This is a genomic window from Pseudomonas sp. FW507-12TSA, from assembly GCF_058781435.1.
This window is the reverse complement of sequence record NZ_JBYSWT010000006.1, coordinates 56514-111705: the sequence shown is the minus strand read 5'-3', so window position 1 is coordinate 111705 and position 55192 is coordinate 56514. Positions and strand designations below refer to the sequence as shown.

The window sequence follows — 55192 nt, the reverse complement described above, 5'->3', positions numbered from 1 at the left end:
ACCCCGGCCATGCGCGCACCGGGCCGGGCCAATTGGCGCTCCATCTGGCCAAAGCGTTCCTGGGCCTCGAGCGCCATGGGCAGCAAGTCGCGGCCGGCCTCGGTGAGGAAATAGCCCTGGGTGGTCTTCAGGAACAGCGGCGTATGCAAGGCCTGCTCCAGCATCTGGATCTTGCGCGAGACCGTGGCCGCCGACACCTTCAGCGCCTGTCCGGCATCGGTGATGTTGCTGGCGTTGGCGACCGCAATGAAGAATCGCAGATCATCCCAATTCACGCTTACCTGCCTGTCCTTGCGAAATCAGGCCGGGATCTTATGCGAAAAATACTCTGGCGCGATCAGAGTTTTCTTCAGTCGCGGGCCTGGAGCTGTAGAGTGAAGGCGTCGCCCAACCCGAGGACAAGGACCGCCCCATGCTGGAACTGCACACTGAACGCCTGCACCTGCGCTCCCTCAACGCCAATGACTGGGAGCTGTTCCTGACCCTGCACAGCGACTCCGATAACCTGCGCTATGTCTGCGACCCACTTTCCCGAGCGCAGATCGAGGAGCGCTTTACCTCGCGCCTGCCGCACTGGAATACGGATTCGACCCACTGGCTGTGCCTTTTGATCAACGACCGCCACAGCGGTGAGGGCCTGGGTTTCACCGGCCTGCGGATCAGCAACGGCGACGCCTCCGAGGCCGAGGTCGGCTACTTGTTGCGTCCGCAGCATCAAGGCAAGGGACTGGCCGTGGAATCCCTGCGCGCCGTCATCGAGCACGCCCGGCACACCCTGGGCATCAAGCAGCTGATCGCCACGGTCACCGACGGTAATGCGCCGTCCTGCAAGGTCTTGGAGAAATGCGGCTTCGCCTTCCTACGCCGTGACGAACGGGCCTTCCAGCTGGGCGGCGAGGATTGCGACGACCTGATTTTCAGCTGTCGCCTGACGGCTTGATGCGGCGCCTTGTCGCGGGTTTTTCTTGACAGGAAAAATTCGCCACGGCTATTGTCTGACAACCTGACTTACAAGGTTTACCCATGCTCGAACTCCAGCGCCCCGACTCCCTGGTCGTACGGGTCGTCAACGCCATCCGCAATGAGATCGACTCCGGCCGACTGGCTCCCGAGTCGCGCCTGCCCACCGAACAGCAACTGGCTGAACAGCTCAATGTCAGTCGCTCGGTGGTGCGCGAGGCCATCGCCCAGCTCAAGGCCGATGGCGTGCTGATCGCCCGCCGTGGCCTGGGCTCGTACATCTCCAAGACCCCGGCCGGCACGGTGTTCCGCTTCCCCCAGAGCGAAGGACGCCTGGCGGACCTGGCGCAGATGTTCGAGATGCGCCTGTGGATCGAGACCCAGGCCGCGTCGATCGCCGCCCAGCGCCGGGACGCCGACGACCTGCAACGGATGCAGGCCGCGCTACAGGAAATGCACGACAAGCGCAGTGATTTCGAAGCCGCAGCCCTGGCCGACGTGGCGTTCCACCGGGCCATCGCCGAAGCCAGCAAGAACGATTACTTCGTGGCCTTCCATGACTTCCTGCGCAGCCAGCTGGCCAGTGCCCGCAAGACTGCCTGGGAAAACTCGGCGCTGCGCCTGGTCGGCGGTTCTGCCGACGCGGCCCAGGAACACCAGGCGCTGTACCAGGCCATCGCCGCCGGTGACCGCCAGGCCGCCGCCGGCTGTGCCGATGCCCATTTGCGGGCCTCGGCCAAGCGCCTGGGCCTGGAGTTGCCTACCCTCGACTGACCCTATTGCGCCAGACCGCAGGCCGAGCCTGCGGTTTTTATCGGACTACTTAGTCTGACAACCTGATAACCAGACTGATACGGACACCTGGAACCATGATCTACGACTTTTGCATCATCGGCGGCGGCATCGTCGGACTGGCCACGGCGATGGAGATCCTCAAGCGCCAGCCCGGCGCTTCGCTGGTGGTCCTGGAAAAGGAAAGCGTGCTGGCCAAGCACCAGACCGGGCACAACAGCGGCGTGATCCACGCCGGGATCTACTACGCGCCGGGCAGTCTCAAGGCCGACCTGTGCAAGCGCGGCGCCGAGGCCACCAAGCAGTTCTGTACCGAGCATGGGATCAAGTTCGAGGTCTGCGGCAAGGTGCTGGTGGCCTCCAATGCCCTGGAAGTGCAGCGCATGGAAGCCTTGTACCAACGCTCGCAGCTCAATGGCCTGAAGGTCGAGCGCCTGGATGCCGAGCAACTGCGCCAGCGCGAACCGAACATTGTCGGCCTGGGCGGGCTGTTCCTGGACGCCACCGGCATCGTCGATTATCGCCAGGTGTGCGACACCATGGCCCGGGTGATCCGCCGCGCCGGTGGCGAGATCTGCCTGGGGCAGACCGTCACCGCCATCCAGGAGCACGCCGACAGCGTCAGCGTCGGCACCCATGGCGGCAGTTGGCGGGCGAAGAAACTGGTGGCTTGCGCCGGCCTGCAGTCCGACCGCCTGGCGACCCTGGCCGGAGTGCGGATCGATCACCAGATCATCCCCTTTCGCGGTGAGTACTTCCGCCTGCCGGCGGCGAAGAACGACATCGTCAACCACCTGATCTACCCGATTCCCGATCCGGAGCTGCCGTTCCTCGGCGTGCACCTGACCCGCATGATCGACGGTAGCGTTACCGTCGGCCCCAACGCGGTGCTGGGCCTGGGCCGGGAAAACTACCGCAAGTTCTCCATCAACTGGCGCGATGTCGCGCAATACGCCAGCTTCCCCGGGTTCTGGAAAACCATCTGGCAGAACCTCGGCTCCGGCACCACCGAGATGAAGAACTCGCTGTTCAAGTCCGGCTACCTGGAGCAGTGCCGCAAGTATTGCCCGTCCCTGGAAGTCAGCGACCTGCTGCCCTACGAAGCGGGTATCCGCGCCCAGGCGGTAATGCGCGATGGCAGCCTGGTCCACGATTTCCTGTTCGCCGAAACCTCGCGCATGTTGCATGTGTGCAACGCGCCCTCGCCCGCCGCCACCTCGGCGATTCCCATTGGCTCGATGATCGCCGACCGGATCTTCCAGGCCGGCTGAAACACCCTGGCACTCGCGTTGCCCGGCGCCTCGACGACGCCGGCAGGATCGCGTGCTCGCGTCACCCGACAATAAATACAATGATCCAAGAGGATGCACCCGATGACCGCAGTTGAACCCAGCATTACTGCAGCGCAAACCCCACAGCAAACCAGGAAACGCCTGCGCAAGGTCGCGGCGGCCACCATCTTCGGCTCGATGCTGGAGTGGTACGACTTCTACCTCTACGCCACCATGGCGGCGATCGTCTTCTCGAAGATTTTCTTCGATACCAGCAACCCCAACAGCGCCATGCTGATGTCGTTCTCCACCTTCGCCATCGGCTTCATCGCCCGCCCCTTCGGCGGCGTGCTGTTCGGCTACCTGGGCGACAAGTTCGGGCGCAAGCAGGTGCTGGTGCTGACCTTCTGCCTGATGGGCGTATGCACCGCGCTGATCGGCCTGATTCCCAGCTACGCCTCGATCGGCATCTGGGCGCCGATCATCCTGGTGGCGATCCGGATCATCCAGGGCCTGGGTGCCGGTGCCGAACTGTCCGGCGCGGCGGTCACCTCCTACGAGCACGCCAGCGAAGGCAAGCGCGGCAGCCAGGGCGCCTGGCCGGCACTGGGGCTGAACCTGGGCCTTTTGCTGTCGTCGCTGACCATCTACCTGCTGACCATCAACGGCAACGAATTCCTCTTGGCCGGCGGCTGGCGCATTCCTTTCGTGTGCAGCATCGTGCTGGTGGGCGTCGGCCTGTGGGTGCGCAAGAGCATTCCGGAAACCCCGGAGTTCAAGGAACTGGACCAGCAGAGCCGCAAGGCCCAGGCCTCGCCGCTCAAGGCACTGTTCAAGAACGACCTCAAGGGCCTGGCCGTGGTGTTCTTCGTGGCCATCGGCTACAACGCCCTGAGCTACATCTTCAAGACCTTCTCCCTGGCCTACCTGACCCAGTACAAGCATGTCGATGTGCACGTGACCTCGCTGTCGGTGACCATCGCCAGCCTGGTGGCCATCGTCGCCGTGCCGTTCTTCGGCTGGCTGTGCGACAAGTGGAGCAGCAAGACCGTCCTGGTGCTCGGCGGCCTGTTCTCGGTGCTGTTCGCCTACCCGTTCCTGGCCCTGCTCAACACTGGCGACAGCCTGATGATCTACCTCGCCATCGGGGTCGGCACCGGCATCCTGGCACCGATGATGTTCGCGCCCCAGGGCTCGTTCCTCAGCCGCCAGTTCCCCACCGCGACCCGCTCCTCGGGCTTCGGCACCGGGCGCGAGATCGGCACCGCCATCGCCGGTGGCCTGGCCCCGCTGGGCGGACTGTCGCTGGTGGCCGCCTCGGCCACCCATTCCACCGATGGCGTGGTGATCATCCTCGCCATTGCCGCGGTGCTGGTGGTGGTGTTCGCCCTGTGTGACCAGGGCCGCAAGCACTCGGCCTTCAAGAACTGAGCGATGCAAGGTTGCGGCAGGCTCCAAGCAGCCTGCCGCAGCCTGTTAAGCTGGCGCTGGTTTTTTTTTCGCAGGCCATCCCATGCAAATGCCCAGTACGTTCGGCGTCGATGCCGAAGGCTTGATCAGGCTGCCTCCCGAGCCGCCCCTGCAACCTGGGTTCGGTGCCCTGCTCGATGAGCTGTGCCACCGCCTGGGCCAGCCATCGCTGCACAGCCTCTACCTGTACGGCAGCGTGGCCCGGGGCGAGGCCCGGGTTGGGGTCTCCGACCTGGACCTGACCCTCATCCTGCGACAGCCACCTACCCCGGGCCTGCTCGATGAGCTGGAACAGCTGCGCCTGCAATTACAGGCGCGGCATCCCGAGGTGTCGAAGATCGATTTCGATATCGGCCACCTGGAGCAAGTCCTGGCCAGCGACAATCGCCACAGCTGGGGCTATTGGCTCAAGCATCATTGTCGCTGCCTGCTGGGCGAGGACTTGCGCCAGCGCTTCGCCCCGTTCAAGCCCAGCCGGGAAATAGCCCTGGCGGTGAACGGCGATTTTCTTGCGGTGCTGAACGACTACGCCACGCGCATCGACCACGCGCCAACCCCTGGGCAGACCCTGCGCCTGCAACGCGAGGCCTCGCGCAAGCTCCTTCGCGCGACCAACCTGCTGCGCCCGGAGCAGGAACCGAGCTGGCCCCGCAGCCTGGACGAACATGCCCAGTTGTTTGTGCGGCACTACCCGCAAATGAAGGCGGCCATCGACGAGTTCCGCCAAGCCGCCGAAGCGACAAGTCCCGCCGATGTCGGTTTCAGCAGCCGCTTGCGGCAGATGGCGCAGTGGATGAGCCAGCAAGAAAGTGGCGGACAGGTTCGATGAAGTAAAAGCCCTGCTCTGATAACTGCCTGGAGTCAGACCTGCAGTACCTCGACTCCCTGCTGTCGATAGCCTTCGAGCTCCGCGCTCGCCACTTCCCGCTCTGTCACCAGCCGGTGCAGACGATTGCAGGGCGCCACGACAAAAGGCTCCATGGCCCCGAGCTTGTCGGCGGTGGTCACGGCGATCACTTGCGCGGCGCTGTCGAACATCGCCTGCTTGATCGGCACTTCATCGAAATGCAGGGAGCTGATGCCGATCTCCGGGTGGATCGCGCAGACCCCGGTGAACAGCAGGTCGGCCTTGATCCCCTGGAGCATCCGCAGCGCTTCATGGCCGCTGGCGGCCAAGGTCGCCGGGTTGAGCTGGCCGCCAGCCAGGATCACTTGGACCCTGGGGTATTCGGCCAGGGCCACGGCGATCAGCGGCGAGGCGGTGACCGCAGTCAGGCCGATATCCCGGGGCAGCGAGCGGGCGATGTGCAAAGTGGTGGAGCCGGAGTCGAACAACACCGTCTGCCCCTCCTGCACCCACTGTGCGGCGAACTGCGCCAGGCGCATTTTCACCACGTCGGTCTCGCCTACCCGGGTGAAGTAATCCTTGCCACTGTCCTTGGGCCGGGGCAGCGCGCCACCGTGGACCCGCTGCACCAGGCCAGCGGCATCCAGCTCCGCCAGGTCACGGCGGATGGTGTCCTCGGAAACCGAGAAATGCCGGCTCAGCTCGGCGGCCATGACCTTGCCGTCGCGCTCCAGCAGCAGGAGGATCTTTTGCCGGCGCAGGGACGGCAGTTCAGCGGTGGAATGCAGGTTTTGCATGTTGATGCCCGATTCTGCGTGTTTGTGCGAGATTATCCAGGCAGGAGCAGCGGCACAAGCCTCTGGACCCAGCCCCCCCAAAGGCCCTGCGGGCCTTGGCGCAGCCTCGCCGTGGCTCGACAGCGGCTACACGGCATGCGCTGACGCTTGGTGTGGCCGCTGTCGCAGGCCGCGCTCGGGCGCGCAGCGACTGCAAGATCTGCCGGAACAGGGTCAGACCAGGCGCGGTGCCCGCGAGCGATGCAAGGCCGCTTCGCCCAGGCGCTCGCGCACCAGGGCTTGGGCCTGGCGGGTCAATTGGTCGAGGTGGCGGTCGCGCTTCTTCTCCGCCTCGATCATCGCCTTGCGCCCATGCTGCGCCAGCAGGTAAGTATGGATCTGCCGCACCTCCACCGAGTTGTAGATCGGCGCCACATCCAGCACTGCCAGCAAGCCATCGCTGCCATGCTCGCGGGTGTTCATCAGCACCTGCGGGCCACGGGCGCCCAACAGTTGGAACCCCAGGGCCTCGAAGCACTGGAGCTTGGCCGGGCTGCAGGCCAGCTCGGCATGGGGATAGCGTGCGCGCATCGCCGCCAGCATCTGCCGGGCGATGCCCTGGCGGCGCAGGTCCTGGCGGACCGCCATATAGGCCACGGCGCAAGCCTCTGGGTCGTCCTTGAGCGGCAGGTAGAGCAAGAAGCCCTGCACCTGCTCCGGGTCCAGCGGGTCGCTGGCCACCAGCAACTCCACGGCGAGATCCCGGGAACCGTCCATGGCCTGCAGGTACAGGTGCACCTCGTAGCCGACGCCGTACTGGTAGAGGTTGTACAGCGGATTGCTGGGGGCGATGGCGACCGCGCTGATGTCGGTGATGTAGTCCACCACCATCTGCTGGATCTGGCTCTGGATGGCTTCGGTGGGCGGGGCCTGGAACAGGGTGATGCTGGACATCTGGGCGGTGACTCCGAGGGTTGGGGCATGTCCGCCAGGAGCGGGCGCGCCATGATACCCCTTCACGCAGGCGCAGGGGCGCAGCGCCGCATGGCAAGGCAAGGCAAGGCAAGATTGGGAAGGCTTGGGGGGTGCTGCCCCATTGCGGCGGCGACACGCCACCGCAATCGGACCAGCCAGCCGATGCCAAGGGCATCGGTGATGTCCCGCCCGGCGAACGCGGGCGGGAGCGGGGCTTACAGCGCCATGTCGGCCGCTGGGTTGCTCTCAGGCTTGGCCATGCTGGCCGGCGCTTGAGGAGCCGCACCCTTGACTGGTGGCGGCGTGGTCAGCTGCAGCACTTCGGCGGTGTAGGCCCACTCTTTGGCCACACGCTCAGGGCTGTCGTTCAGGGCAGTGCCGTAGCTCGGTACGATCTGCTTCAGCTTCTCTTGCCAGGCTGGAGTGGCGACCTGGTCCTTGAAGACTTTCTGCAGCACGCTGAGCATGATTGGCGCGGCGGTCGAAGCGCCCGGGGAAGCGCCCAGCAGGCCGGCGATGCTGCCGTCCTGGGAAGCGACGATCTCGGTGCCCAGTTTCAGCACGCCGCCCTTCTCTTCGTCACGCTTGATGATCTGCACGCGCTGGCCGGCCTGCCACAGGCGCCAGTCTTCCTGCTTGGCGTTGGGGAAGTATTCCTTGAGCGCCGCGAAACGGTCGTCATCCGACAGCATCAGCTGGCCGGCCAGGTATTCCACCAGCGGGTACTGCTCGATGCCCACCTTGGTCATCGGCCAGATGTTGTGGGTGGTGGTGCTGGTCAGCAGGTCGAAGTACGAACCTTCCTTGAGGAACTTGGTGGAGAAGGTAGCGAACGGGCCAAACAGGATCACGCGCTTGCCATCCAGCACGCGGGTGTCCAGGTGCGGTACGGACATCGGTGGCGCGCCGACCGAAGCCTTGCCGTAGGCCTTGGCCAGGTGCTGCTCGGCAACGCTGGCGTTGTCGGTCACCAGGAACGAGCCACCCACCGGGAAACCGGCGTATTCGTTGGCCTCGGGGATACCCGACTTCTGCAGCAGGTGCAGGGCACCGCCGCCAGCGCCGATGAACACGAACTTGGCGTCGGTCTCGGTTTTCGAACCGTCCTTGAGGTTCTTGTAGGTCACGCGCCACGAGCCATCTTGGTTGCGCTCGATTTCTTCTACTTCGCTGGACAGCTTCAGGGCGAAGTTGGGCTGGGCCTGCAGGTGGGCGACGAACTGGCGGGTGATCTCGCCGAAGTTGACGTCGGTGCCGATCGGGCTCCAGGTCGCAGCGATCTTCTGCGCCGGGTCACGCCCTTCCATCATCAGTGGAACCCACTTCTTGATCTGCTCGGCGTCTTCGGAGTACTGCATGCCGCTGAACAGCGGGCTGGCTTGCAGGGCCTCGTAACGAGCCTTGAGGAACTTGATGTTGTCATCGCCCCAGACGAAGCTCATGTGCGGCGTGGAGTTGATGAACGAACGCGGGTTCTTCAGGACGCCGCTCTTGACCTGCCACGACCAGAACTGGCGGGAAATCTGGAACGCTTCGTTGATCTCGATGGCCTTGGCGATCTCGATCTTGCCGTCCTTGCCTTCAGGGGTGTAGTTCAGCTCGGCCAGGGCCGAGTGACCGGTACCGGCGTTGTTCCAGCCGTTGGAGCTTTCCTCGGCCACGCCATCCAGGCGCTCGACCATCTCCATGGACCAGTCCGGCTGCAGCTCGTTGAGCCAGACCCCGAGGGTCGAACTCATGATGCCGCCGCCGATCAGCAGCACATCCACTTTTTTTGGCTCGGCCGCATGGGCGGTCGTCAGACCTATCGACATCGCCAGCCCGATGAGGGCCGTGTTCACTTTCTTCAACATTCTGTAGTACCTACGATAGAACGCCATCCGCCGCCCGATCCTCGATCCTGTGAATCCCGGAGGGTGCGAAACAGGCATTTCGCAGGTCCCGGATGAACGCATTCATGAGAACTGGGGGGTGGGCACACAAGGCCGACGAAACGCGCTCGACCTCAGTTGTATATCGCTCCGGTGCTGACTTCTTGTCGTTGTTGGCTCAGCTACATGAGTGACACTTGTTACTCGGGGCTCGTCACGGGACACAGCCGACAGGCAGCCACCCTGCTCCTCTCCATGTTCCGCTGGCGCCGAATCGACGGGCAACGGCGGTACCCGCCTTCGCGGGAACCAGCAGGGAAAAAGGGTCGGATTCCACCAAGGAAGGTGGATGGACACTGCCTGACATTACGCTCGGCAGGTTTGCCAGAGACACCCGCACGCTTGCAAAGGACCCGATCAGGCCATTTGAAGCAAAGCACAGGGGGCATATTTTTGCACAAACGATGAACCGATTCAGCGCAAGAATATCATTACGGCATCAGCCTGTCTTGGCTGCGGCGCCCTTGGCAAGCCCCGAGGCACTACGACATCCGCCGCAATCAATGCGTCACAGGGACGCTGGCGCAAATCCTTTCCCGGCGCCGCCGCAGACCTTGGCCTGTGGCACCACCACGGGCATCATGGCCGACCGCGATACCCGCCAGACCATCGTCAAGGACAAGAAGAACAACCATGCACGCGACTTCCCTGCAAGACACCACCGCGCCCGAGGGCGTCTGCTTCGGCTGCGGCAGCAGCAACCACCACGGCCTGCACATCAAGAGCCACTGGCACGAGGACGGTATCCACGTGATCGCCGAGCACCAGCCGGAGGCCAAGTACTGCGGCTGGCCGGACCTGGTGTACGGCGGCCTGATCGCCATGCTGGTGGACTGCCACTCCAACTGGACCGCCATGGCCTACCACTACCGCAACGAACAGCGGGCCCCGGGCAGCCTGCCGCGCATCGACTGCGTGACCGGCAACCTGGGGATCAAGTTCATCAAGCCGACCCCCATGGGCATGCCCCTGACCCTGCGCGCCCGGGTCGAAGGTGAAGTGGCACGCAAGAGCCGGGTGGTGTGCGAGGTGTATGCCGGCGACGTGCTCACGGCCATCGGCGACTCGCTGTTCGTGCGGGTCGATACCCAGCGGCTGGCCGATGCGGCCCACGGCCGTGAAAGCTGAAATCGTTCCTCCCATGCCGTGCCGATCGGTGAGGGCCACAGCGCCCTCATGCGACGATTGCAGTCCTGTTCGACGCCCTTGTATTATTGAGAACGATTCACACTCACATCTCGGCGGCCAATGGTGCACTCATCTGCGAGCAACAAGCTGGGCTTCTTTTTCAGCGACCATCACCGGTGGTTGCTGCAACACATTCAAAAACGCCTGGGCAACCGTGCCGATGCCGAAGACACCGCCGCGGATACCTTCTGCCAATTGCTCAGCGCCCAGGTCGACCCGGACAGCATCGAACAACCCCGGGCCTACCTGTCCACCATCGCCCGGCGCCTGGTGTTCGACCGGCATCGGCGGCGCCAGCTGGAGCAGGCCTACCTGCAGCGCCTGAGCGCCCTGCCGGAATTGCTCGCGCCCTCCCCCGAAGAGCAATTGCTGCTGATCGAGGCCCTGGTGGCGATCGATCGTGCGCTGGATGGCCTGCCAATGATCGTCAAGACCGCCTTCCTCTACAGCCAGCTCGATGGCCTGAGCTATGTGGCAATCGCCAACAAGCTGCAATTGTCCGAACGCACCGTCAGCCGCTACATGAAACAGGCCTTGCGCCAGTGCTACCTGAGTGAACTGGGCCTGTGAGCCGACAACGCCTGGACCCGGTGGTCGAGCAGGCCATCGACTGGATGGTGCGCCTGCGTGCCGGCGAAGCGGACCCACGCCTGGAACAGGAGCTGGCCGCCTGGCTGGCCAGTGATCCTGCCCACGCCCAAGCCTGGCAGCAACTGCAAGCCAAGCTGGGGACGTCGTTCAATACCTTGCGTACCCTCGACCAGCGCCTGCCAGGGCAAGCGGGCGAAGCACGACAATTGCTGCTCAGCCCCCATGCCTCGCGCCGGCAACTGCTGCGCGGGGTGGCCGGGCTCGGCCTGCTGGGTGGCGGCCTGTGGCTGGGTGCCCGGACGCAAGTTGGCGAAACCCTGCTGGCGGACTTCAGTACCGGCCGGGGCCAGCGCCGGGATTTCATCCTGCCCGATGGCAGCCGCCTGAGCCTGGATGCCGAAAGCTCCGTGGACCTGAGCTTCGACCACCAGCAACGGCTGGTGCTCCTGCGTCACGGGCAACTGCTGATCCAGGTGGCCAGCGACTCCCGGCGCCCCCTGCGGGTGCAAACCCTCCAGGGCCAGGTCCAGGCCCTGGGCACGCGCTTCCTGGTGAGCCAGGAAGCCGATGCCAGCCGGGTTGTAGTGCTAGAACACTCAGTGCGCCTGCGCCTGCCCACCGGCCCGGTACAGGACCTGCCACAGGGCCAGGCCGCGCTGCTGCATCCTGGGCGGATCGAACTGCTGGCGCTGGACCAGGCATACCGTGGCGACTGGCTCAACGGCCGCTTGAGCGTGCTGGATGACTCCCTGGAGCAGGTCATTGCCGCGCTGCGTCCCTATTGCCGGGGCTTTATCCGAGTCAACCCGGCAATCAGCCAGCTGCGCGTCCAGGGGGTATTTCCCCTGGACGATCCGGAACGCGCCCTCGATGCGCTGGCCCAGACCCTGCCCATCCGCATCGAGCGCTACGGCCCTTGGCTCACGTTGATCCAGCCACGAAGTTGAGAGCGGATATTTTTTAAAAATAACTCTCATTCGTGTCTGGTTTTCATTTTTCGTCCCACCTATCTCCTGACACTTCAACGCAATCAGGAGAATTTCGTGCGCAACCCTTGGTTCCATGCCTTTCCCGTCGCCATCGCCGTGACTGCCCTGAGCGGCCCGGTCCTGGCCCAGGAGCAGTCCCGTCCCTTCAACCTGCCAGCCGGGCCGCTGACGGTGACGCTCAATGCCATTGCCGGCCAGAGCGGTGTCGTGCTGTCCCTGGACCCAGGCCTGGTCTCGGGCAAGCAGGCGCCAGCAGTGAACGGCACGATGACACCGACCCAGGCCATGCGCGCCGCCTTGGTCGATAGCGGCTTGCAACTGCGGCTCACCGCCAGCGGCCACTTCAGCGTCGAACCGCTCCCCGCCGCTAGCGCCGGGGTACAACTGGGCATGACCGACATCGTCGAGAGCGGGTTCGACAGCGCCACCACCGAAGGCTCCAACTCCTACGCTGCACGCGCCGTGACCATCGGCAAGGGCCAGCACAGCCTGCGAGAAATCCCGCAATCGGTCACGGTCATGACCCGCAAGCAACTGGATGACCAGGGCTTGACCGACCTCAAGGCCGCCGCCAACCAGACCACCGGCCTGGTGGGTGTGCAAGGGGTGGGCAAAGGCATGATCCTGTCGTCGCGGGGCTTCCAGATCGACGATTGGCAATACGATGGCGTACCGATCCCCCGCAACACCTACTCGCTGGGCAACTGGGCGACCCAGGACCTGATTTTCTTCGACCGCCTGGAAGTGTTGCGCGGCGCTTCCGGCCTGCTGCAGGGCACCGGCAGCCCGGGGGGCGCGATCAACCTGGTGCGCAAGCGCGGCCAGGACGCCCCGACCGTGACCCTGACCGGCAAGGCCGGATCCTGGGACCACTATGGCCTGCAACTGGATGCCGGCGGCCCGCTGAATGATGCCGGCACGCTACGCGGACGTGTGGTGCTGGACGAAGACCAGAGTGATTCTTTCATCGACAAGCAGTGGAGCAAGACCCACTCGCTCTATGGCGCCCTGGATTTCGACTTCAGCGACGACACCACCCTGGGCCTGGCCGTGAGCCGCTCGGAAGCCGAATCGCGGCCGATGATCCGCGGCCTGCCACGACACGCCGATGGCAGCCCGGTCGACGTGCCCCGCTCGACCTACAGCGGTGCCCGCTGGAACCACTCGCAGATCAACGTCACCACCCTGTACGCCGACCTGGAGCATCGCTTCAACCAGGACTGGACGTTCAAGGTCGGCGCCGTGCGCATGAGCGAAGACAACGACTCGACCCAGCAGCGCACCCAGACCATCGCCGACGGCCTCGATGCCGACGGCAGCGGCGTGCAGTACGCCGACTGGGTCACTGATTTCGATAACACCAAGATCGGCCTGGACATGAACCTCACGGGACGCTTCGAGGGCTTGTCCATGGAGCAGGAAGTGACCCTGGGCGGCAACTACTCGAAGATGGCCAGCGACGACGTGTTTGCCCGCACCTTCAACAATGGCGGCAACATCTTCGCCATCGAGCATGACCGGCCGCCCATCAGCTACGACAGCCTGCTCAATACTCCCGGTGGCCGTGCCACCCACAGCCGCTACGACATCCGCCAGAAAGGCCTGTATGGCAGTTGGCGGATCAAGCCGGTGCAGGACTTGACCCTGGTGCTGGGCTCGCGTGTGAGCTGGTACGACTATCGCTACGATGCCAGCGATTACCAAGCCATCACGCGCAAGGCCACGGTGCAGTCGCCGAGCACCATGACCAACAACGGCGAAGTCACGCCCTATGCCGGTTTCATCTATGACTTGAGCCGCCAGTGGTCGCTCTACGCCAGCTACACCGATGTGTTCGAACCCCAGAGCTCACGCACCGCCAGCGGCTCGGTGCTGCAACCGGTGATCGGCACCAACTATGAAGTGGGACTCAAGGGCGAATTGCTCGATGGCCGGGTCAACACGTCCCTGGCGCTGTTCCGCTACGACCAGAAAAACCGCGCCGTCCAGGACAAGGCCTCGGGTTTTGCCTGTGATGGCTGGTACTGCTCCACCGCCTCCGGCCAGGTGCGCAGCCAGGGCCTGGAAGCCGAAGTCAGTGGCGAAGTGCTGGATCGCCTGCAACTGTCCGCGGGCTACACCTACAACACCACCAAGATCCTCAAGGACCCACAGGAACAGGGGCGGACCTTCAGCACCTGGACCCCGAAACACATGCTGCGGGTGTGGGGCGACTATCGCCTGGACGGCGGGTGGAGCAAGGTCAGCACCGGCCTGGGCTTCACCAGCCAGAGCCATACCCTGGGTTACGAGCGAAGCTACAAGGTACCGGGCTACACCGTCTGGAACGCGCGTATCGCCTACCAGGTCAACGACCAGGTCAGCCTGGCGCTCAATGCCTACAACCTGTTCGACAAGCACTACTACATCTCCGGCTACAACCAACTGGGTGGCAACAACAGCTTTGGCGACCCGCGCAACTTCATGCTCAGCGTGAAATACACGCCGCAGTTCTAAAGCGCGCCAACGCAGTGCCCGAAGCGCATTCGGGCGCTGCGCGCCAGGCGCGGCTTTTGTATGATCGCGCTCCCGTTCCCCCCATAAAGGACGCTGTACTTGACCATGGACATCCAGAGCATCCAGGACCGACTGGCCAAACCGGCGCTGAAGTTCACCGCCGGCGGTTTTCGCCCCAGCCATAGCGATGAAGAGAGTTGGCTGGGCCGAGTCTTCCTGTTTCGCGAAGACGAAGAGCTGCCACGCAACAGCGCGGGGGAAATCCTGCTGCCCTTCGCCCAGTTCCACCTGCCCTCCCTGCCCTTTCGCAGCCCGCATTTGCAAGGAGTCAAGGTACTCACGGTGTTCATCGCCAACCCCTTTCCTGATGAGCTCGAACCCATGGGCGAGCGTTGGCTGGTACGCGAATACCGTGACGAGGACGTATTGGTGCGCAAGGAGCTGACGGCCAAGAAGGCCTTTCTCAAGCCCTTCCCGCTCAAGGCCGAGGTGGTGCCCGCCGACTACCCGCTGTGGGACGGTGGCGGCGTGCCCCGGGACCTGGAGCTGGAAATCCTCGAACTGGAACGTTCCGGCCGCATCGAGTGCTACTACGACCTGACCACCCACTGCTACGAACACAAGCTGGGGGGCTACCCATCGTTCTGCCAGTCGGGGATCGACCCGGGCGAAGGCTTCGAGTTCGTGATGCAGATCTCCTCCGACGCCAAGATCAATCTCAACGTGGTGGACAGTGGCAGCCTGATGTTCTGGAAGCATCGGGACAGCGGCGAATGGGCGCTGTACTACGACTTCTACTGAGGCACTCCGGCTGACGCCGATTTCATCCGCCAACGGGTGAAAAGCCCTGGCGGCGAGTGCATCATGGGCGCGTCCGATTCCAGGGAGACCTTCATGTCCATGCGCTCATTGCTGTTGCCCGTCGCCACCCTGTCCCTGGCCCTGCTGGACCCGGCCGGAGCCATGGCCGATGACCAGGCGCAGCTGATCGAGTCGATCAACGCCTACCGCAGCCAGCCGCAACGCTGCGCCAACCAGGCCTCGTCCGAACTACCGCCGCTGGCCAGCGACCCGCGCCTGATCCTGCCGGTGGACAACGTCGGCGACCTGCAGCAAGCCCTGGCACGGGCGGCGTACCCCATGGTCAACGTCCAGGCCATCAGCCTCTCCGGCCCGCGCGATGCCCAGGCGGCGATGCAGGCGATCCGCGAGAGTTTCTGCCAGGTGGTGCTGGACCCGCAGTTCGTCGATATCGCGGTCAATCGCCAGGCCGCCCAGTGGCGCATCGTCCTCGCCCGCCCATTGCTCTCGGCGCGCCTGGGCGACTGGCAGGCCGAGGGCCAGCAATTGCTGGCGCAGATCAACAACGCCCGCAGCCAGGCACGGCAATGCGGTGGCCAGGGTTTTGCCGCCACCGCGCCCCTGGCCTGGAACGCCACCCTGGGCAGCACCGCCCAGGAACACAGCCGGGCCATGGCCAACCAGAACTATTTCGACCACAAGGACCACGATGGCCGCACCCCCGGCGACCGTGCGGAGCTGGCAGGTTATGCCGGCCAGCAAGTGGGCGAGAACATCGCCGCCGGCCAGGACAGCGTGCGCAAGGTGCTGGACGGCTGGCTGGCCAGCCCCGGGCACTGCGCCAACCTGATGAACCCCGGCTACCAGGAACTGGGCGCGGCCTACGCGGTGGACCCGAAAAGCGATGCCGGCATCTACTGGACCGCGATGTTCGGCGCGCCTTGAGCGTGCATGCCCCCTGAACGAAAACGCCCCGACAAGTCGGGGCGTTTGCATTGCAGCCAGGATAACGTCACTGATTGACCGCCATCTGCCCGGCATCCTCCTGGGTCACCAGGGCCTTGAGCGAGACGTCGAATTGTTTCAGGGCATCGAGTTGCAAATCGGTCTGCTGGTTGATCTGGGCAGCGATTTCCGGGGCCGCCTTGCCCCGTACCCAGACTGAAGGCAAGTCCTTGGCCCGAACCCCTTCGGCCTGGCCGATGTACTGCAGGTTGGAGTCGTAGAACTTGGCGATGAAGCGCGCCTCCACTCGATTGTTGCGCTTGGTCACCAGCTGGTTGTAGGTGTCGAGCATCACCACCACGTCGGGATGGGCCTGGACCACGGCATCGAGGTTGTCATAGACGGTCACCGCAGCGAAATGCTTGTTCAGCGACGCCATCAGCCAGTTGATCGCCAATTTCGGATCGGAGCTGTCGACGAAGGCCTGGCTGATACGAGGATCGAAACCGGCGTTCTTCGCGCCGTTGAGCGCCACCGAATGGTAGTGCTCGAGGTATTCGAGGGTATTGAGGGTGTTTTCGCTGTACAACACGCCGACCGACCGGGCCCGCTGCAGGTTGGCGCCGCTGTCGGCCATGGGCAGGAAATGGCAGGCCATGTCATCGCCAGCCAGAGCCATCGCTGGAGTACCGGTTCCCGAGAGCAAGACGACGACAAGGGCCAACAAAGTCGAGATTCTCATCGGGTATTTCCTTCTGCAGCAAAAACGGTGTAAGCGCTATCTTCCTCCTTTGCAGGAAAAACGGAACCTCCACTTTTTGATGATAACTATCGATCACGGCAATGATGTAGAGCGGCAAAACCGCCCGTTGGCTAGAATCGCCCGCTGCCGTTCATCTTGAGCAGCGCACAAGCCAGCAAGCGGAGCCTTCATGGACCCATCCCCCCTGCAAACCCTGCGCGACACCATCAGACAGCAGCCGATCAGCCCGGCCCCGGCGCCCTGGGTACTGGTCACCCGGCGCGCCGCCGGCAGCCTGCTGGAAGTCGGCTTCGATCGTGATCGGGAACTGCTGCTGGTGACTTCCAGTGCCGGGCGCAGTGTCATCGACTGCGAAACTGGCGAGAAGATCGCCCGGGACTATACCGAGGAGGTCGAAAGCGATCGCTACCTCGAGGCCGAGGGCATCGGCCCCCTGGCGGGTCGGCGCATCGCCATGTCCGGAATCAATGGCGGCAGCCTGCCCCTGGGCAGCGACGATGGCTGGGCGGTGCACAATGTGCCCCTGGCGTGGCCCGAACAACACTTGTTGCTGGTCGAGCCGGGCTCCTGGCTCTACGGCGCCCAGCACAACCGCCCGGCGACCTTCCACAAGCTGGCCATCGAGCATGAGTGCCGGGCCTTTGGCTTTTCCTACAGCGGCCGGAGTCTGGTGATCGCCTCGTCCTGTGACCTGGTGGTCTACCACCGACCGCTCTAGCCGGCCCTTGCGACGCGTGTCGCAGAGGAGTTGCCGGCGGTTTTTCCTGTAGAATCCAGCCTTCTTTCCCCGACGAGTCCAAGCCATGGATGCCCACTCGATCCTCACCTACACCCTGGTCGCCGCCATTGCCATCGCCAGTCCCGGCCCGGCCACCCTGGTAGCGCTGCACAACAGCGTGACCTACGGCGCCAAGTCCACCCTGTGGTCATCCCTGGGCAATATCAGTGGCCTGTTCTGCATGTCCGCGGCGGCCATGCTGGGCCTGGGGGCGCTGATCGCCAGTTCCGAATGGGTATTCAACGCCGTGAAGATCCTCGGCGCCGGTTACCTGTTCTACCTGGGTGCCAAGCAGTTGTTGAGCAAGAGCCCGTTGCTCAGCGCCAGCAGCCCGGATGACCAGGGCGTCAGCGCCCCGCCGCGGTTCAAACTGTTCAAGTCGGCGTTCCTGACCGCCGCCACCAACCCCAAGGCGACCATTTTCTTCACCGCGCTGTTCCCGCAATTCATCGACCAGCATGCCGCCCTGCTGCCGCAATTCTTCATCCTGACCCTGATCTTCATGGCGCTGTCGCTGACCTCGCTGAGCATCTACGCCCTGCTGGCCTCCCGGGCCAAAGGCGTGCTGACCCGCCCGGCGCTGTCCAAATGGGTCAACCGGGTCGTGGGCTCCACGTTCATCTTCTTCGGCAGCACCATCCTGGCCATGCGCCGGCAAGGGGTGTAGCCAGCGCGCGGACGACAGGCCAGCCCCTTCAACCCTGCTTTTTGCGCAGGGCCTTGAGGCGGGCGCTGGCCCGTTGCACGGCGGCCATCTTCTCTGGGCGCTTCATGCGTTTCCACTTGCGGATATCGTCCTTGGTGCGCCCGCAGCTCACGCACAAGTCGCCGCTGAGCTGGCACAGGGCAATACAGGGGTTGTCGATTTCCTTGGCCATCTCAGCCCCGCCCCGGTCGCAGGCGCGCCAGGCGCCGGGTCCAATCACCACCACTGATCCGCTGGCACTGTTCTTCGCTGTCGAAGAACACATGGCCTGCCACCGGCTCCAGGGTGACGCCGGCATCCGCCAGCGCCTGGGCCGTGAGCTCGATCATCCACGGCCCCTCCCCTGCCGCCAGGGCTCGCTCCTTGTCGGCCTGGGCAGCGAACACCCAAACCACCAGCAGGCTGGCGGGAAACACCGCGTAGTCCACTTCGTGGGTCAACCAGGAAAAACCTTCGAGGCGGATCTTGGCCGCTTCGCAGGCTTCGGTGAGGGTAGTGGCCAGCAAGCGCTCCATGGCGGCTTGCTGGCGTTTGGTCAGTGGCATGGCGCAGTCTTGGATCCGTGGCGAAAAAGGCCGCACACAATACCGCAAGTCACCAGGCCAGGACGCGGTTTGCGCAAGTCAGATCTTGCTGCCCAAGGCGGTGGATAGCTGCGGATCATGGCCGTAGATGTCCGGTGCGTACAGCAACTGCCCATGGCTGTCGGCCTGCACCGTCCAGTAGGTGAGCAGGATCGGTACCGGCTTGGCCAGGCGGAACTCGTGGGTCAAGCCGGTGGCCAGCAAATCGTTGGTGCGCAAGCGCTCCGCCGGGCTGAGCAGCCAGTCGCGCAGCTGCAACGCCTGCTCCACCCGCACGCAGCCCGAGCTGAAGGCCCGCGGCCCCTTGCTGAACAACGCCTGGCTCGGCGTGTCGTGCAGGTATACCGAGAACGGGTTGGGAAAACGGATGGCGATGCGCCCCAGGGGATTACGCGGCCCGGCGCCCTGGCGCAGGAGGATGTTGCCCGGACGATCCCAGTCGATGTCCTCGGCGGCCAGGGGTTGGCCGTTGGCGTCCAGTACCTGCAGGTTCTGGCGATTGAGGAAACCCTGGTCACGGCGGATCTGCGGCAGCTTGTCTTCCTTGAGAATGGTCGGCGGCACGGTCCAGGTCGGGTTCAGGGTCAGGCGCGTGACCTGGGACTTGAGCAACGGAGTCTGGCGCTCGGCGCGACCGACCTGGGTGCGGGTCTGCCAGACCAGCGCATCGTGCTGGTAGAAACTCAACTGCGCCGCAGCGACGTTGACCAACACGATGTTCGGCTCGAAGTCCCGGGCCAGCCAACGCAGGCGTTCGAGGTTGATGCGCAACTGCTCGCGACGCAGGGCCGGGCTGACATTCATCTCCTTCAGGGTGCCAGCCCCCACCACGCCGTCGGACTGCAACGAGTGGCTGAGCTGGAAACTCTTCACCGCGCTCACCAGATCGTCGCTGTAGATGTTATCGGCATTGACCTTGGGGCTGGCCAGGAAACCGCCGTGGTACAGGCGCAGGGCCAGGTCCGGAACGCGCTTGTCCTCCATGTGCGGGCGCAACAGCGGGCCGCCGGCCACGTCCTGCCAATGGGGCAAGGGCTGTTGCCGCTCATGGGCATAGGCCCGGCGCAGGTTGCGGTACTGCTCGAGGTTGGGCCGTGCCCGCTCGAATACCGCACCGAGGTCATCCAGCCCCGGTCCGGCAATGGCCAGCAACACGCCCTGGCGATCGTCCGGCAACGGCCGGGCCCGCCACAATGGTTCGAAGCGGGTCTGCGACAGGCGCCCGTAATGCAGGTCCTGCAGGGCTTGCAGGTACTGGTGGCTGATATCGATGTCGCGGCACAGGCCATCGCCCCCCGCGCCCGCCGCGCTCGCCGGCGGCAGGCGATAGTGCCCAGGGTCCAGGCCGTCATCGACCAAGCCCGCCAGTTGCGCCTGCAGTTGTTCCAGGCGGGCCCCGGTCGACCACACCGGTTGCTCGCCTTGCTCGCGATAGAACGCCTGCAACAGTTGTTGCGTCGGCAGGTCCAGGCGCGGGGCCAGTGCCGGGCAGGCCAGCACAGGCTGGGCCAGCGCCCCCGGCAGGGGGCTCGCCGGCACCTGGGGCAAGTCCTCGGCCAGCGCGACCAATGGCGCAGCGAGCAGCCACAAGCTCAAGTAACATGCGTGTTTTTTGAACAACTGCTTTACTCCAATCCATTGCCCTCAGGCTGAGGGCCAAGCGTTACGGCAGATGCAGAGAACAATCAGGCCTGGGAATTAAACATATAGACCAGACTGCCGGGGAGACAGGACGTCAGGAGCCAAAGTGACCATGGGGATGTTTTAGACATGTTGACCTTCTTGTGCCGATTCTGCCTGGCGGCCCTTGCCCTGGGCGCCATTTGCAGTCCTTCCTTCGCTTCCAGCAAACCTCGCCCCACCACCAGCCCGACGCTGTACGCCAGCCTCGCCCACGCCGCCCCGGACCTCAACCCCCAGGCCCTTAAAAGCGCCCTGAGCGCCATGCAGTGCGCGGTCAGCAGCGGCGCCCGGCAAGCCCGGCACCTGGCGGTGATCGACTACTCCCAGCCCTCCACCGCCCGGCGCCTGTGGATCTTCGACCTGCGCAGCAAGAAGCTGGTGCTGCGCGACCTGGTGGCCCACGGGCAAAAATCCGGGGAAAACTTCGCCACGCAATTCTCCAACCGCCTGGGCAGCTACCAGTCCAGCCTCGGCCTGTTCCGCACCCAGGAAAGCTACGAAGGCAGCCATGGCTACTCGCTGCGCATGGATGGCCTGGAACCGGGCTTCAACGACCGAGCCCGTGACCGCGACATCGTGATCCATGCCGCCGACTACGTGAATCCCTTGTGGAGCCAGCGCCAGGGCCGCATCGGCCGCAGCCAGGGCTGCCCGGCCGTGCGTCCGCAGGTGGCGCGCCAGGTCATAGACAAGCTCAAGGACGGCCAGTTCATGTTCTCCTGGTATCCCGACCAGCGCTGGCTCAAATCCTCGGCCTACCTCAACTGCCAGCCGCGCCAGGTGGCGAGCATCCTCGGCGCCAACGGCGGCTGAACCCGCCGGCACTTGCACGAAGCAACGAGGGCGAGCTACCGTCGCGGTCCGTCCTCTGTCGCTCGCCCCCATGCCTAGATTCCTGCTCCACGGCCCCGGCCCTCGCCCGGCCTTCTACCTGCTCGCCGAACACCTGTGGGGCACCGGGTGCAATGTCGATTCCGATGGCAACAGCCGCAGCGCGGCCGATGACCAGTGGACGGAACTGACCCTGATCCTGCGGGCCGACAGCACGCAGCGCCTGGACATCGACCCGCTATCCGCGACGCCCCTGGTCCTGGCCATCAGCGCCTCCCGGATCGAGCTGGGACGACAGGCCGGGGAGTTTCTCCAGGCCCGTTGCGGCGGCATCCTGGAGCTCCAGGCAGGGCACTGAAGCTCGCAGCGACCCACTCCCGTCATTTTCTTTCTCCAGCCAAGGCAGGCCCAGCATGACCCCACCCGATATCGACTTCGTCGTCAGTTTCATTCCCGATCCCCTCGCGCTGTTCGAGCAGCTCAAGGCCTCGGTGTCCTGGGACGAGCGCATGCGCGCACGCAAGACTGCCAGCTTCGGCCTACCCTACGACTATTCGCAGATCAGCTACCCGGCGGTACCCATGCCCGAGATACTGGAGCGGCTGTGCCCGGCCATCGAACAATTGCTGGGGTTTCGTCCCAATAATTGCCTGCTCAACTTCTACCCCGACGGCCAATCCTCCATGGGCTTTCATTCCGATGCCAACGAACAACTGGTGCCAGGCACCGGCGTGGTGGTGATTTCCCTGGGGCATGCGCGCAGCATGCTGTTCAAGCACAAGCAAAGTGGCCAGATCCACGAGTACAACCTGGGCGCCGGTTCGCTGCTGCATATGTCCGACGCCTTGCAGACCCAGTGGCTGCATGCGATTCCCAAGGCGCCGGGCGCCGGCGAGCGCATCAGCCTGTCGTTCCGCCAGCTCCAGGAGCGCTAGTGCTGGAGGCGGTCCGGATCGACCCTTGACTCCAATTGCAGCCCGTCGACAATGCCCGACTGTGCCCACCGCCCCTGTCGAGGCTCCATGCAGTTGATTCCCTGGTCCCACCCGTGCCGCGAAGGCTTCACCCTGCGCGGCCTGCGTTCCGTGCCCTCGGGCAAGCCGTTGCTGCACTTTCTCCATGGCAATGGCTTCTGCGCCATGGCCTACCAACCGATGCTGGCGCTGCTGGCCGAGTCTTTCGACCTGTGGCTCAGCGACGTCCAGGGCCACGGCGACAGTGACCATGGTGGCCCTTTCCTGGGCTGGAACCGCACCGCGCAACTGGCCGCCGAAGCCTTCGAGGCCGGACTGGGGGACTACGGCGCAGTGCCGCGCTATGCCCTGGGCCACAGCTTCGGCGCGGTACTGACCTGCCTGGTGCTGGCCGAGCGCCCGCAACTGTTCGCCAAGGCCGTGCTGCTCGATCCGGTGCTGTTCACCCCCTCGATGATCAGCTCGCTGCGGGTGCTGTCGGTGCTGGGCCTGAACCGCCGCCACAGCCTGGCGCGCAAGGCCGCCGTCCGTCGACGCCACTGGCCCGACCGCGCCGCGGCCCGGGCTGCCTTGGCCAACCGCGGGGTGTTCAAGGGCTGGAGCACCGAGGCCCTGGCCGCCTATATCGAGCACGGCCTGAAGGATGACGGCCAGGGCGTGGCGCTCAAGTGCGCCCCCGAGCGTGAAGTGGATATCTTCAGCTCCGTTCCCCGACGCTTGTGGCAGGCCCTGGGCCAGATCCGCACCCCGACCCTGGCAATCCGCGGGCGCGACAGCTACCCCTATGTCGCCCGCTCGATCGAGCGCTGGGCCACCATCAACCGGCACCTGCACACCCAGGTGCTCGACGGCCACCACTGCTTCATGCAGGAACACCCGGCCGCCAGTGCCGAGGCGATCGCGGGCTTCTTCCTGGAACAGACCGGCTGAATCCCTTCAGCAAACCGCCCGAAAGACATGTCATTGTGCTATCATTAGGCGGTTTTCCGGCTCGGGGACGTGCCCCCGCCTACACCGGATAACGCTCGCCAAAGGCGCCGCCAGATGCGCCTGGTGCCAGCCTTGTGTGCAAAAACGCCGACGGCGCCATGGAGCCTGCTCCATAGCGCGCCGCACCGATGCAACCGCGCGCTGCCCGCCGGTTGCGCTTTTTGCTGCCACAAGGAACACCGTCATGCTCTTGAGAACGATGAACATATCCCGCCGCGCAGGGCTCAGCTTCGCCCTGATCGCCTTGCTCGCACTGGGCCTGGGGGGCTTCTCGTTGCTGGAAATGCAGCGCATGAACCAGCAATCCCTTGAGGTCGACCAGAACTGGCAACCCTCCATCGTCGCCGCCAATGCCGTAGCCCTGACCAGCACCCAGATCCGCACCATCACCCTGCGCATGCTGGTGGTCCGTGAGGCCAGCGCCGTCCAGGCGCTGCTGGCCCGGGTCGAGCAGCTCGAACAGCAACTGGACCGCCAGCAGGCCACCTACGAACAATTGATCAGCGAACCCGAGGAACGGGCCGCCTACGAGCGTTACCTCAACGCCAGGGCGGCTTATGCGAAGGACCAGCACCAGGTGCTGGAAGAGGTTCGCCAGGGCCACAAGGAAGCAGCGGTGAACATCGTCGACGGCGGATCGTTCCTGGTCAACGCCGACGCCATGCTCAAGGAGCTGTTGAGCATCATCGACATCAACACCCGGGGCGGGGTCGCCGCCGCCGAGAAAAGCAGCCAGGTGTTCCAGAGCGCCATCACCATGGTGGTGATGATCCTGCTGGGGGTCGTGGCCCTGACCATCGCCCTGGCCCTGTTGCTCACCCGCAGCATCGTGCGTCCCCTGGGCCAGGCCCTGGGCGTGGCCGAGACCATCGCCAGCGGTGACCTGGGCCAGAGCATCGCCATCAGCGGCAAGGACGAACCGGCGCGCCTGCTGCAAGCCCTGCAGACCATGCAGGCCAGCCTGCGCAACACTCTGCAGCGCATCGCCGACTCCTCGAACCAGCTGGCCTCGGCCGCCGAGGAGCTGCATGCGGTGACCGATCACTCCAGCCAGACCCTGCACCAGCAAAGCGACGAAGTGGAACAGGCGGCTACCGCGGTCAACGAGATGACCGCCGCCGTGGAGGAAGTAGCGCGTAACGCCGTGAGCACCTCCGAGGCGTCCAAGGAAACCGACCGTACCGCCCACCATGGCCGCGAGCAGGTGCAGCACACCGTCGACTCCATCGGCCAGCTGGCCCAGGACGTGACCCAGACCTGCGAGCGGGTCGAACACCTGGCGGTGGATGTGCGCAACATCGGCCAGGTGCTGGAGGTGATCCGCTCCATCGCCGAGCAAACCAACCTGCTGGCCCTCAATGCCGCCATCGAAGCGGCGCGGGCGGGGGACGCCGGGCGTGGTTTCGCGGTGGTCGCCGACGAGGTGCGGGCGCTGGCCCATCGTACCCAGCAGTCGACCCAGGAAATCGAAAGCATGATCAACACCATCGAAGAAGGCACCGAGGGTGCGGTCAGCGCCATGCGCACCAGCAATGAACGGGCGCACCTGACCCTGGAGGCGGCGCAAGCCTCGGGGCTGGCCCTGGACCAGATCACCCAGGCCATCACCTCGATCAACGAGCGCAACCTGGTGATCGCCAGCGCCAGCGAAGAACAGGCCCAGGTGGCCCGCGAGGTGGATCGCAACCTGGTCAACATTCGCGACCTGTCGACCCAGACCTCGGCCGGCGCCAACCAGAGCAACGCCGCCAGCCAGGAACTGTCGCGCCTGGCGGTGGACCTCAACGGCCTGGTGAACCAGTTCAAGCTCTGAGGGACAGCCGCGAGTCGCGAGCGGCAAGCCTGTAGCCTGCCGCTTCAGAACGCATAGCCGGCGATCACCCTACGCACCTTGAGCAACGCCTCGCGCAGCTCCGCCAGGCTCACCGAGCCCAGGGCCAGGCGAATGGCGTGGGGCACCGGACCGGCGCAAACGAAAGGCTCGGCCGTGGACACCGAGACCTTCTCGCGCAGCAGCGCCATGGCCACCTGGTCGGCCCGCACCTCCTCGGGCAATGCCAGCCAGAGGAAGTAGGAGCCGGGGTGGCCGAGGATCTCCAGCCCCGTCAACAACTCCCGCGCCAGGGCCTGGCGCTGGCGTGCATCGGCGCGTTTCTCCTGTTCCAGGCGGGCCACGGTGCCGTCCTCGATCCAGGCACAGGCCATGGCGCTCATCACCCCGGGATTGCTCCAGGTGGTGGCGCGGATCGCCCGCTCCAGGGCCTGGGTCCAGGCCGCAGGCGCCACCAGGTAACCCACCCGCAAACCAGCCGCGACATTCTTCGAGAACCCCGACACATACAGGGTGAGGTCCGGGGCCAGGGCGGCCAGGGGCGGTGGCGGGTCCTCGGCGAGAAACCCATAGGCTCCATCCTCGATGATCAGCAGCCGCCGCTCCCGGGCGATCGCCACCAGGCGCTGGCGCCAGGCCAGGTCTAGGACCCAGCCCATGGGATTGTGCAAGGTCGGCATGGCATACACCGCCCGCACCCGCCGCTGCCGGCACAGGCGCTCGAAGGCCGCAAGATCCGGCCCCTGCGGCGTCAGTGGAATGGCCAGCAATTCCAGGCCATGGGCGTCCGCCACCACCTTGAAACCCGGGTAGGTCAGGGCATCGGTAGCCACCACATCGCCGGGCTTGAGCAATGCCATGGCGGCAATCGACAATCCATGCTGGGCGCCGCTGACCATCAGCACTTGCTCGCCCTCCACCGCCAGCCCATGGCTGGCCAAGTAGCGCGCCACCAGGGCTCGCTCATGGGGCCGCCCGGCATGGGGCTGGTAGCGCAGCAAGGCCTCCAGGTCGCCACTGGAGGCCAACTGGCGCAAGGCGCCGCGCAGCAGTTCGGCCTGGCCAGGCAAGGATGGGTAGTTGAAGTTCAGGTCCAGGGTGCCGGCTGCGGTGGCCTGCTGGTCCACACCCTGCCCTGGCGGCAAGGCAGTCTCGCGGACAAAGGTGCCACGCCCGGTTTCACCGCTGACCAGCCCCATGGCCTCCAGTTCGGCATACACCCTGGATGCGGTGACCAGGGCCAGGCCTTCCCTTGCCGCCAGCTCGCGGTGGGTCGGCAGGCGGCTGCCGGGAGCCAGTACGCCACTGCGGATATCGCCGGCGAAGGCGTCGACCAATTGCTTGTAGCGGGCACGGGCCATAGGCGCTGTATCCATGACAATTTTTTGATTGTGCTGATTCTCGATCCTAGGATGGATCCGACGCAAGGCTTGGCGCAATGCCGGCCTGAATTTGCCACTTCAAGCGAGACCCCTCAATGGAACGGACATCGAACCTGCAATCCCCCGTGCTGGAGAAAACCTCCAGCGGTTGGCTCAACGGCTTCCTCGGCGTGCTGATCTTCAGCGGCTCGCTGCCGGCGACCCGGGTCGCGGTCGCCGAGTTCGATCCGTTGTTCCTCACCGTCGCCCGCGCCACCATCGCCGGGATACTGGCCCTGGCGATCCTGTTGCTGTTCAAGGAGCGGCGCCCGAGCAAGCCGCAACTGCTGCCCTTGGCGGTAGTCGCCCTGGGCGTGGTCCTGGGCTTCCCGCTGCTGACCGCCCTGGCCCTGCAGTACGTGACCTCGGCCCACTCCATCGTGTTCCTCGGCCTGCTGCCGCTGGCCACCGCGGTGTTCGGGGTGATCCGTGGCGGCGAGCGGCCACGCCCGGTGTTCTGGCTGTTCTCGATCCTGGGCAGCTTGCTGGTGATGGGTTATGCCTTCGCCCAGGGCCTGACGGCTTCGCCCCAGGGCGACTTGCTGATGCTGCTGTCGGTGCTGGTCTGCGGCCTGGGCTACGCAGAGGGTGCCAAGCTGTCGCGGACCCTGGGCGGCTGGCAGGTGATTTCCTGGGCGCTGGTGTTGTCGCTGCCGCTGATGATCGCCCTGACCCTGTTCACCCTGCCGTCCACCTTCAGCGGCATCAGCCTGCCGGCCTGGACCAGCCTGGCCTATGTCTCGCTGTTCAGCATGCTGATCGGCTTTGTGTTCTGGTATCGCGGGCTGGCCCAGGGCGGGATCGCCGCCGTCGGCCAATTGCAGCTGCTGCAGCCCTTCTTCGGCCTCGGCCTGGCCGCCGGCCTGCTGCATGAACAGGTCAGCCTGGGCATGCTCGGGGTGACGATTGCAGTGATCCTCTGCGTCGTCGGCGCGCGCAAGTTCTCCAAATAGGCAACCTGGCGCCGCTCACATCGGCACGGCGATCAACCAGATCACCGTGGCGTGGGCAGCGATCGCCGCCAGCACCCCATGCCGCATGCGCAAGCCGGCGCAGATCAAGCCTTCCAGCAGGGTGAACAGCAACACCGGCCAACCAGCGCTGGTAACGCTGAACGCCAGGAAGGCATGGCAGGCAGCGAATGCCAGGGCGCTGAGCAAGGCTGCTCGCCAAGGTGCACAACTTTGCTCCAGATATCCCTGCAACAGGCCACGGAACAGCACTTCCTCCAGGGCATTGCCGCCCAGGGCCAACAGGGCCATGCCCAGCAACCAGGAGCCGGTAGTCTGGTCCAGGTCGATCCCGGCATGGAGGCGCAACGGCAAGCCCAGCGCCATACCGCCGAGCAGCCCCAGGGCGAGGCCCGACAGCCACCCGCGACGCTCCCAGACCACCAGTTTCCAGAGTTGTGCAGCAACGCTCGCCAGACAGGCGAGCGTTGCCAACGACAGCAGGCCCAGGCCCGCCAACACCATCGGGTTGGCGATGAAGCCGATCTGTGTGCCAGCGCCCAGGGACCACAACTGCAACGGCGTCATCACATCCCGCAACAGCACGAACCCCAGCAGCAGGATGGCGATGCGCAGCCCCACCAGATGCCTGGGAGTCAGGCCGAACCACAGCGCATACAGCACCAGGCCCGGAAACAGGTACAGCAGGTAACTGCCGAGCAACGCCAGGGCGGCGCTCATCGCCCGGCTCCGGCAAGCGACCGTAGCTGGCAGGAGCAGGAAAGGATGGGGTTCATGTCGGCAATCCATTGCAATGAGGGTGCGCCAGGGTGGCGCAACTCGGTGCTATGGCGCAACGCCCACTGCCAAGGTGGATGAACCATCTTCAACGCAAGCAATGGAGCAATCAGAAGCTGCAACGGCAGCACGCCTTGAAGCGAGCCACCGCAGCCTGGGGCGACCCGGCTTCAGGTCGGGGAGATAGTGGCAAGTGCACCGATAGTGATGGTCAAGACCAGAAACCCAAACAAGAACAACGCCATCTTGGTCATCGGACCTCCTGAATATTAGGGTGCAGCGGGCCCGCTCTCCAGCCAGGGGCCGGGCGGGTGCGCCATTTTCCAAGCTCGGCTGTGCTGATAACAGATGCAGATAAACCAGAAAAATACGTATCAGATACCCGGTTACGCCAAGCGTCGTTACCCGGCCTTGCTGTTCAGTGGGCACAAAAAAGCCGGAACCCCATTGGGAGTCCCGGCTAAAAGGCCACGCAAACGACTGTCAGGCTAGTTCCCTGCGCAACTGGCGGGCAGCGGCGACCATGTGGACCAGGGCCGCTTCGGTTTCTGCCCAGCCACGGGTTTTCAGGCCACAGTCCGGGTTGACCCACAAGCGCTCGGCGGGAATACGCTTGGCCGCCTTGCGCAGCAGGTTGGCCATTTCCGAGGCGTCCGGCACCCGCGGCGAATGGATGTCGTAGACCCCCGGGCCAATCTCGTTGGGGTAGGCGAAGGTCTCGAAGGCCTCCAGCAGCTCCATGTCCGAGCGCGAGGTCTCGATGGTGATCACGTCGGCGTCCATGGCCGCGATGGAGTCGATCACATCGTTGAACTCGCTGTAGCACATGTGGGTGTGGATCTGGGTTTCGTCGCGCACCCCGGAGGCGCACAGGCGGAACACCTCGGTGGCCCAATCCAGGTAGTGTTGCCATTGCGCCCGGCGCAGCGGCAGGCCTTCACGGAACGCCGCTTCGTCGATCTGCACGATGCGGATACCAGCGGCTTCCAGGTCCAGCACTTCGTCGCGAATGGCCAGGGCCAGCTGCCGCGCCTGGACCTCGCGGGACACGTCCTCCCGGGGGAACGACCACATCAGCATGGTCACCGGCCCGGTGAGCATGCCCTTCATCACCTTGTCGGTCAGGCCCTGGGCGTAGCGGATCCACTCCACGGTCATGGCCCGTGGGCGGCTCAGGTCGCCGAAGATCACCGCCGGCTTGACGCAGCGCGAGCCGTAGCTCTGCACCCAGCCGAAACGGGTGAACAGGTAGCCGTCCAGTTGCTCGGCGAAGTACTCCACCATGTCGTTGCGCTCGGCCTCGCCGTGCACCAGTACGTCCAGGCCCAGGCGCTCCTGCACCTGTACCGCATGGCGAATCTCGCTCTGCATCGCCTCGGTGTATTCGGCGGCGCTCAGCTTGCCCTGCTTGAACGACTGGCGCGCCAGGCGGATGGAGGTCGTCTGCGGGAACGAACCGATGGTGGTGGTGGGGAACAACGGCAGATCCAGGCCGGCGCGCTGCTTGGCGATCCGTTGGGCGAATGGCGACTGGCGCTGGCTATCCCGGGCGCCGATCGCCGCCACCCGCGCTTGCACTGCGGGCTTGTGGATGCGCGGCGAGGCGGCCCGGCCGAGCTGGAGCGCCCGGCTCTGCTCCAGGGCCTTGAGCACTTGCGGTGCCTCTGGATGGTCCACCGCCTGGGCCAGCAGCGCCACTTCCTCGCACTTCTGCACGGCGAAGGCCAGCCAGCCCTTGAGCTCGGCATCGAGCTGGTCTTCCCGGGCCAGGTCCACCGGGCTGTGCAACAGGGAGCAGGAAGGCGCCACCCACAGCCGCTCGCCGACCCGCTCATGGGCATGGCGCAGGGTCGCCAGGGCCTTTTCCAGATCACAGCGCCAGACGTTGCGACCGTTGACCACCCCCAGCGACAGCACCTTGTAGGCCGGCAGGCGGTCGAGAATGCTCGGGAATTGGTCAGGGCCGCGCACCAGGTCGACGTGCAGGCCGTCCACCGGCAGGTTGGCGGCCAGGCCGAGGTTCTCCTCCAGCCCGCCGAAATAGGTGGCAAGCAGCTTCTTCAGCGGATCGCGCTGGATCAGGTTGTAGGCACGCTCGAAGGCGTTCTTCCAGTCCTGGGGCAGGTCCAGCACCAGGATCGGTTCATCGATCTGCACCCACTCCACGCCTTGCGCCGCCAGGCGCTGGAAGATCTGCCCGTACAACGGCAGCAAGCGCTCCAGTAGCTCCAGCTTGTCGAAGTCGGCGCCCTTGGCCTTGCCCAGCCACAGGTAGGTCAGCGGGCCAAGCACCACCGGCTTGACCTGGTGACCCAGGGTCCGGGCTTCCTCGACCTCCTCGAACAGTTGTTCCCAGCCCAGCTGGAACTGCTGCTCGGCGCTGAATTCCGGGACCAGGTAGTGGTAGTTGGTGTCGAACCACTTGGTCATCTCCTGGGCATGGGCACCGCCGCAGCAGTTGTCGCTGACACCGCGAGCCATGCCGAACAGGGTCTGCAGGGTAGCCGGGCCGTTCTGCGGACGGAAACGCTCGGGGATCACGCCGAACATCAGGGAGTGGGTCAGGACCTGGTCGTACCAGGCGAAGTCGCCCACTGGCAGCAACTCGATACCGGCGTCCTTCTGCAGTGCCCAGTGCGCCTGGCGCAGCTCGCGACCAACGGCGCGCAAGCCGGCTTCATCGAGTTCGCCCTTCCAGAACGCTTCCTGGGCCTTTTTCAGTTCGCGGTCGCGGCCAATGCGCGGGAATCCGAGGGAATGAGCCAAAGCCATGACAGACAACTCCATTGTGGGAATGGCAGCCATTGTCATTAGCGCGGCATGAGTGAGACAAACTCATTTTAATCCTGATGACCACAAGTTTTATTCATGATCATCCTTTCGCCGCATCCCACTCTCGGGCTCAGCGCCGGGCCAGCTTGTAGCGCACGCAATCGTCGTAAAAGCTTTTACGCAACGCCTCGGGCCTGATCCGCGACGGGCTGTCGTAGGTCTGCTCGGTGATGCCCAGGGCCATCATGCGCATCCAGCCCTTGCTGAACTTGTAGACCTGGATCTTCTGTCGCGCCGCATACAGCGATACCCCGGACAACTTCAGCTCCTGGGCCCTGGCAGCCGTGCCTGCGCCCCAGCTGCAGACATACCGGTCATTGGCCGCCAGCTCCCGGGCCTGGGCCGTCGCAGCCGAGCCCAGCAGGGCCAACGAAGTCATGGCAATCAACACCTGGCGCATATAAAGGTCACCTAACCACCTGAAAATAAAGTGATTTTGCCGGCCTTCAGGAATATACGGGGCCAGCACGGCGCCCCATCGATCAAGGCAAAGTGCCTGCCCATGCTGGCCACCCGGGATGCGCCCGTACCAAGTACGGATAAAAGCCCCTCGCCCCCTGAAACTTTCTTCCCAGGGGCCTCCAGGCCGGGGCCGGCCAGTATTCCCACGAAGAATAGGCCCATGAAAATCGTGCATTGTATTTCTCGCCCGGGATCTCCTAGCGTGTCCGCTCCCCCATTGGAGATCATGCCGTGACCGCTTCCCGCCCGCGCCTGTACGTCGATGCCCAGTTCACCAGCCCCTATGCCATGTCCGTATTCGTGGCGCTACGGGAGAAAGGCATCGATTTCGAAATGCTCCCGCTGGACCTCGACGCCGAGCAGAATCGCAGCCAGGACTATGCCCGGCTGTCCCAGACCCAAAGGGTGCCGACCCTGATCCATGAAGGGTTCGCGCTGTCCGAATCCTCGGCCATCACCGAATACCTGGAAGAGCTGTTCCCCCAGGTCCCGGTCTACCCCAAGGCGCCGCGCCAACGGGCCAAGGCCCGCCAGGTACAGGCCTGGCTGCGCAGCGACCTGCTGCCGATCCGCCAGGAGCGCTCGACCCTGGTGGTGTTCTACGGCCAGCGCGGCGAGCCGTTGTCGGCCCAGGCCCAGGTGGCCGCGGCCAAGCTGATCGATGCGGCGCAAGCGCTGCTGGAGGATGGGCGCCAGTACCTGTTCGACACCTGGTCCATCGCCGATGTCGACCTGGCGCTGATGCTCAACCGCCTGGTGCTCAACGGCGACCCGGTACCGGCGAACCTGGTGGACTACGCCCAGCGCCAATGGCAGCGCCCGGCGGTGCAGGAATGGGTGCAGCTGCAGCGCCCGGCACTGTAGGCACTGGCCAAGGTCACGGCTCAGCCGGCAACCGGGGCCTGGCGCAGGTAGGCGAGCATGTGTTGCGCGTACTCGGCCTTGCCCAGCGGCACACCGTTGTGGCGCAGGATGTTGTAGGCGGTGACCAGGTGGAAATAGAACTGTGGCGTGGCCCAGTTACGCGCGTACTCCTCGCCAGTCATGTCGAAGGCGATGGCGTTGGGCAGTTCGATAGCCACGGCCCGCGCACCGCTGTCATCGATCAATCGACCATCGGCATCGGCGAGAAACGCCACGGTCTGGCGGATCAGTGCCTTGGCCTCGGCCATGTTGACCGGCGTCGGCAGTGTGCTGACCGATTGGCCGCTCAGGCGCTCCACCGCTTCCCGGGCCTGGGTACAGGTAAAACGCACCTGCGCCGCCAGATCGTACATATCCGGGGCCAGGCGCGCATCCAGCAGGTTCTGCGGGTCGAAACCCAGCTTCCGGGCATGTTCCTCGCCCTTGGCCAGCAGGGTCTCCAGGGTATGCAGCATCTGGGCGAAACAGGTGACGGTCACAGCATGGATCGACATAGGCTTCCTCTCAGGCTCGGGGTGCGCCTGGGCGCACGATGATCACAAGGCTTGCAGCCTAGCAGGTGACCAGGCCGGGTTCGACGGTACCGACCGGTGACAAAGGTACCCGTGCGCCGATCGTGCTGTTATGGTGCGCCCCTTGAGAAATACACCGCCAGCCAATGAGGAAAATGACCTTGAGCAGTGAAGCAACAATGACCGGGGACCTGTTCGAAGTCGACAAGCGCCTGGCCCTCAAGCCCATCGTCGAGTTCAACGCCTACCTGCGCGCCGCCTTCGCCGACGGTCCCTGTGCCTGCGGCCGCTGCGTGGCCAGCCAGCGCGACGAGAGTGGCTACGAATACCGCCACAGCTTCGAGTTTTCCGGCCAGGTGGCCAGCCGTCGCTTTGCCTCCACCGCCGGTAGCGATGTGCTGCAGGCCTTGAAGAAGGCCTGGCTGTCCTACACCAAGGCCGAGCTGCTGGTACCTGGCGAACTGGAACTGGCCACGGTCAAGGAGTTCGTCGAGCCGCAACTGCACCAGCGCCTGGTGCCGTTGTTCCTGGCCAGCGGCCTGGCCCGGGAAACCGATGGCCAGTTGCAACTGCAGGTCCAGGCCGCCTGAACCCTCCCTGCCCCCGTTCACAGCCAGCGGCGCACCTGCCGCTGGTAGGCCGTGAAACCGCTACCGAACAACCGCTCCAGCGCTCGCTCCTCGGGGCCGACCTGCCAACGGTTCATGTACAACACGAACCCCGGTACGCCCAATAGCGCCAGGGGGCTGGCCAGGTACAGGCCCCACGCCAGCAGGCACAGGGCGAAGCCCGCGTACATCGGGTTGCGGGTGTAGCGGTAGATGCCCGAGGTGACCAGCGCCGAGGCGTTCCCCGGCTTGAGCGGATTGACCGTGGTCCTGGCCCGGCGAAACGACACCACGCCAGCGAGCGCCACCCCTACGCCGGCGCACACCAGCGGCACGGCCAATGCCAGGCGTAGACCGTGGCCCAGTTCCAACCCCGGCGTCCCCCAGGCCACAAGCCCCATGAGCAGCGCGCACAGCAGCGCGATCGCCGGTGGCGGAATGCGATGTTCCAGTCCCTGCATGTTTTGCCTCCCTCTTCCCATGGCCCTGTGGCCGATGCCTACAGGTTATCCGTCAGTGAGCCCGGTTAGAATGCCTGGACCTGCCTTGAAGCTGGAGCAACGCCCCCACGGCACACCGAGACCAGAATGGACCGAGGGGATTGAGGCAATGGAGTGCCTGGATCACTATGTCGCTCCCCACGACGCGGGGATTGCCAGGCAACGAGTTCCAGCAAGGCCTTGCCTGCGATGACAATACCGCCCCAAGGCCCTTCCCCTTCAAGCAAGAGGTGAACATGCAGAACCCCCATCGAGGCAGCTGCCTGTGTGGCGCCGTGAACTACCAGGTCCACGGTGAACTCAAGGCCGTCACCCACTGCCATTGCCGCAAGTGCCGCAAGGGCCATGGCGCCGCCTTCGCCACTTATGCCAGCACCCTGCGCGCCCAGCTCGCCATCGACGACCCAGGCGCTGCGCTCAAGGCCTACGAGTCCTCGCCTGGGGTGCTGCGCCAGTTCTGTGGACACTGCGGCTCCTCGCTGTTCTGGCACAACGTCGGGGGCCAGTTCGCCGATTGGCTGTCGATCGCCATCGCCACCCTGGACACCGCCTTCACCGCGCCACGGCAGAAGCACCACTGCGTGGCCACGAAAGCCGACTGGCACACCATCACCGATCAATTCCCCCAGCAGCCATGACCCGGGAATTCAGCTATGTCTGGCTGCTGCCGCTGCTGGAGCGTCCCTGGGCCAGGGTCATGGCCGACCTGCCCGGCGCAGTGGCCGAGCTGAAGATCGAGGCACCGCTGCCCGAGCCGCTATCGCTGCGCGAACTGTTGCTCACCGCGCTGGGCTCCGGCTCGCCCTACTGGCCACGGTGTGCGGCCCAGTGGCTGGAACAAGGGTTTCCCCTCGACCATGGGCTCTGTACAAGGCTGCTGGAACTGGTGCATGGGAAAGCCTTCGAGCAGTCCGTCGGCCAGCGCCTGGGGGCACTGGCCAAGCGCTGGCAGCGCCAGCATCTGCCAACGCCCTAACGCCGTGCGCTAGCGGGCGGCCACATCCTTGGGCCGGTAGAACAGGAAGCTGCCGATCTCGACGGTCTTGATGTAGGCCCGGGCCCAATCCGGCGAAGCACTGCGATCGTGAAAGTACAGCGCACCGCCGGTGCGGTCCTTGAGCTGCTGGTTCAAGGCCTTGCGGGCGATCTCCTTGGCAACGCTGTAGCGCTGCTCTTCTTCCACCTGGTCCGGACGGCCATCGCACCACCAGGAGAACTGGCAAGGGCTCTTCTGCGAACCCTGCTTGACCACCTCGCACACCGTCCCGGGAAACCCCTCGTGGCCCAGGCGATTGAGTACCACATCGGCCACCGCCTCCATGTCCTCGGCCTCACCGCCCTTGGCCTCCCAATAGAGGGTCCGCGACAGGCAAGTCAGGGCATCGTCCACTGGTGCCTGGCCCGCCGGGTCGACGGCCTGGGCTTCGCTCTTGCTCAGGGGAGCGGCCTCGGGCGCGGTCTTCGGGCTTTGCTTGTCCGCGGCCTTCTGCTCCAGGGCCTGGGCCTTGTCCTCGGCAGCGGCCCGGACTGCCGGCGACTCGGCCGCCCAGGCTGAAACAGTCAAGGGCAGCAAGCAAAAACAGATGATCCTGGCAATCAGGTACATGATCGATTCGTCCTGGTGAACCTTAACCACCCCGCCCCATCGCGTTGCTGGCAAGTCGGCGGGAGCCATGCTGAATCGACCATCGAGCGGCTAAAACATTCCGCGCCCAACCCAGCGCCAACCACGGGATGCCAGCACGGCAAAAACCTTGAGCATGACTGGATTAGCCACTGGTAATGATACGGATTCTCATTAAAATAGCCGCCCATTCACGCTGGTACCGCATCGGCGTAGCAAGGACCATGGGCGATGGTGACCGGAGACAACCAACAACGACTCAGCACGCTGTTCGTCGCCCAGCGCGGTGCATTGATCCGCATGCTGTCGCGCGTGGTCGGCTGTTCCAGCCTGGCCGAAGACCTGGCCCAGGAAGCCTACCTGCGGGTGGCCAAGGCATTGAACACTCGCTCCATCGAGCATCTGCAACCGTTTCTCTACCAGACGGCCCAGTACCTGGCTTTCGATCATCTGCGTAGCCAACGCAGCAAGCGCCGTTTCGAATACCAGCTGGGCGACGATCGCCAGATCAACCAGATTCCGACCGCCGCGCCGGGCCCCGATAGCCACGTACAGGGCCAGCAGCAGCTGCAATTGCTGCAGCAGGTACTGGCCACCCTGCCCAAGCGCCAGCAACAAATCCTGGTTTTGCATAAACTGCACGGCCTTGCCCAAGGCGAGATCGCCCAGCGCCTGCAGGTCTCCCTGAGCACGGTGGAAAAGGACCTGCGCCATGCACTCAACGCCTGCCTCAAGGCCACCGACCGGCACGACCCCGATGACTGAACACCCAAGCAACGCCCTGCCCTGCGATGCGGTGCGAGAACAGGCCAGCGACTGGTTCGCCCAGCGCGAGGCGGTGGCTGGCAACCCACTGCTGCGCCAACGCTTCGAACAATGGTGCAACGCCGACCCACGACACGCTGCGGCCTATGAAGCCTTGCAAGCACTGTGGGAATCCACCGCCTTCGAGCAGGCCCTGGAGCATCTGGCGCTGGATCTGGAACTACCTCCCGCGCCGCTCCCGGTACGCCGCAAACCCGCCACTGGCCGCTGGCTGGCGGCGGCTGCAGCCTTGTTGCTGATGCTCGGCGCGGGCTGGATCAGCGACTTGCCAATGCGTTTGCAAGCCGATCACCTGGCCGGAGTGGGCCAGGTGCAAGCATTCGACCTGGCCGACGGCTCCCATGTCGTCCTGGGTAGCCATAGCGCTATCAGCACCACGTTCGACGGCGAGCACAGGCGCATCCGCCTGCTGCGCGGCGAGCTCTATGTCGAAGCCTTTCACGATCCTTCCCGACCCATGGTCATCGACGCCGGCGAAGCCACGGTCACCGTGGTCGGCACGCGCTTCAGCGTCAATCGTCATGACGAGGCAGTCACGGTGGCGGTGCGTGAAGGCCGGGTGCGCCTGGCCAGCGACGACGGCGAACAGAGCCTGTTGCAGGCCGGCAACTGGCAACGGCTGGAAGACCGGCGCCTGCAGGCCTTGCACCTGCAAGGCAGTGAACGGCAGATGGCCTGGCTCAACGGTCGCTTGTCGTTCCAGGACATGCCGCTGGCCCAGGTGCTGGAGGAGTTGCGGCGCTACTACCGGGCACCGATCCTGTTGTTCAACGATGCCGCCGCCCAGCAGCAGGTCAGCGGCAACTACCGGCTCGACGATCCGCAAGCGGTCGTCCAGGCCTTGAGCAAGGTCACGGCCACCGAGCTGACCCGCCTGCCAGGTGGCATCCTGGTGCTCCGCTGACACACCCAAGGCAGGCGAGAAAAAAGTTTTACGGCTTTGTCCGGGATAACCCGTCAGGGTGTTTGCTTTTGCAAATCATTCCTATTTCGTACGGGACTTCCATGCACTTCTCATCCCACATCCCCGCCCGCAGCATCCTGGCGCTAGCCATCTGCCTGGCCTGCGGGCACGCAGCGGCAGTCGAGCCCGCCAGCGCCCCCAGCAGGCAAGAGTCGGACCTGCATAGTTTCTCCATCGCCAGGCAACCCCTGGCCGAGGCCCTGGACCAACTGAGCACCCAGAGCGGGTTGCAGATTGCCTATTCATCGCCGATGGCCCAAGGCATCCAGTCCCCTGGAGTCAGCGGCAGGCTGAGCGCCGAACAGGCACTGGCCAAGGTGCTGGAGGGCACCGGCCTGGGCTTCGAGCGCAATGGCCTCAATGCCGTCCTGCTGACCCGCCTGCCCGCGGTGGAGAAGAGCGTGGAACTGGGGGCGACCCAGATCATCAGCAACCAATTGGGCACCGTGACCGAGGGCTCCGGCTCCTACACCCCTGGCACCCTGGCCACCGCCACCCGGCTGGTGTTGAGCCCCCGCCAGACCCCGCAATCGGTGAGCGTCATCACCCGCCAGCACATGGAGGATTTCAACCTCAACAATGTCGACGACGTGATGCGCCACACCCCGGGCATCACCGTATCGGCCTACGACACCGACCGGACCAACTACTACGCCCGCGGTTTCTCGATCAACAACTTCCAGTACGACGGCATTCCCTCCACCTCACGCAATGTCGCCTACTCGGCGGGCAACACCCTGAGCGACATGGCGATCTACGACCGGGTCGAAGTGCTCAAGGGCGCCACCGGCCTGCTGACCGGCGCAGGCTCGCTCGGCGCCACCATCAACCTGGTGCGCAAGAAACCCACCGCCGAATTCAAGGGGCACGCCACCCTGGGCGCGGGCTCCTGGGACAACTATCGCAGCGAAGTGGATGTCAGCGGCCCGTTGACCGACAGCGGCAATGTCCGTGGTCGTGCCGTTGCCGCCTACCAGGACAAGCAGTCGTTCTTGGACCACTACTCGCGCAAGACCGGAACCTACTACGGCATCCTCGAGTTCGACCTGTCCCCGGATACGATGCTGACCGTGGGCGCCGACATGCAGGACAACATTCCCAAGGGCTCCAGCTGGTCCGGCACCTTCCCGCTGGTCAATTCCAACGGCAGCATCAACAAGATGTCGCGCTCCTACAACAACGGTACGACCTGGAGCGCCTGGGAGCAGTACACCCGCACCGCCTTCGCCATGCTCGAACATGACCTGGGCGATGGCTGGGTCACCAAGCTGCAACTGGACCACAAGATCAACAGCTACCATGCCGAGCTGGGCTCGATCCAGTTCGACCAGCCCCAGGCCGATGGCAGTGCCGAGATCAACGGCCAGAAGTACACCGGCGAAACCAAGAGCACCTCCGCCGATCTCTATGCCAGCGGGCCGTTCAGCCTGTTCGGGCGCGACCATGAGCTGGTGCTGGGCGGTTCCATCAGCACGTCACGCTGGCAAGGCAAGGGTTACTGGGCGCCGGTCTGGCCCCAGGGCAACAAGGTGGATTTCTACAACTGGAAGGGCCACCTTTCCCGCCCCATCTGGCAGGCTCCGGCGCAGATTACCGACGACACCACGCGCCAGACTGGCGCCTACCTGACCACCCGCCTGAACCTGTTGGACGACCTGAACGTCATCCTCGGCGGGCGCGTGGTCAACTATCACCAGACCGGCCTGACCCCGTCGTACCGGGAAAGCGGGCGCTTCGTCCCCTATGCCGGGATCATCTATGACCTCAACGAGAACTTCTCGGCATACGCCAGCTACACCGATATCTTCATGCCCCAGGAGAGCTTCAACAAGGACCGGGACCAGAAGCTTTTGGAGCCGGATGAAGGCCAGAACTACGAGCTGGGCCTGAAGGGAGAATTCTTCGAAGGCCGGTTGAACAGCAGCCTGGCCTACTTCGAGATTCGCGAGAACAACCGGCCGATCTCCGACGACGCCTACAACAACCTGACCCCCACCCCGAGCAACTATGCCTACAAGGGGTCCAAGGCGGTCACCAAGGGCTACGAGGCGGAGATTTCGGGTGAGTTGAGCCCGGGCTGGCAGGTCCAGGCCGGCTACACCCACAAGGTGGTGCGCGATGATAAAGGCGACAAGCTCTCCACCTTCGAACCCGAGGACCAGGTCAACCTGTACACCACCTACAAGCTCAAGGGCGACCTGGACAAGTTGACAGTCGGCGGCGGCCTGCGCTGGCAGAGCAAAGGCTGGTACTCGATCTACAACAAGCCGCTGGACCGCAACCAGGACATCACCCAGTCATCCTACTGGCTGGTGGACCTGATGACCCGCTACCAGATCACCGACAGCCTGTCGGCGACCCTGAACGTCAACAATATCTTCGACAAGTCCTACTACACCAACGTCGGTTTCTATAACTCGGCCGCCTACGGTGAACCGCGCAACTTCATGCTCAGCACCCGCTGGGACTTCTAGGCCCTTGGCCCTGTCGGACAATGGCATCCGGCAGGGCCTTTCGCGGCCTCGCTGCACTCAGTCGAGCAAGCCGGCCTGCTTGAGCAACTGCTCCAGCCCCTGGGGCACCAGGGGCGCTTGCGGGCCGAAGCTCGAACTGTCGTGCCAGCTGACGGTGAAGCCCATGCCGTCGGTTTCCTCGCCGTGCAACTGGCCACGGGAGTAGACACTGGCATCGTCGAAGCGTGCGTCATACACCTGGACGATTTCGTGCCCGGGCTGGCCCAGGTAGGTGAACAGGTTTTCCAGGGTACCCAGCAGGCGCAGCTGGCTGATGGACAGGCCGAGCTCTTCCTCCACCTCGCGGCGGATGGCCTGGTCGCTGCGCTCGCCGAACTCGATGCCGCCACCCACCGGGCGGAACACCGTCTGCTGCTCATGGGGGTCGTCGAACTGATGGACCAGGATCTTGCCCTGGTGATGGAAGACACAAAGCGCCAGGGCGCGGATACGCGGTTCAGCCATGGGAAAATCCGTTTGCCGGGGGAAAAAGCGCGGCATTAGAGCATGGGCGCCGACATCTCGGCCAGGACCTCCCCGGCGAACCTTCGCAGTCGCTCCGGGCTGAGCAGCAGCGAGGCGTTGACGTGCCAGTCGCTGGCGTCATCCGCGGTCGACCACAGGCTGACCTTGAGCATCAGCAACGGCTGCCAGTCGGCGCCGGCCGTCACTTGCAAGGCCAGGTCAAGGCACGCCGAGCGCCATTGCAACGGCTCCTCAGGCAACGCTTGCGCCGCTTGCAGAAAAAACTCGGCCAACCCGACACAGCCCTCCAGGGGTTCGTGGACGATACGAATATGGGCCTGGAAGCCGCTGCCCCGCAGGCCAACGTCGAGCAACGGGCAGACGCCGCCCTCCTCGGCGGCGATGGACAATTGCAGCCCATCGTCCTGGGCCACTACCGCACTCATTCGCAGGCCGGCGGGTAGAAATGGCTGGCCGCCAGTGCCGGCACTTCTTCCAGCGCCGTCCACAATTGCTCGTCCAGTTCGCCACCGATCAGCTCATGCTGCTCATCGCTGAGCCGCTCGGGAATATCCCACAGGCGCTCCAACGGCGGATGGGCCTGCAGATCGCCGATCGTCTGCCGCTGGCGTTCCACCACCGCCCTGGCCCGGGTCGCACCCAACGCCTGGAGTGCGTCCAGGGCCAACTGGTAGCTGCGCTCGCCCCAGTTGCAGAAGAACTGCAGGAAACCACCGTTGTAGCCATCTGCCTCCAGGCGCCACAGGGCGACGATGGCCTGGTCCCGTTCAGGCAGGCGCTCCAGGTCCCAATCCAGCGCCTGCAGGCGCGCCATGGACTGCTCGCACACATGCTCCCAGATCCAGTCGGCACCCTCGATCACCAGCCCCTGCTCACCCAACCCGGGCCACAGCACCGAGCTGCCCTGGGGCGCAATCCGCCAGGCCTGGCGCTGCTGCGCCGAGGCTTCCTGCAAGCGGCCATAACGCCCGAGGGATTGGCGCAGCAGCAAGCCATCGGCCCAGCCGAGACAGAGCTGGTCCGCTTCGAAAGCGACGTGGGTTATGGGATTGGCGTTGGACAAGGCAGACCTTCCTGGCAGTGGTTTCGATCAAAGACTGGGGCGTTGCCCCGGGATGCTTCTACACCGATCCACCGCACGGTGCCACCCTGCATAGGCTGCAAATACCCTTGGCTTGCGTGACCTGGAACCGCTATAAAACCCGCCCCCTCCAAGGATGCTTGCCGTGTTCACCAGACTGTTCGACCAGGAACTGCATCTCTATGGCAGTCCTGGCGAGTTCAATGCCATAGCCCGCGCCATTCGCAAAGACTGCCGTCAGGCTTTTGCCCTGGAGCCCGAACCTGCGCAACTCGTCAGCCTGATCCTGCACTGCGGTGGACACCAGGACAGCATTCGCATCGAAGGGGACAGCCTGTACATTCATTTTACCCAGGCCACCAAGAACCGCCTTTGGACACACTTTTCGATGCCCCAGGAAACACCCCCGGGAGCGATGTTCTTCATCGACCGGTGCCAGGGCCATGTACCTGCTTTCGGCGATGACTGCTTGAGCCTGGTACTGCACATCAACGCAACGCCCCCTACCTGAAACCAGCCGAGACACCCCTGCCCGATGAAAATCTACCTCGACGATGAACGCCAGACGCCCGAAGGCTGGGTGCGGACCTACTGGCCGGACGAAGCCATTGCCTTGCTCAAGGCCGGTGGCGTCAGTGAAATCAGCCTCGACCACGACCTGGGCGACGACGAACGCGGCACTGGCTACGACGTGATCCTGTGGATCGAGGAAGCCGTGGCCTTGCAGGGTTTTCGCCCGCCACGGATCAAGGTGCACTCAGCCAATGCCTCGGCCGTGGAGAAAATGCAGGCCGGAGTCCGCTCGATACAGCGGCTGGCAGCCGGGCAGTAACCGTAGGGTCTTGAGTGGCGCTAGCGACAGCCCCACGGACCTCTTCCCACTGGATAGCGGCGCCCCTGTCCCTCTCAGGGCGGCGCCAGGCCTCAATGAGCGCCACCACAGCGGGCGCCGCTTGCACATGTCCATCGGTCGAATCTTCCATGCCAGGGTTCCACCACCAGCAACACCTGGGCATCAGCCCACCAACCGCTTGCCCTTGAGCTCGGCATAGGCCGCCTTGATCGGCTCGAAACCGTATTGCTGCTCCAGGCGCTTGACGATGAAATGCCCACGGGCCATGTCCTGGTAGAAGTCGGTGAACAGGGTATTGATGGTGGCTCCGGTGACGGCCCCGATCACCGGCACGGCCTGGGCCGCGAACTTGCTGGAGATGGTCACGCCATAGCGCGCCGCGACCTTTTCGATCAGCACCGCCAGCCACTTGCCCGCCTGCCCCGGCGACATCCGGCTGATGGCACTGGAGCCCTGCTTGGCGGCGATGGCGGCCAGTTCCTTGGAAAGTTGCTGCATGGCCTGGGTGGTGAAGCTGCGGGTCAGGTAGTAACCGGTTTCGCTGGCATCGTCGGCCTCGCTGTTGCCGCCCATGGCGAACACCTCGATGCACGCCTGCTTGGTGGCGAAGTCCGTCAGGTCGAACCCCTCGCTGCGCGCCACATCGGCCACCGAGCGCATCATGATGGTGGTGGACACCGGCAGCTCGACGAACAGCGAAGCAAAACCGAAGGCGCCCCCCAAGGCCCCCGACGCGGCCGCATACAACTTGTGCAAGCGCGGCGAGGCCTGTTTCTTCGGCTGGTTGTCCAGGCTCCACAAGGCCGCATCGGCGGAACTGTGCAGTGCGGCCACCACCGCGCCGTTGATCTTCTGCGACACCACCGCCGGCAAGGCCTTGACCGCACTCTCGATGGGCGAGCCCAGCAAGCCCGACAGGCGTGCGGTCAACGATGGCGACTCCAAGAGGCCCACGGCGCGCTTGAGGTCCCTGTAGTCTTGCGGGTTGTCTTGGATATTCACTGAAGCTTCCCTTGGCAGGCGCTGGTACGGGCGAGCATTTTGGCAGCATCGACCCGGGAAAATAAACCGCCCGCCGACGCAGATTCGCGTCGGCGGGCGGGATGCGCTGCATGGTCAATCCTGCAACCAGACCCGTACCTGCCGCTCGGGGCCTTCGATGAACAGCAAGTGCGCCACCTGGCCCGCTTCCAGCAGGTCCTGGCGGGCCTCCTGCAAACGCTCCAGGGACGGCGGCTGGTCCACCAGCTCGACCCGCGCCACCGGCGCCTTCATCGATTGCCGGGCATCGGACTTGGCCTTGCGGATCGCCGCCAGCGTCGCGCTGACCGCCTCCAGCAACGACTCCACATCAGCCTCGACCGCACAGGTTTCAGGCCAGGACGCACGGTGCACCGAACCCGGCTGCCAGCAACGCCAGACCTCTTCGCAAACGAAAGGCAGGAACGGCGCGAACAGCCGCTGCAGGCTGCTCAAGGCTCGGGCCAGGGCGTTGCGCGCCGAGTGCCCTTCGGGCCGATAGGCGCGGCGCTTGACCAGCTCGACGTAGTCATCGCAGAACCACCAGAAGAATCCCTCGATGCGTACCAGGGCAGCACTGTAGTCGTAGCTTTCCAATGCCTGCCGGGCCTGGCCGGCGACACTTCCCAGGCGTTGCAGCATGGCCTGGTCCAGCGCCTGGGACACCGGCCCGGCGGGGTCGCCGGGCAAGCCGAACACCAGCTTCGAGACGTTGAACAGCTTGAGCGCCAGGCGCCGGCCGATCTTCATCTGCTGCTCTTCGAAGGCGGTATCGCTGCCCGGCCGCCCCAGGGCCGCCCAGTAGCGCACCGCGTCGCTGCCGTACTGCTCCAGCAGCGCCAGGGGGGTGACCACATTGCCCCGGGACTTGGACATCTTCTTGCGGTCCGGATCGAGGATCCAGCCCGACAGCGCCACATGGTGCCAGGGCACGGCGGCCTGCTCGAAGTGACTGCGAACCAGGGTCGAGAACAGCCAGGTGCGGATGATGTCGTGGCCCTGGGGCCGCAGGTCCATGGGAAAGACCTGCTCGAACAGGCCATCGCCCTCCTCCCAGCCCGCGGCGATCTGCGGGCTCAGGGAGCTGGTGGCCCAGGTATCCATGATGTCCCGCTCGCCGATGAAACCATGGGGTTGGCCGCGCTGGTCCGGCTCGTAACCCGGCGGGGTGTCCAGGGTCGGGTCCACCGGCAGCGAGTCTTCGCTGGCGGCGATCGGTCGGTCATGGTCCGGTTCGCCCCGGGCATCCAGGGGGTACCAGAACGGCAGGGGCACGCCGAAGATCCGTTGCCGGCTGATCAGCCAGTCGCCATTGAGACCGCCAACCCAATGCTCATAGCGGCTGCGCATGAATGGCGGATGCCAGGCCAGGGTCCGGCCACGCTCCAGCAGTTGCTGGCGCAGCTCGGCATCACGCCCGCCATTGCGCAAGTACCACTGGCGGGTGGCGACGATCTCCAGCGGCTGGTCACCTTTCTCGAAGAACTTCACGGCATGGCGGATCGGCCGTGGCTCGCCGAGCAGGCCGCCGCACCCGTGCAGCAGCGGCAACAACCGCTGGCGTGCCTGGGCCAGGCTGCAACCGGCCAGTGCGGCATAGGCCTGGCGTCCGGCGGGATCGGCCAGCCACCCAGGCGCCTGCGCCAGCAAGCGACCGTCGCGGTCGATGATGCAACGGGTCGGCAGCTGCAATTCACGCCACCAGAGCACGTCCGTCAGGTCGCCGAAGGTGCAGACCATCGCCAGCCCCGTGCCCTTCTGCGGATCGGCCAGCGGGTGGGCGAGCAACGGCACCGGCACCTCGAACAGCGGCGAGCGCAACGCCTGCCCGAACTGCCCCTGGTAGCGTGGATCGTCGGGGTGCGCCACCAGCGCCACGCAGGCCGCCAGCAACTCCGGACGCGTGGTGGCGATGCGCAGCGCCTGGCCCCCGTCGCCCCGGAACACCAGGTCGTGCCAAGCGCCCGGCTGCTCGCGATCCTCAAGCTCGGCCTGGGCCACGGCGGTCTGGAAGGTCACGTCCCACAGGCATGGCGCCTGCTGGCTGTAGAGCTCGCCACGCTGGTAGTTGCGCAAGAGCGCGCGCTGGCTGACCCGCTGCGCCCGCTCATCGATGGTGGCGTAGGTCAGCCCCCAGTCCACCGACAACCCCAGCTGCACGAACAGGTTGCGAAAGGCCTGCTCATCGATGGCGGTCAGGCGATGGCACAGCTCGACGAAATTGCGCCGGCTGATCGAGAGATACTCGCTGCGGCGCCGGGCTACCGTGGCCGGCGGCTGGAACTGCGGTTGGTATGTGGCATCCGGGTCACAGCGCACGCCGTAGTAGTTCTCCACGCGCCGTTCGGTGGGCAGGCCGTTGTCATCCCAACCCATGGGATAGAACACAGTCTTGCCGCACATGCGCTGGAAGCGGGCGATGATATCGGTGTGGGTGTAGCTGAACACATGGCCGACGTGCAGCGAGCCGGAGGCCGTGGGTGGCGGTGTGTCGATGGAATAGACCGCGTCCCGTGGGGCATTGCGGTCGAAGGCGTAGGTGCCTTCTTCGAGCCAGCGCTGGGACCAGCGTGTCTCGAGATGTTCAAGCGAGGGGGTGGGGCAAATCGTCAGGCTTTCACGTTTAACGGTGACATAGCTTCCTCCTGTCATCGGCAGATGGCGCGCAGTGGTGCGCGCCGCAAGGCCGATTTATAGAGCAAGGACACGGATTAGTAAATCGCCCTTTCAAAGCCATTTCACCTGCGGCGCCCACTGCGGGTACTCAGCGCGCATGCGCTCCAGGCACTGGGCCAGCAACCGCGCATCGTCGGGCAAGCGCTGGCTCAATGTCGACCCGCCGTGGAACGACAATTGCCGTGGCATCTCCACCAGCCCGGTGATCGCGTCCCAGAACGCATCCCAGTTGCAGCCGTACCAAGCGGGAAACCCCAGGGCGTCGCGCAGCAGGATGTGCAGTTCGGCCGAACTGCCCACCGCGCTCAAATCGATATCCAACCGCTGCAAACCGATTACCTCCCAGTGGCCCTCAACTCCAGGTGCTCGCGTCGATCACTGGCGAACGTACTGCACCTGCTTGCCGTCGAAGACGTAGCTGACGTCATCGGCATCACTCATCTTGCGGGTCTGGGTGTCACCCGCAGAGGTGGTGCCGCTGAACTTGACCAGCAAGCGCGGCATGGGTCCTTGGGCCGCCACGAAATTCAGCTCGCCCTGGTTGGCGATGCAGGGGATCACCGTGCCGTCGTCGCAGGCCGCCGAGTTGTCCTCGCCGCTGAAGACCTGGCCCAGGTAGCTCCAGACCCAGCCGTCCTCCTCCGGGGTCTTGTTCGGGTTGAACACGAACACGGCATAACCACTGATGCCGTAGCCGCTGTCGAAGGTGGCCGTGGGCACCGCCAGCACCAGGCGGCCATCGTTGGTGCGGTACTCCAGGGCCTGGCGGCTGGTGTCCACTTCCTCGGGCTGCTCGCGGGCGCCGAAGAAGCCGATCTTGCGCTCGATGCTGCGAATATCGTAAGGCTGCTTCTGACCCGGGCGAGCCAGTTCGAAGGTCGCGTCCGCCAGCCGGACCTTGACGTCCGGGGCGATGAAGTCCTCACCTTCACGGGCCGCGCGGTCGCGAGTGAACCAGGAGAACGTCGCGTAATAGTGCTTGCCGCCCAGGTCGATCTCGCGGCCATACCAGAAGTTGGACACCACGCCATCTTCCAGTTCGAAGGTTTCGACCTGGTCATCGATCTGGACGTTGTTGATCAGCGCCAGCACCGCGCCAGGCGGGATCAAGGGATCCTTGGCATAGCCGGCCAATGGCGCCGCGAGGGCTGCGGTGGCCAGGGCCAGGGCCGTCAGTGCCCGGCCCAGGCGGCCGGTCTTGTGCGCAGCGTCGAACCTGCTTTTCATGCGTTGAACATCCCTGTAGTGCCTTGCTGGACCGCCTGCCGAAGCGGCCTGCGGTATGGGGCTGGAATCATATAAGCAGGTTTTTGCCAGCCACAAGATGCTGGCACATGGCAATCGCGACGCCAGCTTGCGTCCAGGCGGACCTCAGGGCGCCAGGAAGCCGCCGGCCTGCAACGGGTGCGGGTCGACAAGGCCAAGAAACTGCTGCTGGCCAGCGACATGTCGGTCAAGGCGATCGCCTACGAAGTCGGCTACGAAAACGTCAGCTACTTCGCGCGGCTGTTCAAGACCCAACTAGGCCAGACCCCGGCCTAGTGGCGCCAGGGCGTCGCGGAACGAGAGCGGCAGCCCAGGCCCTGGCCAGGCGACCACTAGCCCTTCAGCACTGCGAACGGCTGGTACGGGCTACGGTGCGTCCCGGCGCGACGGCCACCAGCCACCCCAGCAGCACCAGCCCGGCTGATGCCAGTCCCGCCCCGGCCAGGCCCATGTGGGCAATGCCCAGCGAACCCAGGGTAACGCCCCCCAGCCACGCTCCCAGGGCGATTCCCAGGTTGAAACCGGCGATATTGAGCCCGGCCGCCACTGCATGGGCATGGGGTGCATGCCGCTCGGCGATGCCGATCAACCGAGCCTGCAAGGCCGGCACCGCGGCGTAGGTGAACAGCCCCAGCAAGGCCACGCAGAGCGCCATGCCCAGGGCCGAATGCGCCAGCCCCCAGAATCCCAGCCCGCACCCGGCGATGCCGGCGAGCACCATGAAGCTGGCCCGGTCGACACCCAGGCAATCGGTCAGCCGTCCTCCCAACAGGTTGCCGACTGCGGCGAGCACGCCATAACCGAGCATGAACAGGCCAACCGTGGCGATGCTGACCTGGGTCACCCCGGTCAACAGCGGCGCGATGTAGGTATAGGCGCTGAACGAGCCGGCATACCCCAGCACGGTGACCAGGGCCGCCACCAGCAAGGCTGGATGCAGCAATGCCCGAAGTGCCTGGACCACGGATTCGCCAGCGGCCTCCCCTGGGGTCCTGGCCGGCTCGACCATGCCCAGCAGCCCGAGGAAACCCAATGCACCGAACCCGGCAATCGCCCCCAGCACCGGCCGCCAGGACCACAGGCCGCCGAGGTAGGTACTGATGGGCACGCCAATGGCCATGGCCAGGGTGAACCCCGAGAACACCACCGCCACCGCACGCCCGGCCCGCTTCGGTCCGGCCAGGCGCGCGGCGGTGCTGGAAGCCACGGCCAGGAACAGGCCGTGGCCCATGCCCGCGACGAACCGCGCCGCCAACAGCGCCCACAGGTTGCTGGCGAGGGCGGCGCCCAGGCTCCCGGCGCAGAACACCAGCACGGTGCCGAGCATCACCCGCTTGCGCGGCCAGCTTGCGGTCAGGGCCGTGAGGATCGGTGCGGCGCAGGTCGCGCCCAGGGCATACAGGGTGACCGTGCCACCGGCCTGCTCGAGCTTGAGGCCCAGGTCTTGGGCGATGACGTCGGTGAGGCCGATGGGCACGAATTCGGCAAGCCCCAGGGCAAAGGCGCTGAGGCTGAAGATATAGACGATGAAGGGCATGGACACGCGCTCCGAAGAGTTGGAAAACCGGCCTGGGGCCAGGGGTGCGCGCAATCGTAGAAAGGCCCTGTCATTTCGAAAAATCAACCTTTTGGCAGTCAGGTCAAAATATTTTTATACCTCAAGCAGACTGGTCACTATGCTGGCCAGCCCTTGGCCGGCCAGCCAACGCGCCGCCGGACGCTTGTCCACCAATCAACCGGGAACACTTCGCGAGGGCGCCCACCCGGGCGCGATACCGCTTCATGAGCCATCTGGACCACCTGCGTACCTTCATCGAGGCCTATCGCCTGCAATCCTTCTCCCGTGCCGCCCAGGCGCTGGGCATGACCCAGCCTGGCGCATCGCTGCACATCCAGGCGCTGGAAGCCTTCGTCGGCAAGCCACTATTCGTGCGGCGCTCGCGGGGCGTGACCGCGACCGAGGCCGCAGACGAGCTGGCCCGCGCCATCGGGCCAATGCTCGACGGGCTGGAAATGCGCATGGCCTCCTACCGCCAGAGCGATGAACTGAGCGGTACCGTGCACATCGCCGGGCCTTCGGACTTCATCCACGGCAAGCTGGCCTCGGGGCTCGCGCCCCTGCTGGAGCAGGGTTTGCAAATCCGCCTGCACACCGGCAACCGCGAGCGCATCTACAGCCTGCTGGACAGCTCGACCGCGGACCTGGCGATCACCGCCTCGCTGCCGGACGAACATGCCCACGGTTTCGCCCGGCTGCTGACCGAACGATTCCTCCTGGTGCTGGCCCCGGAGCTGGCCCGGAAACTGGGCAAGCGACCATCGGCCGAGGCACTGGCCGCTGTGCCGCTGATTGCCTTCGACGAAGACCTGCCGCTGATCCGCCCGGTATGGACCGCGCTGTTCCAGTTCGCCCCGACCTTGCAGGCCGCACTGACCATCGCCGACCTGCGAATCATCCAGGACCTGGTGGTCCAGGGCCAAGGCTGGAGCGTGCTGCCCGACTACCAATGCCGCGAGGCCCTGGAAGCCGGTCGCCTGGTATCGCTGACGTCCCTGGCGCAGGCTCCCACCAACGAGCTGTACCTGGTCTGGAACAAGACCGCGATGCGCAGTCCGCGCCTGATCCACGTACGCGACTTCCTCCTCGGGATGTTTGCCAACAGCGTGCACTAACCCCCTGCCCGGCCCCGGGAGCCGATGCTAGACTGCGCGGCTTTTTTCCCAGGGGCCAGGTTATGCAACGCATCGTGATACTGGGCAACGCCGGGAGCGGCAAATCCACCCTGGCCCGGGAGCTGGGGCGCCGTCTCGCAGTGCCGGTGGTGCACCTGGACCGGCTGTTCTGGGAGCCCGGCTGGGTCGAGGCCGATACCGAGGTGTTCCGCAGCCGGGTCCGCGAGGCCGTCGCCACGGATGCCTGGATCTGCGAAGGCAATTACTCGCGGCGCACCTTCGACCTGCGCCTGCCCCGCGCCGAGCTGGTGATCTGGCTCGACACCCCGCGCACCACCTGCCTGCGCCGGGTATTCATGCGCAGCCTGCGCAACCGCCCACGCGCCGACCTGCCGGCAGGTTGCCACGAGCAACTGAACCTGGAGTTCCTCAAGTTCCTGGGTTTCGTGTGGCACTTCGACCAGCACAATCGCCCGGGCATCGAACAGGTCCGCCAGGCCGTGGCGCCCCAGGTGCCGGTGGTTCATCTGCGAGGCATGCGGGACATCGACAACTGGCTCGAGACGCTGCCACCCCGCCTGCCGGACTGAGCGCGACAGCCTGGACCGGTCGGCGGCCATGGCGCAAAAGCGCAAGACTTCCGGGTGAAAAACCGGATAATGGCGGCCTTTTCGTCTTGCTCGTTATTCTGGTAGCCCCCATGGAAATCAAGGTCAACTTTCTCGACAACCTCCGACTTGAAGCCAAGTTCGATGACTTCACGGTGGTGGCCGACCAGCCGATCCGCTACAAGGGCGACGGTTCGGCACCGGGTCCGTTCGACTATTTCCTGGCTTCCTCGGCGCTGTGCGCCGCCTACTTCGTGAAGCTGTACTGCCAGACCCGCGACATCCCCACCGACAACATCCGCCTGTCGCAGAACAACATCGTCGATCCGGAAAACCGCTACAACCAGATCTTCAAGATCCAGGTCGAGCTGCCCGCGGACATCTCCGAGAAGGATCGCCAGGGCATCCTGCGCTCCATCGATCGCTGCACGGTGAAGAAGGTGGTGCAGACCGGCCCCGAGTTCGTGATCGAGGAAGTGGAGAACCTGGACGCCGATGCCCAGGCCCTGCTGATGCCGAGCCTGGACGCCGGCACCAGCACCCGCATCCCCGGCAAGGACCTGCCGCTGGAGCAGACCATCGCCAACATGTCGGCGATCCTCGCGGACCTGGGGATGAAGATCGAGATTGCTTCCTGGCGCAACATCGTGCCCAACGTCTGGTCGCTGCATATCCGCGACGCGCAGTCGCCGATGTGCTTCACCAACGGCAAGGGCTCGACCAAGGAAAGCGCCCTGGCCTCGGCCCTGGGCGAATTCATCGAGCGCCTGAACTGCAACTTCTTCTACAACGACCAGTTCTGGGGCCAGGAGATCGCCAACGCCGAGTTCGTCCATTACCCCGACGAGCGCTGGTTCCAGCCAGGGCGCAAGGATGCCCTGCCCAAGGAAATCCTCGACGAGTACTGCCTCGGGATCTACAACCCCGACGGCGAGCTGCGCGGCTCGCACCTGTACGACACCAACTCCGGCAACATCGAGCGCGGCATCTGCTCGCTGCCCTTCGTGCGCCAGTCGGATGGCGAAGTGGTGTACTTCCCCTCCAACCTGATCGAGAACCTGTACCTCTCCAACGGCATGAGCGCCGGCAACACCCTGGCCGAGGCCCAGGTGCAGTGCCTGTCGGAAATCTTCGAACGGGCGGTCAAGCGCGAGATCCTCGAAGGCGAGCTCGCCCTGCCGGACGTGCCCCAGGAAGTGCTGGCCAAGTACCCGGGCATCCTGGCGGGTATCCAGGGCCTGGAGGAGCAAGGCTTCCCGGTGCTGGTCAAGGACGCTTCCCTGGGCGGTGAATTCCCGGTGATGTGCGTGACCCTGATGAACCCGCGCACCGGTGGCGTGTTCGCCTCCTTCGGCGCGCACCCGAGCTTCGAAGTGGCGCTGGAACGCAGCCTCACCGAACTGCTCCAGGGCCGCAGCTTCGAGGGCCTGAACGACCTGCCGCAGCCGACCTTCGAGAGCCAGGCGCTGATGGAGCCGAACAACTTCGTCGAGCACTTCATCGATTCCAGCGGCGTGGTCTCATGGCGCTTCTTCAGCGCCAAGGCCGACTTCGAGTTCGTCGAGTGGGATTTCTCCAGCCAGGGCGCCGACTCCAACGCCGAGGAAGCCGCGACCCTGTTCGGCATCCTCGAAGGCCTGGGCAAGGAAAGCTACATGGCGGTGTACGAGCACCTGGGTGCCACCGCCTGCCGGATCCTGGTGCCGGACTACTCGGAAATCTACCCGGTGGACGACCTGATCTGGGACAACACCAACAAGGCGCTGTTCTTCCGCGAAGACATCCTCAACCTGCACAGCCTGGACGAAGAAGCCCTGCGCGACCTGGTGGAGCGCCTGGAGCAAAGCGAGCTGGACGACTACACCGACATCACCACCTTGATCGGCATCGAGTTCGACGACAACACCGCCTGGGGCCAGTTGACCATCCTCGAGCTGAAGCTGCTGATCCACGTGGCCCTGGGCCAGTTCGACCCGGCCAAGGAACTGGTGGAGATGTTCCTGCAGTACAACGACAACACCGTCGAGCGCGGCCTGTTCTACCAGGCCATGAACGCGGTGCTGGAAGTGGAACTGGACGACGAGCTGGAGCTGGCGGACTACGAAGCCAACTTGCGCCGCATGTTCGGCAACGAGCGGATGGACGCGGTGATCGGCTCGGTACAGGGCAGCGTGCGCTTCCATGGCCTGACGCCTACCAGCATGCAACTGGAGGGCCTGGACCGGCACCTGCGGTTGATCGACAGCTACAAGAAGCTGCACGCGGCACGGGCCAGAATGGCTGGCCTGGCCAGCTGAGGGCTTCGGCAGGAAAGCACCTTCGCAGGCTGTGGGAAAACTACTGCGTTTGGCAATACTGCGTTAAAAACAGGCTCAGAGCGCTCATTTACAGCCAGTAAACTCCGCTTCCTCGCCCGTTTTTGCCTTGTCTTGCCTTCACTCGCGACGTTTTCACACCGCCTGTTCGGGTGCTTTTTTGTTTCAGCCCCCGGATTGCGAATCTGCCCCATGTTCGCCACAGCTGAGCAACAATCTGATCAGGCAGCCACTGCCATCCGATAACAGCAACGGAAAATGCCGCCCCCCTGTTTCCCGTCTTCACGATCTGTACCATGGGCTCCTGACATTCACGACCTGCCAAACCCAAGCCGACGGCTAGCGCCCCGAGAGACCGCCACCATGCAAGCAGACTTTCGCCCCAAGCAGATCTACGAGCAGGTTGCCGACCAGATCCGCGCCGGCATCCTGAGCGGCCAGTATGCCCACGGCTCGCGCCTGCCCTCCGAGCGTGACCTGGCACAGCGGCTGAAGGTGAGCCGGCCCGCCGTACGCGAAGCGATCGGTGCCTTGCAGAACGAAGGCATGGTGACCACCCGCCATGGCTCAGGCACCTACGTCGCCGATTGCCCGCTGCAGGTGAACGAAGCGGCACCGGACTATGCCGGGCTGCCGCCGGTGGACGCTGACTTCAGCCCCATCAGCACCCTCGAAGTACGCTTGCTGATCGAACCGGCGATAGCCCGCCTGGCCGCCCGCCGTGCCCAGCGCGACCCATTGGCCGAGCGCTACCTGGAACAGATGATCGATGTGAAGGACATCGGCGACCCGCTGCAACAAGCGCGCTGGAGCGAAGCCGACCGGCTGTTCCACCGCCAGCTCGCGATGATGACCGGCGATATCCTGATTGCCCGGATCGCCGAGGAAATCAACAAGACCATGGAGCAACCGTTGTGGAACCGCCTGCGGGACGACGGGATCTACGACCCCGAACGCATCCAGCTGTATGCGGCGGAACACCGCCTGATCTACGAGGCGATCATCAGCGGCGACGAAGATGCCGCCGCTTTCTACGTCGAAGGCCACCTCAAGCGGGTGCGCCGCGATATCAGCTCGCGGGAATGAACGAGGGGCCGGCATGGACGTGCCATGCCGGCCCCTCGCGCGCTGCGTTCAACGAATCGGCTGGACCTTGAAGGAGCGCTGCATCCGGTAGAGGGTCTGGACTCCCAGCCACTTGTCGAAGATGGCCTGCATCGTCCCTTCGGCCTCCAGCTCGCGCAACGCCGAGTTCACCGCGACGAGCATGCCCGGCTCGTCTCGACGTATGCCCAGGCCCCAGACTTCCCGGCCGATGGCCGGTTGCAGGATGCTGTACTGCCCGGCCTTGTCACCCAGGCGGTTGAGCAACTTGTGCAGGACCTCCTGCGAAGTGCTGAAACCCGTGACCTTGCCCTGGAGCAATGCGGTGAAGGCGCTGGACACATCCTCGAAGCCGACCGCCGTTGCGCCCGGCAAGGCCTGCCTGATATAGGCCTCGCTGATGCTGCCCTTGACGTAGCTGATGCGCTTGCCATCCAGCTCGTCGAGGGCGGTGATGCCCCGACCGGCCCTGACCGCCAGCACGTTCTCGCTCACATAGTAGGCATCGGAAAATGCCACCTGCTCGGCGCGTAGCGGCGTATGGGCCAGCCCCGCGCCGAGCACATCCATGTGGCCCTGTTGCAACTCGGCGATACGGGCCTCGATGGACACCGGCTTGATCTCGACCTTCGCTCCCAGCTTGCCGGCCACCGCCTGGCAAACGTCCACGTCATAACCGACCACCGAGCGCGTCTTCACGTCCGTGTAGCCGAATGGCTCGAAGATATCCAGTACGCCGCAGACCAGCACTGCGCGAGCCTTGACCTCGTCCAGTTGCGCGGCCTGGACGCCAGCCGCCCCCAGCAACAGGCAAGTGGCAATGGCAGAACCCCACGATGAAAAACTGCGTTTCATATCTGTGTCCCCAGGAAGAATAGCCATGGCAATGATGTGCGCGCAGCAGCTAACGCCGCGCTAGCGGACCAGGAAACCGTGCCGCTGCGGGTCACGCTCATCGATGATCCAGTTGCAGAACCCACAGATGTAGGCCGTGCCCGAGACTTC

General features: G+C 64.8%; 57 protein-coding genes and 1 pseudogene (2 of these 58 only partly in view). 33 read left to right on the top strand and 25 right to left on the bottom strand.

Going from position 1 to position 55192, the window contains the following annotated elements:
- On the bottom strand, positions 1-275 hold the beginning of the coding sequence (locus tag AC3WK8_RS08025; protein ID WP_256592203.1) for a LysR family transcriptional regulator. The gene continues 511 nt to the left of window position 1, outside the view; the window shows 275 of its 786 coding nt (coding positions 1-275); it begins with the start codon at positions 273-275; the stop codon falls past the left edge of the window.
- A 137-nt stretch (positions 276-412) separates the two neighbouring features.
- Between AC3WK8_RS08025 and AC3WK8_RS08020 the strand changes: the two genes are divergently transcribed.
- The 5 genes from AC3WK8_RS08020 (at position 413) to AC3WK8_RS08000 (ending at position 5322) form a co-directional block, all read left to right on the top strand.
- Entirely contained in the window at positions 413-940 is a 528-nt protein-coding gene (locus tag AC3WK8_RS08020; protein ID WP_085596572.1) for a GNAT family N-acetyltransferase, read from the top strand.
- Between the two features lie 83 nt (positions 941-1023).
- A complete protein-coding gene (locus AC3WK8_RS08015) occupies positions 1024-1734 on the top strand; it encodes a FadR/GntR family transcriptional regulator (RefSeq protein WP_053136270.1) in 711 nt (236 codons plus the stop codon).
- Between the two features lie 95 nt (positions 1735-1829).
- The gene (lhgO, locus tag AC3WK8_RS08010) at positions 1830-3023 is read left to right on the top strand and encodes an L-2-hydroxyglutarate oxidase (protein ID WP_103323891.1); all 1194 of its coding nucleotides are present in this window, start codon (positions 1830-1832) and stop codon (positions 3021-3023) included.
- Positions 3024-3125: 102 nt separating this feature from the next.
- Positions 3126-4454, top strand: coding sequence for an MFS transporter (locus tag AC3WK8_RS08005; protein WP_103323892.1), 1329 nt, complete (start codon positions 3126-3128; stop codon positions 4452-4454).
- Positions 4455-4536: 82 nt separating this feature from the next.
- Positions 4537-5322, top strand: coding sequence for a nucleotidyltransferase family protein (locus tag AC3WK8_RS08000; protein WP_103323893.1), 786 nt, complete (start codon positions 4537-4539; stop codon positions 5320-5322).
- A gap of 32 nt (positions 5323-5354) precedes the next feature.
- On the opposite strand, the gene AC3WK8_RS07995 is transcribed toward AC3WK8_RS08000, so the two are convergent.
- From AC3WK8_RS07995 to mqo, 3 genes are all read right to left on the bottom strand, one after another.
- Entirely contained in the window at positions 5355-6137 is a 783-nt protein-coding gene (locus AC3WK8_RS07995; RefSeq protein ID WP_103323894.1) for a DeoR/GlpR family DNA-binding transcription regulator, read from the bottom strand.
- Positions 6138-6350: 213 nt separating this feature from the next.
- On the bottom strand, positions 6351-7070 hold the full coding sequence (locus tag AC3WK8_RS07990; protein WP_103323895.1) for a GNAT family N-acetyltransferase: 720 nt from the start codon (positions 7068-7070) through the stop codon (positions 6351-6353).
- A 236-nt stretch (positions 7071-7306) separates the two neighbouring features.
- On the bottom strand, positions 7307-8944 hold the full coding sequence (gene mqo, locus AC3WK8_RS07985) for a malate dehydrogenase (quinone) (protein ID WP_022643772.1): 1638 nt from the start codon (positions 8942-8944) through the stop codon (positions 7307-7309).
- 711 nt (positions 8945-9655) lie between these two features.
- On the opposite strand from mqo, the gene AC3WK8_RS07980 reads away from it, so the two are divergent.
- From AC3WK8_RS07980 to AC3WK8_RS07955, 6 genes are all read left to right on the top strand, one after another.
- Entirely contained in the window at positions 9656-10150 is a 495-nt protein-coding gene (locus AC3WK8_RS07980) for a PaaI family thioesterase (protein WP_103323896.1), read from the top strand.
- 120 nt (positions 10151-10270) lie between these two features.
- Positions 10271-10780, top strand: a complete 510-nt coding sequence (locus AC3WK8_RS07975) for a sigma-70 family RNA polymerase sigma factor (RefSeq protein WP_219738283.1) — start codon at positions 10271-10273, stop codon at positions 10778-10780.
- Complete coding sequence (locus AC3WK8_RS07970) at positions 10777-11748, top strand: FecR family protein (protein ID WP_103323897.1); 972 nt, start codon at positions 10777-10779, stop codon at positions 11746-11748. The genes AC3WK8_RS07975 and AC3WK8_RS07970 overlap by 4 nt, the downstream gene beginning before the upstream one ends.
- 96 nt (positions 11749-11844) lie before the next feature.
- A complete protein-coding gene (locus AC3WK8_RS07965) occupies positions 11845-14286 on the top strand; it encodes a TonB-dependent siderophore receptor (RefSeq protein WP_103323898.1) in 2442 nt (813 codons plus the stop codon).
- Between the two features lie 105 nt (positions 14287-14391).
- Complete coding sequence (locus AC3WK8_RS07960; protein ID WP_103323899.1) at positions 14392-15087, top strand: DUF1963 domain-containing protein; 696 nt, start codon at positions 14392-14394, stop codon at positions 15085-15087.
- A gap of 93 nt (positions 15088-15180) precedes the next feature.
- Positions 15181-16032, top strand: coding sequence for a CAP domain-containing protein (locus AC3WK8_RS07955; protein WP_085596581.1), 852 nt, complete (start codon positions 15181-15183; stop codon positions 16030-16032).
- A 67-nt stretch (positions 16033-16099) separates the two neighbouring features.
- On the opposite strand, the gene AC3WK8_RS07950 is transcribed toward AC3WK8_RS07955, so the two are convergent.
- Complete coding sequence (locus AC3WK8_RS07950; RefSeq protein WP_103323900.1) at positions 16100-16774, bottom strand: ATPase; 675 nt, start codon at positions 16772-16774, stop codon at positions 16100-16102.
- 190 nt (positions 16775-16964) lie between these two features.
- Between AC3WK8_RS07950 and AC3WK8_RS07945 the strand changes: the two genes are divergently transcribed.
- A complete protein-coding gene (locus tag AC3WK8_RS07945) occupies positions 16965-17513 on the top strand; it encodes a hypothetical protein (protein WP_103323901.1) in 549 nt (182 codons plus the stop codon).
- Between the two features lie 85 nt (positions 17514-17598).
- Entirely contained in the window at positions 17599-18240 is a 642-nt protein-coding gene (locus AC3WK8_RS07940; RefSeq protein ID WP_103323902.1) for a LysE family translocator, read from the top strand.
- Positions 18241-18268: 28 nt separating this feature from the next.
- Here AC3WK8_RS07940 and AC3WK8_RS07935 read toward each other — a convergent pair whose 3' ends face one another.
- The 3 genes from AC3WK8_RS07935 to AC3WK8_RS07925 form a co-directional block, all read right to left on the bottom strand.
- Complete coding sequence (locus AC3WK8_RS07935) at positions 18269-18451, bottom strand: DUF1289 domain-containing protein (protein WP_022643765.1); 183 nt, start codon at positions 18449-18451, stop codon at positions 18269-18271.
- 1 nt (position 18452) lies between these two features.
- Entirely contained in the window at positions 18453-18824 is a 372-nt protein-coding gene (locus AC3WK8_RS07930) for a hypothetical protein (protein WP_103323903.1), read from the bottom strand.
- A 78-nt stretch (positions 18825-18902) separates the two neighbouring features.
- Entirely contained in the window at positions 18903-20483 is a 1581-nt protein-coding gene (locus tag AC3WK8_RS07925) for a L,D-transpeptidase family protein (RefSeq protein ID WP_103323904.1), read from the bottom strand.
- Between the two features lie 150 nt (positions 20484-20633).
- Between AC3WK8_RS07925 and AC3WK8_RS07920 the strand changes: the two genes are divergently transcribed.
- From AC3WK8_RS07920 to AC3WK8_RS07900, 5 genes are all read left to right on the top strand, one after another.
- Positions 20634-21359, top strand: a complete 726-nt coding sequence (locus AC3WK8_RS07920) for a murein L,D-transpeptidase catalytic domain family protein (RefSeq protein ID WP_022643762.1) — start codon at positions 20634-20636, stop codon at positions 21357-21359.
- Between the two features lie 70 nt (positions 21360-21429).
- On the top strand, positions 21430-21735 hold the full coding sequence (locus AC3WK8_RS07915; protein ID WP_103323905.1) for a hypothetical protein: 306 nt from the start codon (positions 21430-21432) through the stop codon (positions 21733-21735).
- Between the two features lie 55 nt (positions 21736-21790).
- Complete coding sequence (locus AC3WK8_RS07910) at positions 21791-22312, top strand: alpha-ketoglutarate-dependent dioxygenase AlkB (protein ID WP_103323906.1); 522 nt, start codon at positions 21791-21793, stop codon at positions 22310-22312.
- A gap of 87 nt (positions 22313-22399) precedes the next feature.
- Positions 22400-23281 carry an alpha/beta fold hydrolase gene (locus tag AC3WK8_RS07905; protein WP_103323907.1) on the top strand — a complete coding sequence of 294 codons (882 nt, stop codon included), beginning with the start codon at positions 22400-22402 and terminating at the stop codon, positions 23279-23281.
- Positions 23282-23525: 244 nt separating this feature from the next.
- A complete protein-coding gene (locus tag AC3WK8_RS07900) occupies positions 23526-25154 on the top strand; it encodes a methyl-accepting chemotaxis protein (RefSeq protein WP_103323908.1) in 1629 nt (542 codons plus the stop codon).
- 44 nt (positions 25155-25198) lie between these two features.
- On the opposite strand, the gene AC3WK8_RS07895 is transcribed toward AC3WK8_RS07900, so the two are convergent.
- Entirely contained in the window at positions 25199-26533 is a 1335-nt protein-coding gene (locus AC3WK8_RS07895; RefSeq protein WP_103323909.1) for an aminotransferase-like domain-containing protein, read from the bottom strand.
- Between the two features lie 116 nt (positions 26534-26649).
- On the opposite strand from AC3WK8_RS07895, the gene AC3WK8_RS07890 reads away from it, so the two are divergent.
- Complete coding sequence (locus tag AC3WK8_RS07890) at positions 26650-27546, top strand: DMT family transporter (protein ID WP_085596589.1); 897 nt, start codon at positions 26650-26652, stop codon at positions 27544-27546.
- A gap of 15 nt (positions 27547-27561) precedes the next feature.
- Here AC3WK8_RS07890 and AC3WK8_RS07885 read toward each other — a convergent pair whose 3' ends face one another.
- The 3 genes from AC3WK8_RS07885 to AC3WK8_RS07875 form a co-directional block, all read right to left on the bottom strand.
- On the bottom strand, positions 27562-28284 hold the full coding sequence (locus tag AC3WK8_RS07885; RefSeq protein WP_103323910.1) for a CPBP family glutamic-type intramembrane protease: 723 nt from the start codon (positions 28282-28284) through the stop codon (positions 27562-27564).
- Between the two features lie 540 nt (positions 28285-28824).
- Positions 28825-31113 (bottom strand): 5-methyltetrahydropteroyltriglutamate--homocysteine S-methyltransferase, encoded by a 2289-nt coding sequence (gene metE, locus AC3WK8_RS07880; RefSeq protein ID WP_085596591.1) that lies wholly within the window; start codon positions 31111-31113, stop codon positions 28825-28827.
- A gap of 130 nt (positions 31114-31243) precedes the next feature.
- Positions 31244-31573, bottom strand: a complete 330-nt coding sequence (locus tag AC3WK8_RS07875) for a hypothetical protein (protein ID WP_085596592.1) — start codon at positions 31571-31573, stop codon at positions 31244-31246.
- Positions 31574-31866: 293 nt separating this feature from the next.
- Here AC3WK8_RS07875 and yfcF point away from each other — a divergent pair, with 293 nt between their 5' ends.
- Positions 31867-32499, top strand: coding sequence for a glutathione transferase (yfcF, locus tag AC3WK8_RS07870; RefSeq protein ID WP_103323912.1), 633 nt, complete (start codon positions 31867-31869; stop codon positions 32497-32499).
- A 20-nt stretch (positions 32500-32519) separates the two neighbouring features.
- On the opposite strand, the gene AC3WK8_RS07865 is transcribed toward yfcF, so the two are convergent.
- Entirely contained in the window at positions 32520-33053 is a 534-nt protein-coding gene (locus AC3WK8_RS07865; RefSeq protein ID WP_103323913.1) for a DUF1993 domain-containing protein, read from the bottom strand.
- Between the two features lie 173 nt (positions 33054-33226).
- On the opposite strand from AC3WK8_RS07865, the gene AC3WK8_RS07860 reads away from it, so the two are divergent.
- The gene (locus AC3WK8_RS07860; protein ID WP_103323914.1) at positions 33227-33661 is read left to right on the top strand and encodes a hypothetical protein; all 435 of its coding nucleotides are present in this window, start codon (positions 33227-33229) and stop codon (positions 33659-33661) included.
- A 17-nt stretch (positions 33662-33678) separates the two neighbouring features.
- Here the strand turns inward: AC3WK8_RS07860 and AC3WK8_RS07855 are convergent, their stop codons facing one another.
- The gene (locus tag AC3WK8_RS07855; protein WP_103323915.1) at positions 33679-34140 is read right to left on the bottom strand and encodes a methyltransferase family protein; all 462 of its coding nucleotides are present in this window, start codon (positions 34138-34140) and stop codon (positions 33679-33681) included.
- Between the two features lie 275 nt (positions 34141-34415).
- Here AC3WK8_RS07855 and AC3WK8_RS07850 point away from each other — a divergent pair, with 275 nt between their 5' ends.
- A complete protein-coding gene (locus tag AC3WK8_RS07850; RefSeq protein ID WP_103323965.1) occupies positions 34416-34817 on the top strand; it encodes a GFA family protein in 402 nt (133 codons plus the stop codon).
- The gene (locus AC3WK8_RS07845; protein WP_085596600.1) at positions 34814-35155 is read left to right on the top strand and encodes a hypothetical protein; all 342 of its coding nucleotides are present in this window, start codon (positions 34814-34816) and stop codon (positions 35153-35155) included. The genes AC3WK8_RS07850 and AC3WK8_RS07845 overlap by 4 nt, the downstream gene beginning before the upstream one ends.
- A 9-nt stretch (positions 35156-35164) precedes the next feature.
- On the opposite strand, the gene AC3WK8_RS07840 is transcribed toward AC3WK8_RS07845, so the two are convergent.
- A complete protein-coding gene (locus tag AC3WK8_RS07840; RefSeq protein ID WP_085596601.1) occupies positions 35165-35785 on the bottom strand; it encodes a cell wall hydrolase in 621 nt (206 codons plus the stop codon).
- 249 nt (positions 35786-36034) lie between these two features.
- On the opposite strand from AC3WK8_RS07840, the gene AC3WK8_RS07835 reads away from it, so the two are divergent.
- From AC3WK8_RS07835 to AC3WK8_RS07825, 3 genes are all read left to right on the top strand, one after another.
- Positions 36035-36568 (top strand): RNA polymerase sigma factor, encoded by a 534-nt coding sequence (locus AC3WK8_RS07835; RefSeq protein ID WP_103323916.1) that lies wholly within the window; start codon positions 36035-36037, stop codon positions 36566-36568.
- On the top strand, positions 36561-37532 hold the full coding sequence (locus tag AC3WK8_RS07830; RefSeq protein ID WP_103323917.1) for a FecR family protein: 972 nt from the start codon (positions 36561-36563) through the stop codon (positions 37530-37532). The genes AC3WK8_RS07835 and AC3WK8_RS07830 overlap by 8 nt, the downstream gene beginning before the upstream one ends.
- Before the next feature lie 101 nt (positions 37533-37633).
- Positions 37634-40066: a TonB-dependent siderophore receptor gene (locus AC3WK8_RS07825; RefSeq protein ID WP_178087980.1), complete on the top strand. Its 2433-nt coding sequence runs from the start codon at positions 37634-37636 to the stop codon at positions 40064-40066.
- Positions 40067-40123: 57 nt separating this feature from the next.
- Here the strand turns inward: AC3WK8_RS07825 and AC3WK8_RS07820 are convergent, their stop codons facing one another.
- From AC3WK8_RS07820 to AC3WK8_RS07810, 3 genes are read right to left on the bottom strand one after another with little or no spacing between them, the layout of a single operon-like run.
- Entirely contained in the window at positions 40124-40570 is a 447-nt protein-coding gene (locus tag AC3WK8_RS07820; protein ID WP_103323919.1) for an NUDIX hydrolase, read from the bottom strand.
- A 35-nt stretch (positions 40571-40605) separates the two neighbouring features.
- Positions 40606-41016, bottom strand: a complete 411-nt coding sequence (locus tag AC3WK8_RS07815; RefSeq protein WP_146043231.1) for a hypothetical protein — start codon at positions 41014-41016, stop codon at positions 40606-40608.
- Positions 41013-41654, bottom strand: coding sequence for a DMP19 family protein (locus AC3WK8_RS07810; RefSeq protein WP_103323921.1), 642 nt, complete (start codon positions 41652-41654; stop codon positions 41013-41015). Before AC3WK8_RS07810 ends, AC3WK8_RS07815 begins: the two co-directional genes overlap by 4 nt.
- 163 nt (positions 41655-41817) lie before the next feature.
- On the opposite strand from AC3WK8_RS07810, the gene AC3WK8_RS07805 reads away from it, so the two are divergent.
- Positions 41818-42183 carry a hypothetical protein gene (locus AC3WK8_RS07805; protein ID WP_146043232.1) on the top strand — a complete coding sequence of 122 codons (366 nt, stop codon included), beginning with the start codon at positions 41818-41820 and terminating at the stop codon, positions 42181-42183.
- A 24-nt stretch (positions 42184-42207) separates the two neighbouring features.
- Complete coding sequence (locus AC3WK8_RS07800; RefSeq protein ID WP_103323923.1) at positions 42208-42504, top strand: cyclic-phosphate processing receiver domain-containing protein; 297 nt, start codon at positions 42208-42210, stop codon at positions 42502-42504.
- 183 nt (positions 42505-42687) lie between these two features.
- On the opposite strand, the gene AC3WK8_RS07795 is transcribed toward AC3WK8_RS07800, so the two are convergent.
- The 4 genes from AC3WK8_RS07795 to AC3WK8_RS07780 all read right to left on the bottom strand — a co-directional run bounded on the left by AC3WK8_RS07795 (position 42688) and on the right by AC3WK8_RS07780 (position 47448).
- Entirely contained in the window at positions 42688-43527 is an 840-nt protein-coding gene (locus AC3WK8_RS07795) for an EcsC family protein (RefSeq protein WP_022643733.1), read from the bottom strand.
- A 114-nt stretch (positions 43528-43641) separates the two neighbouring features.
- Complete coding sequence (gene valS, locus AC3WK8_RS07790; protein ID WP_103323924.1) at positions 43642-46197, bottom strand: valine--tRNA ligase; 2556 nt, start codon at positions 46195-46197, stop codon at positions 43642-43644.
- Between the two features lie 75 nt (positions 46198-46272).
- Positions 46273-46551: a barstar family protein gene (locus AC3WK8_RS07785; protein ID WP_219738284.1), complete on the bottom strand. Its 279-nt coding sequence runs from the start codon at positions 46549-46551 to the stop codon at positions 46273-46275.
- A gap of 45 nt (positions 46552-46596) precedes the next feature.
- Positions 46597-47448, bottom strand: a complete 852-nt coding sequence (locus AC3WK8_RS07780) for a hypothetical protein (RefSeq protein WP_103323925.1) — start codon at positions 47446-47448, stop codon at positions 46597-46599.
- A 147-nt stretch (positions 47449-47595) separates the two neighbouring features.
- Here AC3WK8_RS07780 and AC3WK8_RS07775 point away from each other — a divergent pair.
- Positions 47596-47763: pseudogene (locus AC3WK8_RS07775) on the top strand (helix-turn-helix domain-containing protein); the annotation flags it as partial.
- A gap of 64 nt (positions 47764-47827) precedes the next feature.
- On the opposite strand, the gene AC3WK8_RS07770 reads toward AC3WK8_RS07775, so the two are convergent.
- On the bottom strand, positions 47828-49024 hold the full coding sequence (locus tag AC3WK8_RS07770) for an MFS transporter (RefSeq protein ID WP_103323926.1): 1197 nt from the start codon (positions 49022-49024) through the stop codon (positions 47828-47830).
- Positions 49025-49269: 245 nt separating this feature from the next.
- Between AC3WK8_RS07770 and AC3WK8_RS07765 the strand changes: the two genes are divergently transcribed.
- The 4 genes from AC3WK8_RS07765 (at position 49270) to AC3WK8_RS07750 (ending at position 54169) form a co-directional block, all read left to right on the top strand.
- Entirely contained in the window at positions 49270-50160 is an 891-nt protein-coding gene (locus tag AC3WK8_RS07765) for a LysR family transcriptional regulator (RefSeq protein WP_085596616.1), read from the top strand.
- Between the two features lie 62 nt (positions 50161-50222).
- Entirely contained in the window at positions 50223-50750 is a 528-nt protein-coding gene (locus AC3WK8_RS07760) for an AAA family ATPase (RefSeq protein ID WP_103323927.1), read from the top strand.
- A 110-nt stretch (positions 50751-50860) separates the two neighbouring features.
- A complete protein-coding gene (locus AC3WK8_RS07755; RefSeq protein ID WP_085596618.1) occupies positions 50861-53065 on the top strand; it encodes an OsmC domain/YcaO domain-containing protein in 2205 nt (734 codons plus the stop codon).
- Between the two features lie 381 nt (positions 53066-53446).
- Positions 53447-54169, top strand: a complete 723-nt coding sequence (locus AC3WK8_RS07750) for a FadR/GntR family transcriptional regulator (protein WP_022643722.1) — start codon at positions 53447-53449, stop codon at positions 54167-54169.
- 48 nt (positions 54170-54217) lie between these two features.
- Here AC3WK8_RS07750 and AC3WK8_RS07745 read toward each other — a convergent pair whose 3' ends face one another.
- Positions 54218-55042 carry a transporter substrate-binding domain-containing protein gene (locus AC3WK8_RS07745; RefSeq protein ID WP_103323928.1) on the bottom strand — a complete coding sequence of 275 codons (825 nt, stop codon included), beginning with the start codon at positions 55040-55042 and terminating at the stop codon, positions 54218-54220.
- Between the two features lie 60 nt (positions 55043-55102).
- Positions 55103-55192, bottom strand: partial view of a trans-3-hydroxy-L-proline dehydratase gene (gene lhpH, locus AC3WK8_RS07740; protein ID WP_103323929.1) — the final stretch only. Its footprint extends 918 nt past the window's final position; only the last 90 of its 1008 coding nucleotides appear in the window; the start codon falls outside the window, past its right edge — the gene reads right to left on this strand; its stop codon occupies positions 55103-55105.

Coding starts and splice junctions, on each gene's coding strand:
- AC3WK8_RS08020 (WP_085596572.1), top strand. CDS start 413: ATGCTGGAACTGCACACTGAACGCCTGCACCTGCGCTCCCTCAACGCC.
- AC3WK8_RS08015 (WP_053136270.1), top strand. CDS start 1,024: ATGCTCGAACTCCAGCGCCCCGACTCCCTGGTCGTACGGGTCGTCAAC.
- lhgO (WP_103323891.1), top strand. CDS start 1,830: ATGATCTACGACTTTTGCATCATCGGCGGCGGCATCGTCGGACTGGCC.
- AC3WK8_RS08005 (WP_103323892.1), top strand. CDS start 3,126: ATGACCGCAGTTGAACCCAGCATTACTGCAGCGCAAACCCCACAGCAA.
- AC3WK8_RS08000 (WP_103323893.1), top strand. CDS start 4,537: ATGCAAATGCCCAGTACGTTCGGCGTCGATGCCGAAGGCTTGATCAGG.
- AC3WK8_RS07995 (WP_103323894.1), bottom strand. CDS start 6,137: ATGCAAAACCTGCATTCCACCGCTGAACTGCCGTCCCTGCGCCGGCAA.
- AC3WK8_RS07990 (WP_103323895.1), bottom strand. CDS start 7,070: ATGTCCAGCATCACCCTGTTCCAGGCCCCGCCCACCGAAGCCATCCAG.
- mqo (WP_022643772.1), bottom strand. CDS start 8,944: ATGTTGAAGAAAGTGAACACGGCCCTCATCGGGCTGGCGATGTCGATA.
- AC3WK8_RS07980 (WP_103323896.1), top strand. CDS start 9,656: ATGCACGCGACTTCCCTGCAAGACACCACCGCGCCCGAGGGCGTCTGC.
- AC3WK8_RS07975 (WP_219738283.1), top strand. CDS start 10,271: ATGGTGCACTCATCTGCGAGCAACAAGCTGGGCTTCTTTTTCAGCGAC.
- AC3WK8_RS07960 (WP_103323899.1), top strand. CDS start 14,392: ATGGACATCCAGAGCATCCAGGACCGACTGGCCAAACCGGCGCTGAAG.
- AC3WK8_RS07955 (WP_085596581.1), top strand. CDS start 15,181: ATGTCCATGCGCTCATTGCTGTTGCCCGTCGCCACCCTGTCCCTGGCC.
- AC3WK8_RS07950 (WP_103323900.1), bottom strand. CDS start 16,774: ATGAGAATCTCGACTTTGTTGGCCCTTGTCGTCGTCTTGCTCTCGGGA.
- AC3WK8_RS07945 (WP_103323901.1), top strand. CDS start 16,965: ATGGACCCATCCCCCCTGCAAACCCTGCGCGACACCATCAGACAGCAG.
- AC3WK8_RS07940 (WP_103323902.1), top strand. CDS start 17,599: ATGGATGCCCACTCGATCCTCACCTACACCCTGGTCGCCGCCATTGCC.
- AC3WK8_RS07935 (WP_022643765.1), bottom strand. CDS start 18,451: ATGGCCAAGGAAATCGACAACCCCTGTATTGCCCTGTGCCAGCTCAGC.
- AC3WK8_RS07930 (WP_103323903.1), bottom strand. CDS start 18,824: ATGCCACTGACCAAACGCCAGCAAGCCGCCATGGAGCGCTTGCTGGCC.
- AC3WK8_RS07920 (WP_022643762.1), top strand. CDS start 20,634: ATGTTGACCTTCTTGTGCCGATTCTGCCTGGCGGCCCTTGCCCTGGGC.
- AC3WK8_RS07915 (WP_103323905.1), top strand. CDS start 21,430: ATGCCTAGATTCCTGCTCCACGGCCCCGGCCCTCGCCCGGCCTTCTAC.
- AC3WK8_RS07910 (WP_103323906.1), top strand. CDS start 21,791: ATGACCCCACCCGATATCGACTTCGTCGTCAGTTTCATTCCCGATCCC.
- AC3WK8_RS07905 (WP_103323907.1), top strand. CDS start 22,400: ATGCAGTTGATTCCCTGGTCCCACCCGTGCCGCGAAGGCTTCACCCTG.
- AC3WK8_RS07900 (WP_103323908.1), top strand. CDS start 23,526: ATGCTCTTGAGAACGATGAACATATCCCGCCGCGCAGGGCTCAGCTTC.
- AC3WK8_RS07895 (WP_103323909.1), bottom strand. CDS start 26,533: ATGGCCCGTGCCCGCTACAAGCAATTGGTCGACGCCTTCGCCGGCGAT.
- AC3WK8_RS07890 (WP_085596589.1), top strand. CDS start 26,650: ATGGAACGGACATCGAACCTGCAATCCCCCGTGCTGGAGAAAACCTCC.
- AC3WK8_RS07885 (WP_103323910.1), bottom strand. CDS start 28,284: ATGAGCGCCGCCCTGGCGTTGCTCGGCAGTTACCTGCTGTACCTGTTT.
- metE (WP_085596591.1), bottom strand. CDS start 31,113: ATGGCTTTGGCTCATTCCCTCGGATTCCCGCGCATTGGCCGCGACCGC.
- AC3WK8_RS07875 (WP_085596592.1), bottom strand. CDS start 31,573: ATGCGCCAGGTGTTGATTGCCATGACTTCGTTGGCCCTGCTGGGCTCG.
- AC3WK8_RS07865 (WP_103323913.1), bottom strand. CDS start 33,053: ATGTCGATCCATGCTGTGACCGTCACCTGTTTCGCCCAGATGCTGCAT.
- AC3WK8_RS07860 (WP_103323914.1), top strand. CDS start 33,227: ATGACCTTGAGCAGTGAAGCAACAATGACCGGGGACCTGTTCGAAGTC.
- AC3WK8_RS07855 (WP_103323915.1), bottom strand. CDS start 34,140: ATGCAGGGACTGGAACATCGCATTCCGCCACCGGCGATCGCGCTGCTG.
- AC3WK8_RS07850 (WP_103323965.1), top strand. CDS start 34,416: ATGCAGAACCCCCATCGAGGCAGCTGCCTGTGTGGCGCCGTGAACTAC.
- AC3WK8_RS07845 (WP_085596600.1), top strand. CDS start 34,814: ATGACCCGGGAATTCAGCTATGTCTGGCTGCTGCCGCTGCTGGAGCGT.
- AC3WK8_RS07840 (WP_085596601.1), bottom strand. CDS start 35,785: ATGTACCTGATTGCCAGGATCATCTGTTTTTGCTTGCTGCCCTTGACT.
- AC3WK8_RS07835 (WP_103323916.1), top strand. CDS start 36,035: ATGGTGACCGGAGACAACCAACAACGACTCAGCACGCTGTTCGTCGCC.
- AC3WK8_RS07830 (WP_103323917.1), top strand. CDS start 36,561: ATGACTGAACACCCAAGCAACGCCCTGCCCTGCGATGCGGTGCGAGAA.
- AC3WK8_RS07825 (WP_178087980.1), top strand. CDS start 37,634: ATGCACTTCTCATCCCACATCCCCGCCCGCAGCATCCTGGCGCTAGCC.
- AC3WK8_RS07820 (WP_103323919.1), bottom strand. CDS start 40,570: ATGGCTGAACCGCGTATCCGCGCCCTGGCGCTTTGTGTCTTCCATCAC.
- AC3WK8_RS07815 (WP_146043231.1), bottom strand. CDS start 41,016: ATGAGTGCGGTAGTGGCCCAGGACGATGGGCTGCAATTGTCCATCGCC.
- AC3WK8_RS07800 (WP_103323923.1), top strand. CDS start 42,208: ATGAAAATCTACCTCGACGATGAACGCCAGACGCCCGAAGGCTGGGTG.
- valS (WP_103323924.1), bottom strand. CDS start 46,197: ATGACAGGAGGAAGCTATGTCACCGTTAAACGTGAAAGCCTGACGATT.
- AC3WK8_RS07780 (WP_103323925.1), bottom strand. CDS start 47,448: ATGAAAAGCAGGTTCGACGCTGCGCACAAGACCGGCCGCCTGGGCCGG.
- AC3WK8_RS07770 (WP_103323926.1), bottom strand. CDS start 49,024: ATGCCCTTCATCGTCTATATCTTCAGCCTCAGCGCCTTTGCCCTGGGG.
- AC3WK8_RS07765 (WP_085596616.1), top strand. CDS start 49,270: ATGAGCCATCTGGACCACCTGCGTACCTTCATCGAGGCCTATCGCCTG.
- AC3WK8_RS07760 (WP_103323927.1), top strand. CDS start 50,223: ATGCAACGCATCGTGATACTGGGCAACGCCGGGAGCGGCAAATCCACC.
- AC3WK8_RS07755 (WP_085596618.1), top strand. CDS start 50,861: ATGGAAATCAAGGTCAACTTTCTCGACAACCTCCGACTTGAAGCCAAG.
- AC3WK8_RS07750 (WP_022643722.1), top strand. CDS start 53,447: ATGCAAGCAGACTTTCGCCCCAAGCAGATCTACGAGCAGGTTGCCGAC.
- AC3WK8_RS07745 (WP_103323928.1), bottom strand. CDS start 55,042: ATGAAACGCAGTTTTTCATCGTGGGGTTCTGCCATTGCCACTTGCCTG.